This is a genomic window from Mycobacterium sp. MAC_080597_8934 (genome assembly GCF_000523975.1).
In the GTDB taxonomy this organism is placed as follows: domain Bacteria; phylum Actinomycetota; class Actinomycetes; order Mycobacteriales; family Mycobacteriaceae; genus Mycobacterium; species Mycobacterium avium.
In genome coordinates this window covers 57,394-115,064 of the sequence record NZ_JAOS01000023.1, presented here as the reverse complement: position 1 = coordinate 115,064, position 57,671 = coordinate 57,394, and the positions used below count along the sequence as shown (strand labels likewise).

The window sequence follows — 57,671 nt, the reverse complement described above, 5'->3', positions numbered from 1 at the left end:
AAGCCCGCCATCTAGAGCACCCCAGAACAGGAGCGAGACAATGACTTTCGACTTCGGAGCACTCCCCCCGGAGGTCAACTCCACCCGCATGTACACCGGGGCGGGCGCCGCGCCGATGATGGCCGCCGCGGCGGCGTTCAGCAACCTGGCCGACGAGTTGAGCACCACCGCCGCGGCCACCCAGTCGGCGATCGCGAACCTGACCGGCGAGGAGTGGATGGGCCCCTCGGCGGCCGCGATGGTCACCGCCGTCCAGCCGTATGTGCAGTGGATGCACACCACCGCCGGGCAGCTGCAGCAGGCGGCCGCCCAGGCCATGGCCTCGGCGGCCGCCTACGAGACCGCCTTCGCCATGACGGTGCCGCCGGCGCTGGTCGCGGCCAACCGCGCCCAGCTGGCGGCGTTGATCGCGAGCAACGTGCTGGGGCAGAACGCCGCGGCGATCGCGGCCACCGAGGCGCAATACGGGGAGATGTGGGCCCAGGACGCGGCCGCCATGTACGGCTACGCTGCCTCGTCGGCGACCGCGGGCAAGCTCAGCCCGCTGACCTCGCCGGCGCCCACCAACCAACCCGGCGGGCTGGGCGCCCAGGCCGCCGCCGTCTCCGGGGCGACCGCCACCAGCGCGCAGACCAGCGGGCTGCAGGGGACCGTCGCCAACGTGCCCAACGTGGTGCGCACGCTGGCGGCGCCGGCGGACCCGCCGGGGCTGAGCGCGCTGGACAACCTGCTGGGCAACCCGGTGGTGAACAACGTCGGCAACGCCGGCTTCAACGTGGTGTCCTGGAACGTGTTCAACACCATCGTGTCCAACATCCTCTACAACCACACCCTCGACACCGCCGCGGCGGCCGGGGTGGCCGGTGAGGTGGGCGGAGCGGTCGGCGGCGGCGCGCTGGTCGGTGCCGCGGCCCCCGCCACCGCGGGTGTGGGCGCCGCGCCGGTGCTGGCCAGCATGGGCTCGGCCGCCACGGTCGGCGAATTGTCAACGCCGGCAACGTGGTCCGCGCCCACACCGGAGCCCGCCGCGACGACCGTCGGCGCCACCGAGTGGGCCAGCCCCGCCGAGGAGCCGCACACCGCTTGGGCCACCGGCATGCCGGCGGTGGCCTCGGCCGGGCGCGGCGGCTACGGCATGGGGCCGCGGTACGGCGTCAAACCCAAGGTGATGCCCACCCGGTTGCCGGTCTGACCGGCGGCGCGGGGCATCGCGGCCAGGGTCCAGCCACTACCCTGGGAGCGTGCTGGACTTGACCGGGGACCCGGTTGCGCTGACCGCGGCGCTGGTGGACATCCCCAGCGAATCGCGCGACGAGGCGCGGCTGGCCGACGAGGTCGAGGCCGCGCTGCGGTCCCAGACGTCCGGTTTCGAGATCGTGCGCAACGGCAACGCCGTGCTGGCCCGCACCGACCGCGGGCGGCCGTCGCGGGTGCTGCTGGCCGGGCACCTGGACACCGTGCCGGTCGCCGGGAACCTGCCCAGTCGCCGCGAGGACGGCGACCTGTACGGCTGCGGCACGGCGGACATGAAATCCGGGGATGCCGTCTTCCTGCATCTGGCCGCCACCGTCGCCGACCCGGCGCACGATCTGACGCTGGTCATGTACGACTGCGAGGAAATCGACGCCGCCGCAAACGGATTGGGTCGCATCCAGCGCGAGCTGCCGGACTGGCTGTCCGCCGACGTCGCGATCCTGGGCGAGCCCACCGGCGGCTACATCGAGGCCGGCTGCCAGGGCACGCTGCGGGTGGTGGTCAGCGCCACCGGAACCCGCGCCCATTCGGCACGATCCTGGTTGGGCGACAACGCCATTCACAAACTGGGCGCCGTGCTGCAGCGGCTGGCCGGCTATCAGGCCCGCAGCGTCGAGATCGACGGCTGCACCTACCGTGAGGGCCTGTCGGCGGTGCGGATCGACGGCGGGGTGGCGGGCAACGTCATTCCGGACGCGGCGGCGGTGACGGTCAACTTCCGCTTCGCCCCCGACCGGTCGCCGGCCGAGGCGCTGCAGCATGTGCGCGACGTGCTCGACGGCCTCGACGTGCGCATCGAACAGACCGACGCCGCCGCGGGCGCGCTGCCCGGGCTGTCCCAGCCCGCCGCCAAGGCACTGGTCGAGGCGGCCGGCGGCCGGGTTAGGGCCAAATACGGCTGGACCGACGTGGCGCGCTTCGCCGCGCTGGGCATACCGGCGCTCAACTTCGGCCCCGGGGATCCCAACCTCGCGCACCGGCGCGACGAACGGGTGGCGGTCGCCGCCATCACCGCCGCGGCGGACCTGCTGCGCGGTTACCTGAGCGGCTGAGCCGCCGCGCCCCGGCGCGCCTGCGCGGCGGCGTCCGCGGCCGCGGCGCGCATCCCGATCGACGTCAGCTCCTCCGACACCGCCAGCAGCGCCGCTTCGTCGCCGGCCGCCAGCGCCCGCGCGTGGGCCAATGCGATTCTCGCTGCGGCGCAGTCGATCTCGTCGCACAACCGGGCCAACGGCTCGGCCGCTCGGGTGTCGCCGAGCCGCACCGCCTCATGCCAGACCCGCGCCGCCACCGCCCGCTGGCCGCCGCGCTCGGCCATCCGGGCGGCATCGCGCGCGGCGGCCACCGCGCCGTGGGCGTCACGCATCAGGGCCAGCCGATGCGCCCGCGCCACCCCGAGCTCGGGCGCGAACAGCGCCGACTTGGTGCCGTGCCGGGTTTCGGCCCGGCTCAACGCCTTCGCCGTGGCGGCGGTGTCGCCCAGCTGGGCCAGCGCGGTGGCCAGCAGGGTCAGCGACAACGGCCCCCACGAGTAACCGGTGCGCTCCAAGGTGGCCGCGGCTGGACCCAATAACGCTGCCGCAGAAGCGAATTCGCCCTCGGTGAGCAGCACGTGCGCCACCAGCACCTCGCCGATCGCGCGACCCGGCTGCTGCAGCTCGGCGAAATCGGTGAACTGCTGCGCGAGTTCGCGGGCCTGCTCGAGCCGGCCCGCCAGCAACAGCGTGGTGGTCTGCGCCAGCCCGATGGTGAAGCGCAGCAGCCCGGGATGTTCGGCGGCCAACGCGCGCCGCGCCAACGGCTCGACGTCGTCGAACCGCCCCTGCCGCGCCGCGCACAACGCGGCCGCGCTGCCCGCCCAGGCCACCGCCTGGTCGTCGGCGGCGGGCGAGCCGAGCACCTCGCCGGCGACCTTGACGGCGTGCCCGACGTTGCCCGTGTTCATCGCGAAGGTGGCGCTGAGCGCGTCCAGGGTGGTGCGCGGGCCGGGGTCCGCGACGCGGTTGCGGACCGTGCGCAGGAAGGCGGTGGCCCGCTCCGGCTCGCTGAGCATCCAGAACTGGTTCGCCGCCCGCAGCAGGGCCCAGTCCATCAGCGCCGCCTCGGTCAAGCCGGTGGAGTCGACCTCGGCCAGCAGCGCGTCGGCCTCCCGGCCGCGGCCCTGCCAGCCCAGCGCATGCGCCAGCGCCAGCCGCGCCGCCAGGCCGCCGGAGCGCCGCAGGGCGGCGCGGGCCAGCCGTTCACCCAGCGCCAGGTCGCCCAGCCGCAGCGCCTGCCGCGCGGCGTCGACGACGTCGGCGGCCCGCGGCGGCGCGTCGCTGTCCAGCGCCAGCGACACCAGCCGCAGCCGGTCGCTGAGCCGGTCGGACGGATGTCGCGCCAGCACGGTGACCAGCTCGGTGCGTCGTTGCCGGGCATCGTCGGGGTCCAGCGCGGCCCGCACCCGCTCGGCGAACAGCGGGTGCGCGGTGTACACCACCGGGTCGTCGGACGTCCCGCCGCGCATCCGGGTCTCCGCCGCGCCCCACCGTTGCGCCTCGGCCACCGCGCCGTCACCGGCGAGCGCGTTCAGGTCGGTGACCGACAGCGGCTCGGCGACGGCCAGGTATTCCAGCACCGCGCGCGCCGGCGGCGTCAGCTCGGCGAGGAAGGCGTCGATCTCGCCCGGCGAGGTCGGGGCATCGGGCGCCTCGACGTCGATCCGGGTGAGCAGGCCGTCGTCCCACAGCGCCGCGATGGCGTCCGGGGCGCCGTCGGCGCGGGCGGTGACGATCAGCCGCGCCGCGCCGGCGCGGGCCAGCTGGTACACCAGGGTGGCCGACAGCACGTCCAGCTGGTGGGCGTCGTCGACGACCAGCAGCAGGCCGGCGTCGCCGAGTGAGGCCCGGGCGGCCCGCAGCAGCGCGGCCGGCTTGCCGATCTCGGCGATCCGCACCAGGTGGCTGAACGCCCCGAACGGGACCGCGCGTTCGGTCGGCGTGCCGGTCACCCAGCGGACCCGGGTGCCGGGGTGCGCGGCGGCGAACCGCTCGGCGGCCACCCGCGCCAAGGTGGATTTGCCGATGCCGTCGGGGCCCAGGACCACCGCCCCGGCCGCGGCGGCGGTGTCGGCCAACGCCGCGTCCAGCCGCTCGGCGGCCGTCGCCTGTCGGGGGACGTTCCATCGAATCGGCACGGCCGGATTTTATGGCGCGCGGGCCCGCCGCCACGGCGAAAGCCCCAGATATGACGGGCCGCGCGGGGTTGGTCTACGTTTGTCGGATATGCCCGCAGAACGCGATTCGTCGGCCGCGTGGGCGGTGTGCGTGTACTGCGCGTCCGGCCCGCAGCATCCCGAATTGCTCGGTGTCGCTGCGGAACTCGGCGAGGCGATCGCCGAGCGGGGCTGGACGCTGGTGTGGGGCGGCGGCCGGGTGTCGGCGATGGGCGCGGTGGCCAGCGCGGCCCGGGCCCGCGGCGGGCGGACCGTCGGTGTGATCCCCACGGTGCTGATGCGCCGCGAGATCGCCGACGCCGACGCCGACGAGCTGATCGTCAGCGACACCCTGCACGAGCGCAAACAGATCATGGAGGACCGCGCCGACGCGTTCATCGCGTTGCCCGGCGGCATCGGCACCCTCGACGAGGTGTTGGACGCGTGGACGACGGGGTTTCTCGGGCTGCACGCCAAACCCATCGTGCTGCTGGACCCGATCGGCCACTACGAGGGGCTGTGGCTGTGGCTGTCCGGATTGCTGGACAGCGGCTACATCACCCAGGCGGCGATGGACCGGGTGGTCCTGGTCGACAAGGTGGGTGCCGCGTTGGAGGCGTGCGCGCCCGGCTGAGCCCGACGACCGCGCCGCCGCCCGGCTAGGCTGTCCGCCGAGCTTGCCTTCTTTTTCCTACAAGATCGAGTTCCTACAAGATCGAGTTCCTAAAAGATCGAGTTCCTACGAGATCGAGTTCCTACAGAATCGAGGGGATCAGGTGTCCGATCGTGACGGGGGAGCGCGCACGGCGGTCAAACTGACCGACATCGCAGCTCGGGTGCCGACCGTGCTGGCCGACCTGCCGGTGATCGCACGCGGCACGCTGACCGGGCTGCTGGCCCAGCCCGGCTCGCACAAGTCGATCGGCACCGTGTTCCAGGATCGGGCCGCCCGCTACGGCGACCGGGTCTTCCTGCGGTTCGGCGACCAGCAGCTGACCTACCGGGACGCCAACGCCGCCGCCAACCGGTACGCCGCGGTGCTGGCCGCCCGCGGCGTCGGCCACGGCGACGTCGTCGCCATCATGCTGCGCAACTCGCCCAACACGGTGCTGGCCATGCTGGCCGCGGTCAAGTGCGGCGCGGTCGCCGGCATGCTCAACTACCACCAGCGCGGCGAGGTGCTCGCGCACAGCCTGGGCCTGCTGGACGCCAAGGTGCTCATCGCCGAGACCGATCTGGTCAGCGCGGTGGCCGAGCGCGGCGGCTCGGGCAGCACCGAGACCCTGACCGTGGAGGACCTGGAGCGCTTCGCGGTCAGCGCGCCGGCCACCAACCCGGCGTCGGCGTCGGCGGTGCAGGCCCGCGACACCGCGTTCTACATCTTCACCTCGGGCACCACGGGATTCCCCAAGGCCAGCGTGATGACGCACCTGCGCTGGCTGAAGGCGCTGGCCGCGTTCGGCGGGATCGGGTTGCGGCTGAAGAGCTCCGACACCCTGTACTGCTGCCTGCCGCTGTACCACAACAATGCGCTGACGGTCGCGCTGTCGTCGGTGATCAACTCGGGGGCGACGCTGGCGCTGGGCAAGTCGTTCTCGGCGTCGAAGTTCTGGGACGAGGTGATCGCCAACGACGCCACGGCGTTCATCTACATCGGCGAGGTGTGCCGATACCTGCTCAACCAGCCGGCCAAGCCCACCGACCGGGCGCACCGGGTGCGGCTGATCGCCGGCAACGGCCTGCGCCCCGAGATCTGGGACGAGTTCACCCAGCGGTTCGGGATCGCCCGCGTCTGCGAGTTCTACGCCTCCAGTGAGGGCAACGCCGCGTTCATCAACGTGTTCAACGTGCCCCGGTCCACCGGGATCTTCCCGCTGCCCCTGGCCTACGTCGAGTACGACCCCGACACCGGCGCCCCGCTGCGCGGCGACGACGGCCGGGTGCGCCGGGTGCCGCCCGGACAGCCCGGGCTGTTGCTCAGCCCCGTCAACCGGCTGCAGCCCTTCGACGGCTACACCGACCCCGAATCGAGCGAAAAGAAGTTGGTGCGCAACGCTTTTCGCGACGGCGACTGCTGGTTCAACACCGGTGACGTGATGAGCCCGCAAGGGCTGGGGCATGCTGCGTTCGTCGACCGGCTCGGCGACACCTTCCGCTGGAAGGGGGAGAACGTGGCCACCACGCAGGTCGAGGCGGCGCTGGCCTCCGACGGGTCCGTCGAGGACTGCACGGTCTTCGGGGTCGAGGTGCCGCGCACCGGCGGCCGCGCCGGCATGGCCGCGATCAAACTGCGCGACGGCGCCGAGTTCGACGGGCGGTCGCTGGCCCGCACCGTCTACGAGCAGCTGCCCGTCTACGCGCTGCCGCTGTTCGTGCGGGTGGTGGACTCCATCGAGCAGACCACCACCTTCAAGAGCCGCAAGGTGGAGCTGCGCGAGCAAGGCTACGGCCCCGACGTCAAGGACCCGCTGTACGTGCTGGCCGGCCGCGACGAGGGCTACGTGCCGTTCTACGACGAATACCCCGACGAGGTCGCCGAGGGCAAGCGGCCCTAAGGCGGCGGTGCGACCTGGCCCTGCGCGCCCTCGGCCGACCAGGCACCATAGACCCGTGCAATCGACGTTCTGCGGGCGTCCGGTCGCCGGTGATCGCGCGCTGATCATGGCGATCATCAACCGCACCCCGGACTCGTTCTACGACCGGGGCGCCACCTTCAGCGACGACGCCGCCCGGGCGGCCGTGCACCGGGCGGTGGCCGAGGGCGCCGACGTCATCGACGTCGGCGGCGTCAAGGCCGGGCCCGGCCAGGACGTCGACGCCGACACCGAGATCGCCCGGCTGGTGCCGTTCATCGAATGGCTGCGCGACGCCTACCCGGACCAGCTGATCAGCGCCGACACCTGGCGTGCCGAGGTGGCCAAGGTGGCCTGCGCGGCCGGCGCGGACCTGATCAACGACACCTGGGGCGGCGTCGACCCGGCGCTGCCGGAGGTGGCCGCGGAGTTCGGGGCGGGCCTGGTGTGCTCGCACACCGGCAACGCGCTGCCGCGCACCCGCCCGTTCCGGGTGAGCTACGGAACCAGCACCCGCGGCGTGGTCGACGACGTGATCGCCCAGGTCACGGCGGCCGCCGAGCGGGCGGTCGGCTGCGGCGTGGCCCCCGACCGGGTGCTGATCGACCCCACCCACGACTTCGGCAAGAACACCTTCCACGGCCTGCTGTTGTTGCGGCACGTCGGCGATCTTGTTAACACCGGATGGCCCGTGCTGATGGCTTTGAGCAACAAGGACTTCGTCGGGGAGACTCTGGGTGTGGAATTGACCGAGCGGCTGGAGGGAACGTTGGCGGCCACCGCGCTGGCGGCGGCCGCCGGCGCCCGGATGTTTCGGGTGCACGAGGTCGCGCCCACCCGCCGGGTGCTGGAAATGGTGGCCTCGATCCAGGGCACCCGCCCGCCCACGCGCACGGTGAGGGGGCTCGCATGACGACGTCCGACCTGGTCGCCGGGGAGCTGGCGGGCGACGGGCTGCGCGACACCCGGCCCGGCGACACCTGGCTGGCCGACCGCAGCTGGAACCGCCCCGGCTGGACGGTCGCCGAGCTGGAGGCCGCCAAGGGCGGCCGGACCATCTCGGTGGTGCTGCCCGCCCTCGACGAGGAAGACACCATCGGGTCGGTGATCGACAGCATCTCGCCGCTGGTGGACGGCCTGGTCGACGAGCTGATCGTGCTGGATTCGGGCTCCACCGACGACACCGAGATCCGCGCCGTCGCCGCCGGCGCCCGTGTCGTCAGCCGCGAACAGGCGCTGCCCGAGGTGCCGATCCGGCCGGGCAAGGGCGAGGCGCTGTGGCGTTCGCTGGCCGCCAGCCGCGGCGACATCGTGGTGTTCGTCGACTCCGACCTGATCAACCCCCATCCGATGTTCGTGCCGTGGCTGGTCGGGCCGCTGCTCACCGGGGACGGCGTGCACCTGGTCAAGAGCTTCTACCGGCGGCCGCTGAACGTCGGCGACGCCGGCGGCGGCGCGGGCGCGACCGGGGGCGGGCGGGTCACCGAGCTGGTGGCCCGGCCGCTGCTCGCCGCGCTGCGCCCGGAGCTGGGCTGCATCCTGCAGCCGCTGGGCGGCGAATACGCGGCCACCCGGGAGCTGCTCACCTCGGTGCCGTTCGCCCCGGGCTACGGCGTGGAGATCGGGCTGCTGGTGGACACCTTCGACCGGCTGGGCCTGGACGCGATCGCCCAGGTCAACCTGGGGGTGCGGGAGCACCGCAACCGGCCGCTGGCCGAGCTGGGCGCGATGAGCCGCCAGGTCATCGCGACCCTGCTGTCGCGCTGCGGCATCCCCGACTCCGGGGTGGGGCTCACCCAGTTCGTGGCCGACGGGCCGGAGGGACAGAGCTACACCCAGCACACCTGGCCGGTGTCGCTGGCCGACCGGCCGCCCATGCAGGCGATCCGGCCCCGCTGACCGGCGACCGGGCCGGCGGCGCTGTCGGCCCGATAGGGCAGTATCGATCACGTGGCGTTGGTGTTGCTGTACCTGGTGGTCCTGGTGCTGGTGGCGATCGTCCTGTTCGGCGCGGCCAGCCTGCTGTTCGGTCGCGGTGAGCAGCTGCCGCCCCTGCCCCGGGGGACGACGGCGACGGTGCTGCCCGCCTACGGGGTGACCGGGTCGGACGTCGACGCCGTCAAGTTCACCCAGGTGCTGCGCGGATACAAGACCAGCGAGGTCGACTGGGTGCTGGACCGGCTCGCCCGCGAGCTCGAGGCGCTGCGCGGCCAGCTGGCGGCCGCCCACGCGGCGGCGGGCGAACAGCAGACCGGGGGCCAATCCGCGGAACCCGACGACGGCGCGGATCGTCAGGACTGAATGTGAGTGACGACGAGCCGATCCGCTGCGGCTGGGCCACCGCGCGGTCCGGGCCCGATTTCGAGCTGTACCGCGACTACCACGACCGGGAATGGGGCCAAACCGTGCGCGACGGGGTGGCCCTGTTCGAGCGGATGAGCCTGGAGGCCTTCCAGAGCGGGCTGTCGTGGCTGACCATCCTGCGCAAGCGGGAGAACTTCCGCCGCGCGTTCTCCGGTTTCGACATCGACGCCGTCGCCGGGTACACCGACGCCGACGTGCAACGGCTGATGGCCGATCCCGGAATCGTGCGCAACCGCGCCAAGATCGAGGCCACCATCGCCAACGCGCGCGCGGCCGCCGAGCTGGGTGGCGCCACGCAGCTGGCCGAGCTGCTGTGGTCGTTCGCGCCGGCGCCCCGGTCCCGGCCGGCCGACGCGTCCGAAATACCCTCGGCCACTGCCGAATCGACGGCCATGGCCGGTGAACTCAAGCGGCGCGGCTTCCGCTTCGTCGGGCCGACCACCGCCTATGCGCTGATGCAGGCGACCGGCATGGTCGACGACCATATTCGCGGTTGCTGGGTGCCCGCGGCGGTGCGCTGAGAACACAGATGTGGGTCTTTGCACAAGTGGTGACCTGGATAGGGAACAATAGAGGGGTGATTAGGCAGTTCGATGCCGGGCATGGCTGGAAGTTCGCTGGCGGGGCGTGCCCGGCGCCGACCAGGCTCGCAAGGGCGGGCCAGCTCGAACCTGGAGGGAGCACTCGATGGCGGCGATGAAGCCCCGGACCGGAGACGGTCCTCTCGAAGCGACAAAGGAGGGGCGCGGCATCGTGATGCGGGTACCACTTGAAGGAGGCGGTCGACTGGTCGTCGAGCTGACACCCGACGAAGCCGCCGCCCTCCGTGACGAACTCAAGGGCGTCACGAGCTCCAGCTAGAGCGTGCCGCCGGACCAATGTCGGCGGCGCTATGCACACACTTTCCGATAGATCTCCAGGGTCTGCTCGGCGACGTGGGCCCAGGAGAACTCCTCGACGCAGCGCTGGCGTCCTGCCCTGCCGTAGCGCTGCGCCTTTTCCCGGTCGGCGATGAGCTCGTTGACCGCGTCGGCCAATCCGGCCTGATAGCCCGCCGGGTCGCGCGGGTCGTAATGCACCAGCGAGCCGGTGACCCCGTCGGCGACCACCTCCGGGATGCCGCCGACGTCGGAGGCCACCACCGGCGCTGCGCAGGCCATCGCCTCCAGGTTCACGATGCCCAACGGCTCGTACACCGAAGGGCACACGAAAACCGATGCGGCCGACAGTATTTCGCGTAGTTCCCCGATGGGAAGCATTTCCCGGATCCAGAACACGCCGGTGCGGCCGCGGGCCAGGGCGGCCACCGCGTCGCGGATCTCGTCGGCGATCTCGGGGGTGTCCGGCGCGCCGGCGCACAGCAGCACCTGCGCCTCGGGGCTGAACCGGTGCGCGGCCGCCACCAGATGCGCGAGCCCCTTCTGCCGGGTGATCCGGCCCACGAACACCACCAGGGGCCGGGCCGGGTCGACGCCCAGTTCGGCCAGCATCGATCCGGTCTGCATCGGGCCGGCGGGATACCAGACGTCGGTGTCGACGCCGTTGCGGATGACGTGCACCGCACTGGGATCCAGTGCCGGGTAGACCCGCAGGATGTCCTCGCGCATCGCGGAGCTGACCGCGATCACGGCGTGGGCGGCCAGCACCGCGGTGTGCTCGACCCAGGTCGAGATCCGGTAGCCCCCGCCCAGCTGCTCGGCCTTCCACGGGCGCAGCGGCTCGAGCGAATGCGCGGTCAGCACGTGCGGGATGTCGTGCAGCAGCGCGGCCAGATGCCCGGCCATGCCGGTGTACCAGGTGTGTGAGTGCACGACGCTGGCCTGCGCGGCGGCGTTGGCCATCATCAGGTCGGCGGACAGGGTCGACAGCGCCGGGTTGGCGCCCTGCAGCCGCGGGTCGGGCTGGTGCACCTGCACCCCGGCGGCGCCCGGGCGTAGAGCGCCCATGCAGTGCACGTCCACCGCGCACAGCCGGCGCAGCTGGGTGACGAGTTCGGTGACGTGTACCCCCGCCCCTCCGTAGACCTCCGGTGGGTATTCCCGCGTCATCATCGCCACCCGCATACCCGCACCGTAGTTCGGATGCGGCGGGGCCCGCGAGTCGGGCCGGGGCCCACTTTCGCCAGTGATCCGTTTGCCGGCGCGGCCAATTACCTTGACGGACAGCCGCACAGAACATCGCCAATAGCCCGTTCCCCCTGGCAGCGCTTTGCCGCGGCCGATAGGTTTGAAGCCATGAGGGAAGCACCACACGTGCTGGGCATCGTCCTGGCCGGCGGTGAGGGCAAGCGGCTGTATCCGCTGACCGCGGATCGCGCCAAACCCGCGGTTCCCTTCGGGGGCGCCTATCGGCTGATCGACTTCGTGCTGTCCAACCTCGTCAACGCCCGCTATTTGCGGATCTGTGTTCTCACGCAGTACAAGTCGCATTCACTGGACCGTCACATCTCGCAGAACTGGCGGTTGAGCGGCCTGGCCGGCGAGTACATCACCCCGGTGCCGGCCCAGCAGCGGCTCGGCCCGCGCTGGTACACCGGCTCGGCCGACGCGATCTACCAGTCGCTGAATTTGATCTACGACGAAGACCCCGACTACATCGTGGTTTTCGGCGCCGACCACGTGTACCGGATGGACCCCGAGCAGATGGTTCGGTTCCACATCGACAGCGGGGCCGGCGCGACGGTGGCCGGCATCCGGGTGCCGCGCAGCGAGGCCACCGCCTTCGGCTGCATCGACTCCGACGAGTCGGGCCGCATCCGCAAGTTCGTGGAGAAGCCGCTGGATCCGCCGGGCACCCCGGACGATCCCGAGACGACGTTCGTGTCGATGGGCAACTACATTTTCACCACCAAGGTGCTGATCGACGCGATCCGCGCCGACGCCGACGATGACCATTCCGATCACGACATGGGCGGTGACATCATCCCGCGGCTGGTCGACGACGGGATGGCCGCGGTCTACGACATCAGCGACAACGAGGTGCCCGGCGCCACCGACCGGGACCGGGGCTACTGGCGCGACGTCGGGACGCTGGACGCGTTCTACGACGCGCACATGGACCTGGTGTCGGTGCATCCGGTGTTCAACCTGTACAACAAGCGCTGGCCGATTCGCGGCGAGTCGGAGAACCTGGCCCCGGCCAAGTTCGTCAACGGCGGCTCCGCGCAGGAGTCGGTGGTGGGTGCGGGCAGCATCATCTCGGCGGCCTCGGTGCGCAACTCGGTGCTGTCGTCCAACGTGGTGGTCGACGACGGGGCGATCGTGGAGGGCAGCGTGATCATGCCCGGTGCGCGGGTGGGGCGCGGCGCGGTGGTGCGCCACGCCATCCTGGACAAGAACGTGGTCGTCGGGCCCGGCGAGATGGTCGGGGTGGACCTGGAAAGAGACCGGGAGCGCTTCGCCATCAGCGCCGGCGGCGTGGTCGCGGTGGGCAAGGGCGTCTGGATCTAAGGTCGCCATCGCATCGCGAGCAGACGCAAAAGCCCCCAATTCTTCGGCGTGTCGGGTGGTTTTGCGTCTGCTCGGCGACTCAGGGGATCTCGGGGATCAGCAGATGCGCGTCGCGGCGCGGACCCCAGTGCAGGCTGACGCGACCGCGCGGCGAGTTCTGGTAGGCGGCCGGGATCTGGCCGGTGAGCGGATTGGTCGGGCACAGCCAGCGCCCGGCGACCACCAGCCGCAGGTGCTCGCCGGCGCGGAACAGCGTCGCCGACGGGCCCAGCGCGACGTCGACCGCGACGACCTCGCCCGCCGCGACGGGTTGCGGATCGGTGCAGGCCGCGACGGGCTGTCCCGGCCGCGACAGCCGGGAATCCAGGGCGCGCAGCGAAACTCGTTGCCAGCCGGTGCTGACCCGGTCGCGGCCGTAGCCGTAGGACCCTTCGAACGCGACGAAGCGGTCGCGGAACCGGCCGGGGCGCCACTTCTCCACGCCGACGAACAGGTTCGCGTCGTCGCAGCCGTGCAGTTCCACCCACAGCCGGGCGGCCATCGGCCCGGTCAGTTCCACGTCGTCGGGCACCGTCCAGGTGAAACATGCTGCGCGGGAACGTGTTCCGAATGCCACCCTGCCCGGCTGTGCGGCCGGGTCGGTTCTCAGCACCCCGGCGTCACCCAGATGCAGTGCGCGCCAGCGGGTCCGGGCCAGCGGCCATTCGGATTCCTCGCGCACCGCCGTGACGGTGTCGCGGTCCTCGCGTACCTCGAGGCGCACGCTGCGCGCGGCCGGTGCCCCGTCCAGTACACCGCGAAAGAAGCTCAGCTGTTCGGCCAGCGCCTCCTCGGCGTAAAAGGTCGCCCACTTGCCGCCGCGATGGGTGTAGAGCCGGGCATGCGTCGAGCTGCTGTGCGTGAAGGCGCGCAGCGAGCCGCGGCTGTGTAAGTTGTTGTCGGAGAAGCTGTCACAGACCAGCATGGGCACGGCGATCGCCGACAGGTCGGGCACCAGCGAGCGCCAGAACTCGTCGCGCAGCGGGTGGCGGTCCTGCATGTCCTGCAAGTCGTAGGCCTGGCGGGTATCACGTCGCACATTGCGTGACCACATTCGGATGAAGCCCAACTCGCGCACGCCGCCGGGAAACATCAGGTCCCGGTAGGCGTCGGTGAAGCCCTCCCACGGGCAGATCGCCCGCAGTGCCGGCGGCTGCAGGGCGGCGACCGCGTATTGGCTGATGGCCAGGTAGGACACCCCCAGCATGACGACGTTGCCGTCGCTCCACGGCTGCCCGGCGACCCACTGCACCAGGTCGTAGGTGTCCTCGGCCTCGCGGTGCGACAACAGGTTTCCGGTGCCCTCCGAACGGCCGCAGCCGCGCGAGTCGGCGTTCACCACGACGAAGCCCTGCGCCGTCCACCAGGCGGGATCGGGCGCTTCCCAACCGGTCAGCGCCGAGAAGGTCACCGGTCGCGGCTGGCGCAGTATCCGGTACTGCGCCGAAAAGGTCCACCGGTTGCCCCGCCGCTTGGGCAGGCTGTCCTTGCCGTACGGGTGGATGCTCAGGATGACCGGTCGCGGCTCCGCGTCTGCCTTGCGAAAGACGTTGATTCGCAACACCGTTGCGTCGCGGGTGGGGACGGCGACGTCCCGTTCGACGTGCAGGTCCGCGGGTGGGTCGGTGACGGTGACGGGCGGTTTGGCGACGCCGCGAATCCTGTTCAGCGCGTAGCGCAGTGCGCCGGGGCGCCGCCAGGGACGGTCCAGCGCGGTCATCCGAGTGGGCGGCACGCCAATACCCTAGGCGCTCGGCGGCGCGCCTACCAGAGGTGGGGGGCCAGCCGGTAGCGCACCTTCTGGGTGTAGTCGGGGTATCCGGGTAGTTCCTGCAGCAGCAGCTTTTCCTCGTCGAAGATGCGCAGCGCGAGCAGCGCGGTGCCCGGGACGACGAACAGCAGTCCCCAGTACGAGCCGAGCGCCAGCGGGATGCCGATCATCATGATCACGTTTCCGGTGTACATCGGGTGACGCACGAATCGATACAGCCCGCTGGAGACCACTGTCTGGCCGGCTTCCACCGTGACTGTCGCTGCGGCGTAACTGTTTTGAATGACCACCAGCATGGCGATCCCGAGGCCGGTCGCCACCAGCACGTCGCCGAGCAGCGACAGCCAGGCCGGCACCGACGACCAGCCGAACCGGTGGTCGAGCGCGCTGAACACCATCGCCGCGAACAGGCTCAGGAACGAGCCCGTGATGATGAACTTCTGCGCGGTCCGGGGTTCGGCCCGCGGGCCCGCGCGCATGCGGCGCTGCAGGGCCGCGGGGTTGGTGCGGGCCAGGTAGGCGGCGGGCACGATGGTCGCCACCGTGAACACCGCGATGAAAACCCAGGCCTGCCAGTAGTGCAGCGTGCCGGCCGGCAGCAACAGGATCAAGATCCAGGAGAGAATTCCCCAGACGGACGTCGCCGTCACCCGGAGTCCGGTTTTCATCACGCTCTCCTAGCAACGTAGGTCGCGGCGCCGAAAAGCCATGGCACCGAGAATGGTCAACCCTATGTCGATGGCCAGTAGCCATAACAGGGGTACGGCGGTGAAATCTGCGCCGACTCTGGGAATGTGGGCGAACGGTTCCAGGTCGAGCAGCCACTGGGAGAACCCGGCCAGCGACCCGATCAGATACAGGGCGACGAAGCCGATCAGCACGCCCCAGGCCACCGGGGCGAACCGCGGCGCGACGCCGAAGACGCAGACCGTCACCGCCGACAGCAGCCAGACCGCGGGCAGCTGGACGGCCGCGCTGGCCACCACCATGGCCAGCTTGCCGCCGACATCACCGGCCGCGATGCCGTAGACCAGGCCGGCGACTGTTCCGCTGGCCAGCATCGCCACCCCGGACCCGGCCAGCGCGATCACCAAATGACTTGCCAGCCAACGGGTTCGCGACACCGCACTGGCCAACACCGTTTCGGCGCGTTGGCTCGATTCCTCCTGGTGCAACCGCAGGGTGAGCGAGACGGCGAACGCGGCGGCGACCATGCCCATCATGGCGAACGCCACGGCGATGAACGCGTCCTCGAGGGCGCTGGTGCCGCCCATCCGCGCGACGATGTCGCGTGCCTGTCCGCTGTCGCCCAGCTCGTCGCCGATGCCGTGCACCACGCTGCCGATCAGCAGGCCGTACAGGGCCAGTCCCGCCGTCCACAACAGCAGCGCGGCGCGGTCCAGCCGCCACGCCAGCCCGAAGGCGTTGCCCAACCGCGGCGCGGCGGTGGCCGGGCCGGGGCGCTCGGCGATCAGCCCGGCGCCGACGTCGCGGCCGGCGAGCAGCCGGTAGGCCAGCACGGTTAGGCCGGCCGTGGTCACCAGGTGCAGCACCAGCACCCACCAGCGATCGCCCGCATACGGTTTCACCAGCAGCGACCAGCCCAGCGGGGACAGCCAGGACAGGCCGCCCGGGCCGGCGTCGCCGACGGCACGCACGGTGAAGGAGGTGCCCAGGACGGCGAACGCGGCGCCGCGCGCGAACCGGGCGCTGGGCGACAGCTGCGCGGTGACCGCGGCCACCGCGGTGAACACCAGGCCCGACCAGGCCAAGGCCGCGCCGAAGGCCAGCGACCCGCCGGCCGGGACGTCGGTGCCCAGCAGTCCCGCCGCGCCGATCGCGCCGGTGGCGATCGAGGCGGCGAACGACAGCGTCAGCGCCGCGGTCAGGCCGGCGTAGCGGCCGATCGCGGTGGAGTCCACCAGCTCGGTGCGCCCGTTTTCCTCGTCCGCGCGGGTGTGCCGGATCACCGTGAGGATCACCGCGATGGCGATCAGCACGTGAAACATTCCGGCTTTCCAAATCCCCACGGCCCCAAGGCTGTCGCTGTACACCTTGCCGTACAGGGCGCGCTGGGCCGGGCTGGCCATGATGGAGGCGGCGAAACCGGCCCGCGCGGCGGCGGTGGGGTAGACCTTCTCTATGCTGCCGACGTAGACCGTGGACAACGGCACCGACAGCAGTAACACCCACAGCGGCAACGAGATTCGGTCCCGGCGCAGGTAGAGCCGCAGCATCTGCAGCGTGCCGGAGAAATGCGCACCGCCTAGCGGCGCGGGCGAGGCCGATGCGGAGGGCCGGGTCAGGGTTGTCGCACTCATGACAGCGACACCTCGGCCTCGTGGGCTCCGCGCTCGCCGTCGGTCCCGGAGGTGTCGTAGTGGCGCAGGAAGAGCTCCTCGAGGGTCGGGGGCTGGCTGACCAGACTGCGCACCCCAGCATCCCCGAGCACCCGGATGAGCTCACCGAGGCTTTCGCTGTCGACCTGCGCGCGCAGCGTGTTGCCCTCGATGCTGATGTCCTCGACGCCCTTGATCCGCCTGAGATCACCGGGGTCACCGGTCATTTCGGCCTTGATCGAGGTGCGGCTCAGATGCCGCATCGAGCTCAGCGAACCGCTTTCGATGGTCTTGCCGGCCCGGATGATCGTCACCCTTTCGCACAACGCCTCCGTCTCGGCCAGGATGTGGCTGGACAGCAGCACCGTGGTGCCCCGGTCGCGGGCCTGCGCCACGCACTGTTGAAAAACGTTCTCCATCAACGGGTCCAGGCCGCTGCTGGGCTCGTCCAAGAGCAGCAGCCGGGCGCGCGACGAGAACGCCGAAATCAGCGAAACCTTCTGCCGGTTGCCCTTGGAGTAGGTGCGTGCCTTCTTGTGCGGGTCGAGGTCGAAGCGCTCGATCAGCTCGGCGCGGCGCCTCTTGTCGATGCCGCCGCGCATCCGGGCCAGCAGGTCGATGATCTCGCCGCCGGTCAGTGACGGCCACAGCGTGACATCGCCTGGAACATAAGCGATTTGGCGATGCAGTTCGACGGCCTGGGTCCACGGGTCGCCGCCCAGCAGCCGCACCGTGCCGCCGTCGGCTTTCACCAGTCCCAGCAGGATGCGGATCGTGGTCGACTTGCCGGCGCCGTTGGGCCCCAGGAAACCGTGGACTTCTCCCTCCCGCACGGTGAGGTCGAGACCGTCCAGTGCCCGCACCGCACCGAAGTTCTTGGTGAGCCCGCGGATCTCGATGGGCGCAAAACCGTCAGTTGCCATGGGAATCTCCTTGATCTTCGGCAGCCAGAAATGCGTCGTACATGGTGCGGTCCGCCATCAGGCCCTCGGTGTAGATCTCGAGGGCGGGCAGGATCATGTCGCGCGAATAGTCGCGCAACACCGCACGCAAATCGGTTGGGTTGTCATGCATTTGCAGATAGAGCAACAGTCCGCCGCCTCCGGTGATCCCGAGATATTTGGCCCTGGCCCGGGGATCGCGGCTGGGTTTGATCGTCCCGGCCCGCACGCCTTCTTCCAGGTATCCCTCGGCGTTCTCGATCATCTGGCGCCACAGCATCTTCGCCAGGTCGCCGCCGGTCTGCATGCTGCGCAGCACGTAGGCGATCAGCGGTGCGAATTCCTCGATTTCGGCCAATTGCCCGAACCAGACGGCCGGGTCGTTGGTCTGCAGCGCCTCGGTCTTGCTCTCGCGGATCTGCTCGGCGATGTGGTCGTCGCACGCCTTGCGCAGGCCCTCCTTGGAGCCGAAGTGGTGGATCACCAGCGCGGCGCTCACCCCGGCCGCCTCGGCGATCCGGCGCAGCCCGACGCCGAACCCGTGTTCGCCGAATTGCTCGATGGCCGCGTCCCGGATCCGGGCGGCGGCGGTGAGGTCGGCTGAACGCATGTTCAGCATGCTAAACGTATGTTCAGCCCGCGGTCAAGGAGGGCGCGCGTCAAGAATCGGTAAAAATGCGGCCGGCCCGGCAAGGCCCGGCAAAGGCCCCCCAAAGGCCCGGCAAAGGCCCCGCCGACGGCCCGGCAAGGGCGCGACGGGCCCGAGGTGCCCGTGTCAGTCGCGCACCGCGGCCAGGATGCCGTCGCCGAGCGGCACCAGCGCCGGCGTGAGCCGCTCGTCCTCGGCGATCAGCCGCGCCGCCTCGCGCACCGCCACCACCTCGGCGTCGCGGGCGGCCGGGTCGCCGGCGCGCCCGCCCAGCGCGGCCCGGTGCACCACGATCACGCCGCCGGGCCGCAGCAGCCGCACCCCCTCGACCACATAGTCCGGCTGGTCGATCGGGTCGGCGTCGATGAACACCAGGTCATAAGACTCGTCGGCGAGCCGGGTGAGCACCTCCTGGGCGCGGCCGCCGATCAGCCGGGTGCGCGACGGCCCGATGCCGGCCTCGGCGAACGCCTGCTTGGCCAGCCGCAGGTACTCCGGCTCGATGTCGATCGTGGTCAGGACGCCGTCGTCGCTCATGCCCGACAGCAACCACAGCCCGCTGACGCCCGCGCCGGTGCCCACCTCGGCGATCGCCTTGCCGCCGCTCAGCTTGGTCAGCAGGCTCAACAACGCGCCGACCGCCGGCGTCACCGCGCCCGCCCCGATGTCGACGGCCCGCTCGCGGGCGGCCGCCAACAGCGCGTCTTCGGAGATCGAGGCCTCGGCATGGGCGACCAGCGATTCGGCCCGACTGGGCGCTGTTTGGCCGGGGGCTTCTGCGTCGGTGCCGTCCATGCCCGCAGCGTATTCCAATTCACCGCGCAGTCCGACAGGCGCGCCTGAACCCGATCCCGCCGACACGCCCGACCGGCGCGCCGCGTTTAAGGTCACCGGGCGATGGATATCTGCTGGACAGCGCAGGTAACGAAAAGGTTTCTCAGGCTCAGCTCAGATTGTTCATATACCGCACATACGCCGATACGCGACGGTGTCCGTATGGATCGCGGAGCGCGGGAGACCGGGAATACCGAATGGCAGCTGCCTGTTGCCGCCAATGACGAAATGCCGCTGATCGGCATGCCGAATTCGGAGGAATTGATCATCACCACGCTTTTGAGCCCGTCCAGCATGTCGCACGCGCACGACCCTTCCGCCGACGGGTGGGCGGAGCCGTCCGACGGGCTGCAGGGCACCGCGGTCTTCGATGCGACCGGTGACAAGACGGCCATGCCGTCGTGGGACGAGCTGGTGCGCCAGCACGCCGACCGGGTGTACCGGCTGGCTTACCGGCTTTCCGGCAATCAGCACGACGCCGAGGACCTCACCCAGGAGACCTTCATCCGGGTGTTCCGGTCGGTGCAGAATTACCAGCCGGGAACCTTCGAGGGCTGGCTGCACCGCATCACCACGAACCTGTTCCTGGACATGGTCCGCCGGCGCTCGCGCATCCGGATGGAGGCGCTGCCCGAGGACTACGAGCGGGTGCCCGCCGACGAGCCCAATCCCGAAGAGATCTACCACGATTCGCGGCTCGGCCCCGATCTGCAGGCCGCGCTGGACTCGCTGCCGCCGGAGTTCCGCGCCGCGGTCGTGCTGTGCGACATCGAGGGCCTGTCGTATGAGGAGATCGGCGCGACGCTGGGGGTGAAGCTGGGCACCGTGCGCAGCCGCATCCACCGCGGCCGCCAGGCCCTGCGCGATTACCTGGCCGCGCACCCCGACCACGACGCGCTGCGCGCCTCCTCGGCGTAGTCAGCGCCCGCCCGGCTAACGTTCGGGCAGCTATTCAGCGGCTTTGCGGCCTTGGCCTCGGTATCGGGCGCCCTGTCGCGCTACATTCGAAGAAGGCGAATAAGGCGGCAATAAGAATGAATGGCAAGGAGCTGGCGATGCCCGATCGAGGACATGTGTTCCGCCGCGCGTTCTCCTGGCTGCCCGCACAGTTCGCCTCCCAGAGCGACGCGCCGGTGGGCGCGCCCCGCCAGTTCGGCTCCACCGAGCACCTGTCCGTCGAGGCCATCGCCGCGTTCGTCGACGGCGAGCTGCGGATGAACGCGCACCTGCGGGCCGCGCATCACCTCTCCCAGTGCGCACAGTGCGCCGCCGAGGTCGACGACCAGAGCCGGGCGCGCGCCGCGCTGCGCGACTCGCGCCCGATCCGGATCCCCGCCAACCTGCTCGGGATGCTGGCCGAGATCCCCTACGAGTCGCCCGACGCCCCCGACCGTTTGGCGGACCGCGACGCCCGCGACCGGCGCCGGCGTCCGTAGCGTCGTGCCGTCCCGCGCGTTCCCGGCGGCCACCGGTGCGCCGTGGATACTAGGGTGGACACGGACAACGCCGGTGCCGCGTAAATCGCCCGGTAAAGGCCTGTCTCGAGCGCTCAAATCGAGGATCCAAAAGGGATAACGTGACCTCCGACCCAGGCTACGACCAAGCAAAAGACAGCGCCAACCGGTTGGCGCCGCGCCCCATCTCGCGCCCGCCCGTCGACCCCGCATCGCGCCGGGAGTTCGGTCGGCCCGCCGGGCTGCGGGGATCGTTCGTGGCCGAACGCGTGCGTCCGAAGAAGTACCGGGAGCAGTCGGAGTTCCGGCCGAGCGAGCAGTCGGCCGACCCCGTGCTGCAGGAGGCGTTCAGCCGGCCCGACGGCAGCCCGGAGACGCTGCAGCGCCACCCCGTCGACAGCGGCGCGCTGGCGGCCGAGAAGGACGGGGTGGAGCCCGACCACGCCGACGACCCGTGGCGTGACCCGGGGGCCCCGGCCGCGTTGGGCACGCCGGCGGTGGCGCCGTCGCCGTCGCGGTCCGCGCTAGGCTACGGCGGCAAGCTGGGTGTGCGCGACGTGCTCTTCGGCGGCAAGGTGTCCTACCTGGCGTTGCTGGTTCTGCTGCTGATCGCGCTGGTCATCGGCCTGATCGGCGGTGTGGTCGGGCGCAAGACCGCCGAGGTCGCCGAGGCCTTCACCACGTCGAAGGTGACGCTGTCGACGAACGGCAACGGCGAAGCCCCGGCCGGGCGCTTCGCGAAGGTGGCGGCGGCCACCGCGGGCGCGGTGGTCACCATCGAGTCCAAGAGCGACCAGGAGGGCATGCAGGGCTCGGGCGTCGTCATCGACGGCCGCGGCTACATCGTCACCAACAACCACGTCATCTCCGAGGCGGCGAACAACCCCAGCCAGTTCAAGACCACCGTGGTGTTCAACGACGGCAAGGAGGTGCCCGCCAACCTGGTCGGCCGCGACCCCAAGACCGACCTGGCCGTGCTGAAGGTGGACAACGTCGACAATCTGTCGGTGGCCCGGCTCGGTGACTCCGACAAGGTGCGGGTCGGCGACGAGGTGCTGGCCGCGGGCGCGCCGCTGGGGCTGCGCAGCACCGTGACGCACGGCATCGTCAGCGCCCTGCACCGACCGGTCCCGCTGTCCGGGGAGGGCTCGGACACCGACACGGTGATCGACGCCGTGCAGACCGACGCGTCGATCAACCACGGCAACTCCGGCGGCCCGCTGATCGACATGGATTCCCAGGTGATCGGTATCGACACCGCGGGTAAGTCGTTGTCCGACAGCGCAAGTGGGCTGGGCTTCGCGATCCCCATCAACGAGGCCAAGGAGGTCGCCCAGACCTTGATCAGGGACGGCAAGATCGTGCACCCGACGCTGGGGGTCAGCACCCGCTCGGTGAGCAACGCGATCGCCTCCGGCGCGCAGGTGGCCAACGTGAAGGCGGGCAGCCCCGCGCAGAAGGGCGGCGTCCTGGAGAACGACGTCGTGGTCAAGGTGGGCAACCGCAAGGTCGCCGACGCCGACGAGTTCGTGGTCGCGGTGCGGCAGCTGACCATCGGCCAGGATTCCCCGATCGAGGTGGTGCGCGACGGCCGCCACGTCACCCTGACGGTGAAGCCGGACCCGGACGGCAGCTGATGCTCGGCAGTCTGAGCTGGGAGCACATGCTGGTCCTCGTCGTGGTGGGCCTGGTGGTGCTCGGGCCGGAGCGGCTGCCGGGCGCCATCCGGTGGACGTCGAACGCCCTGCGCCAGGCGCGGGACTACCTCAGCGGTGTGACCACCCAGTTGCGCGAGGACCTCGGGCCCGAGTTCGACGATCTGCGCGTCCCGCTCAGCGAGCTGCAGAAGCTGCGGGGGATGACGCCGCGGGCGGCGCTGACCAAGCACCTGTTGGACGGCGACGATTCGTTCTTGACCGGGGCCTTCGACCGGCCGGTCAACGGCGCCGCGGCCCAGCCGCCGCCCGCCCCGGCGCCGCCGCCCGAGCCGCACCGCCCCGGCCAGACGCCGTTCGACGCCGACGCCACCTGAACCGTCAGCGCCGGGTGGGGTCGAGCCCCAGCGACACGCCGGCCAGTCCGCGCCGGCGCGACGACAGGCTGTCGGCCACCGCGCGCAGCGCCTTGCCCACCGGCGAATCCGGCGCGCTGAGCACCAGCGGGGTACCGGAATCGCCCGCCTCCACCAGCGCGGGGTCCAGCGGGATCTGACCCAGCAGCGGCACCTCGGCGCCGACCGCCCGGGACAGCCGCTCGGCCACCTGCTTGCCGCCGCCCTCGCCGAACACCTGCAGCGTGGAGCCGTCCGGCAGGGTGAGCCCCGACATGTTCTCCACCACACCGACCACCCGCTGGCGGGTCTGCAGCGCGATGCTGCCGGCCCGCTCGGCGACCTCGGCGGCGGCCAGCTGCGGCGTCGTCACCACCAGGATCTCGGCGTTGGGAATCAGCTGGGCGACCGAAATGGCGATGTCACCGGTGCCCGGCGGCAGGTCGAGCAGCAGCACGTCCAGGTCGCCCCAGTAGACGTCGGCCAGGAACTGCTGCAGCGCCCGGTGCAGCATCGGGCCGCGCCACACGACCGGGGTGTTTCCCTGGGTGAACTGGGCGATCGAGATGACCCGCACGTCGTGGGCGATGGGCGGCAGGATCATCGACTCGACCTGGGTGGGCCGGTCGGTGGTGCCCATCATCCGCGGGATGGAATGGCCGTGGATGTCGGCGTCCAGCACGCCGACCGACAGGCCGCGGGCGGCCATCGCCGCGGCCAGGTTGACGGTGACGGTGGACTTTCCCACCCCGCCCTTGCCGGACGCGACGGCGTAGACCCGGGTCAGCGAATTCGGTTGCGCGAACGGGATAACCGGCTCGCGGGCATCGCCGCGCAGCTGCTTGCGCAGCTCGGTGCGCTGCTCGTCGCTCATCACGTCCAGGGTGACCTTGACCGCGCCGGTGCCCGGGACGTCGGCGACCGCCCGGGTCACCCGGTCGCTGATCTCGGTCTTCTTCGGGCACGCGGCGGTGGTCAGGTAGATCGCGACATGCACCGCGCCGTCGGGCTCGGTGTCGATGCTCTTGACCATCCCGAGTTCGGTGATCGGACGCCGCAGTTCGGGGTCGATCACCTTGCCCAGGGCGGCGCGGACGGCGGCGCTCAGGTCGGCTGCTGAGTCGGAGGAGTCATGGCGGGACATCACCGCCGAGTGTAGGCGGGTGGCCGGGTGCTGTCGGGAGGCGACCCTGCGGCCGGCTAGGCCGGGCCGGCTTCTTCGGCGCGTTCGGCGCGGGCCGGCCGACTTGGGCGACGGCGCTTGCGGTGCGGCTCCGGCCGGGGCGCCGCCGCGGCTTGCGGTGCCGCTCCGGCCGGGGGCGCCGGGACGGGTCCGGCATCCGGGGGCGGCGGCCCGAACGGGGGCGGGCCGGCCGGCGGGGGGCCCTGCGAGCTGATGCAGATCACCGTGCACCCGGGAACCTGGGTCGGCGCCTGCTGCGGGGTGGGCGTCATCCACGGGAACATCGGCTGCGGGCTGCCGAGCGCGGGGCTGCTCAGGTCGATCAGCGGCACTCGGGCCAGCGGGTCGTCCAGCGGCAGGCCGTTGATGTTCATCGGCAGGTTGGGCCCGAGCCCTTCGGGGTGCTCGAGGTGCGCATCGCCCAGCGGCGGCGGCGGCCCGGTCATCGGCGGCAGGTCGACCGGGACGACGCCGGTCGCATAGGCCGCCGCCCAGCCCAGCACGTTCTGCGCGTAGGGCATCGAGTTGTTGTAGCGCAGGATCGCGGTCAGCACCTGCGACTGGTCACGCAGGTTGAGCCCGCCGCTGCACAGGTAGCGCGCGGCCGCCAGGGTGGAGTCGAACAGGTTCTGCGGGTCGGCCACGCCGTCGCCCTTGCCGTCGGAGGCGTAGCGCGCCCAGGTGCCCGGCAGGAACTGCATCGGCCCCATGGCGCGCGCGTAGGTGACCCGGTTGCCGGCGGCGCTTTGGATGATGACCTCGTTGCCGGGCAGGGTGCCGTCCAGCGACGGGCCGTAGATCGGGGTGATCGCGGTGCCGCGCGCGTCGACCGCGCCGCCGCCCGCGTGGCCCGATTCGATGCGCCCGATCCCGGCCAGCAGGTTCCAGCTCACGCCGCAGCCCGGGGCGGCGACGGCCATCTTCTGCTCCGCATTGCGGTAGGCGGCCAGCGCGATGCTCGGAATGCCAAGCGCCCCAGGCGCGTTGACGATCGCGGCCGGCGGCGGGGCGGACAGTGCCGGCTCGGCGACGTGAAAGGCGGTGGGGCCGCGGTCGATCGCGACGACGGCGGGACCGGTGAGGTCGGGGAAGGTCGGCGAGACGGCGGCCACCGGGGTGACGGCGGCGTGGACCGGGGGCGTTCGCACCGGCAGCGATGGGCCCGTCGCGCTGACCGCACCCGCGAAGACCAAGGGAGTGATCATGGCGATGCCGAATATCGGCTTGCGCGTGTTCCGAAGTGCTCGCTGCCGCACAGTCGCGGCGGCCGGGTCTGCACCCCGGCTTCCCCCTATGCGCACTCGACCGTCCTAGGTGTGAGCTGGGCGTTACTTTCTGTTAGCTCGGTGAACCAGATCACCATACATAACTCTTGTGACGCGAGTGGCGCAATGGTTTGACCGGTTCTCACCTGGATTTCTTAGCCGTCTGCTCCCGGTTGTCGGCGCCGGAAACCGGCTCGCCGTCGGCGCTTTGGGGCCGCAGCTCGGCGAGCAGTTCACGCAGGTCGTCGAGCTCGTGGCGCAGGTACTCCCGCGTCACCACCTCGCCGACGGCCAGCCGCACCGCGGCCAGCTCGCGGGCCAGGTACTCGGTGTCGGCCTTGGTCTGGGCAGCGCGACGGCGGTCCTCTTCGAGCGCCACCCGGTCGCGGTTCTCCTGCCGGTTCTGCGCCAACAGGATCAGCGGCGCCGCGTAGGCGGCCTGGGTGGAGAACGCCAGGTTCAGCAGGATGAACGGATAGGGATCCCAGCGCAGTCGCACCGCGAACACGTTCACCACGATCCACACCGCCACCACGATGGTCTGCAGCAACAGGTACCGGCCGGTGCCGAAGAAGCGCGCGATCGACTCGGTGATCTGCCCGACGGTCTCGGGATCCAGCCGCGGCGAGTACCGGCGCGATGTCCGCGGCGTGTACAGCCGGCGCACAGCCGTGGATTTGCTCACCCGGATCCTCCCAGTCCCTCGAGCCGGCCGGCGGTGTCGAGTTCCTGCATGTCCACCCGCCAGTCCGGCGGCAGCAGGTGATCGAGCAGGTCGTCCACGGTCACCGCGCCCAGCAGGTGGTTCTCGTCGTCGACCACGGGGCCGCACACCAGGTTGTATGCGGCCAGGTAGCGGGTCACCGCGACCAGCGGCGTCTCCGGCCGCAGCGTCAGCAGGTCGCTGTCGACGATCCCGCCGACCAGCTCCGCCGGCGCCTCGCGCAGCAGCCGCTGCAACGGCACACAGCCCAGATAGCGGCCGGTGGGCGTGGCCGTGGGCGGGCGCACCACGAACACCATGGACGACAGCGCGGCGGTCAGATCGGGATCGCGGGCCCGGGCCAGCGCCTCGGCGACCGCGGTGTCCGGGGTGAGCACCACCGGGTTGGAGGTCATCAGGCCGCCCGCGGTGTCGGGGGAGTGGGTGAGTAGGCGGCGCACCGAGGCCGAATCGCCGGGGTCCATCCGTTTCAGCAGCATCTCGGCGTCGGTCGGATTGAGCACCCCGAGCAGGTCGGCGGCGTCGTCGGGATCCATCTCCTCGAGCACGTCGGCCGACCGTTCGGTCCCCAGCTGCGAGAGCACCTCGGCCTGGTCGAGTTCGGGCAGCTCCTGCAGGATGTCGGCCAGCCGGTCGTCGTTGAGCGCCTTGAGCACCTCGTAGCGGCGCTTGGGCGGGAGTCCGCGGATGGCGTCGGCGACGTCGACCGGCTTGCGGCCCTCGAACTGTTCGAGCAGCTGCGCGACGGCCTGGCCGGGCAGCGCCAGCGCCGACGGGGTCAGGCCCTGCACGTTGCGCCAGTCCACCACGTGCACCGGGCCGCGCCGGCGCAGCCGTCGCTGCGGGCGCACCGCGACCCGGGTGACCATCCAGTCCCGCGTCCGGGTCTGCTCGATGCCCAGGTCGGTCACGACCACGTCGACACCGGCCAGCTCCGGCAGTTCGGGGTCGTTGACCTTGACCACGGTGTCGAGCACCTGACCTATGGCCAGCACCTCGCCGGGCCGCTGCTCGAAATGGCGCAGCGACACGCTGCCGGTGCTCAGCGTGACGGCGTTGGGGTCGATGGCGGCCACCCGCAGGATCGGGATGAAGATGCTGCGCCGCGTCGCCAGGTCGACGACCAGCCCCAGCACCCGCGGTTGCTGGCGGACGATGCTGATGCTGATCACCACGTCGCGGACCCGGCCGACGGATTCGCCGAGCGGGCCCAGCACCAGCATCCGCGCCAGCCGCGCGATGTACACCCTGTTGACCGATCCCATGGCAGTAGAGCCTAGGCAGCCGCCGGTTCGATGGCCGAGCGCACCTAGTGGGTGTGCAAGGCGAACAGCACGACCACCAAAGTCACCACCAGGGTGGCGATTCCGATGACGATGCCGGCGACGGCCAGGCCGAAGCCGTCCTGCCGGGTCCGCTTGATCTGGTCCAGGGCGATCGCGCCCAGCACGATGGCCACGACCGAGCCGATCCCGCACAGCAGGCCGGTGAACGACGCGATCAGCGAGGCGATCGCCAAACCGTTGGTCCCGGGCTGCCCGCCGAGCAGCGGCGGGTAGCCACCGTAATCCGGACCGGGGTAGTAGCCACCCGGGTATCCGGGCGGTCCGTAGCCCGGCGGGGGCGGCGGCCCGTACCCGGGCGGGGGCGGCGGAACGGGGGAGGCCACCGGCGGCGGGTACGGGGGCGGATAGCCGGGTGGGTAGTCGGCCGGATAGCCCGGCGGTGGGTAGGGCGGGGGTGCGGAGCCGGCGGGCGGTTCCCACGGGGCCGGCTGGGCGTGCGGCGCCGAGGTTGCGTCGTCGTTGGGCTTGTCGCCGTGGGCCTTGTTGCCGTGGTGGTCGCCGTGGTGGTCGTGTTGGGCGCTCTCGCCGAAGCCGCCGCCGGGAGCCGTCATGGTGTTCAACCTAACCCATCCGCGACCGGCGGTTGCGGCGCCGAAGCCCGGCGCGCGGCGCGCGGTGTTTCCGCAGGTGGCATCCGTTGGCCGGCTGGACCGGCTGGATAGGCTGGGGAGGACCTGAGATGAAACGACGGTCGAGGCGGAGGAGAATGAGCGGCGATGACTAGTCCTTTCCAGCCCGGGCAGGTTCCCGGCGCGCCACCCCCCGGCGCGGGCGGTCGCCGCGGCGTGCCCGGTCTGCCGACACCGCCCCGGGGCTGGCCCGTCGGCTCCTATCCCACCTACGCCGAGGCGCAGCGTGCCGTCGACTACCTGTCCGACCAGCAGTTCCCGGTCCAGCAGGTCACCATCGTCGGGGTCGACCTGATGCAGGTGGAACGGGTGACCGGCCGGCTGACCTGGCCCAAGGTGCTCGGCGGTGGCGTGCTGAGCGGGGCATGGCTGGGTTTGTTCATCGGGCTGGTGCTCGGATTCTTCAGCCCCAACCCGTGGGGGGCGCTGGCCACCGGTCTGGTCGCCGGTGTGTTCTTCGGGTTGATCACCTCCGCCGTTCCTTACTCGATGGCCCGTGGCACAAGGGATTTCAGCTCGACCATGCAGCTGGTGGCGGGCCGCTACGACGTGCTCTGCGATCCGCAGAATGCGGAGAAGGCGCGGGACCTATTGGCGCGCTTGGCGATTTGAGGCGCGCACGAGAGGTGTGAACAAGTGGTGATCGGTCGTGGGCGCGTACGCCGGGCAGGCGCGGTCGCGCTGGCGACACTCACCATCGCCGCGGCGTCGTCGGCGTGCGCCGCCGGGCCGCGCGGGCTGGTGATCAGCTTCTACACCACGGCCACCGACGGCGCCACGTTCGCCGCGATCGCCCAGGATTGCACCAGGCAGTTCGGCGGCCGCTTCGCCATTCAACAGATCAGCCTGCCCCGGGCCCCGGGCGAGCAGCGGTTGCAGCTGGCCCGTCGGCTGACCGGTCGCGACCGCACGCTGGACATCATGTCGCTGGACGTGGTGTGGACCGCGGAGTTCGCCGAGGCGGGCTGGGCGCTGCCGTTGTCCGACGACCCCGCGGGCCGCGCCGAAGCCGACGCGACCGTGGACACCCTGCCCGGCCCGCTGTCCACCGCGCGCTGGCACGACAGGCTGTTCGCCGCGCCCGTCACGACGAACACCCAATTGCTGTGGTACCGGCCGGATTTGGTGCCTCAGCCACCGCGGACCTGGGACGCCGTGGTGACCGAGGCGGCCCGGCTGCACGCCGCGGGCCAGCCCAGCTGGATCGCGGTGCAGGCCAACGAGGGCGAAGGCCTGGTGGTCTGGTTCAACACGTTGCTGGCCAGCGGCGGCGGGCGGGTGCTCTCCGAGGACGGCCGCCGCGTCACGCTGACCGACACCCCGGCGCACCGGGCGGCCACCGTCAACGCGCTGCGCATCCTCAAGTCGGTGGCGACCGCCCCCGGCGCCGATCCCTCGATCACCCGCACCGACGAGGGCACCGCGCGGCTGGCCGTCGAACAGGGCCGCGCCGCCCTGGCCGTCAACTGGCCCTACGCGCTGGCCTCGATGCTGGACAACGCGGTGAAGGGCGGCGTGCCCTTCCTGCCGCTGAACCGGGACCCGAGGTTGGCCGGCAGCATCAACGACGTCGGCATCTTCGTGCCCACCGACGAGCAATACCGCATCGCCTACCAGGCCAGCCAGAAGGTCTTCGGCTTCGCGCCGTATCCCGGTGCGGCGCCGGGCCTTCCGGCCAAGGTGACCATCGGCGGGGCCAACCTGGCGGTGGCCAGCACCACCCGCCACCGGGCCGAGGCGTTCGAAGCCATCCGCTGCGTGCGCAGCCTGCAGCATCAGAAGTATGTGGCGATCCAGGGCGGCCTGCCGCCGGTGCGCACCTCGCTGTACTCCGACCCGCAGTTCCAGACCAAGTACCCGATGTACACCATCATCCGCCGCCAGCTCACCGACGCCGCGGTGCGACCGGCCACGCCCGTCTATCAGACGGTGTCCATCCGGCTCGCCGCGACGCTGAGCCCGATCACCGGGATCGACCCGGAGCGCACCGCCGACCAGCTCAGCGTCGAGGTGCAAAAGGCCGTCGACGGGAAGGGGCTGCTGCCGTGACGGCCACCCTCGGCGAAACACGCCCTACCCCAACGTCTTCCGTCGCGCCGAGCGTGCTGGGCCGGACATCCGAACAGCGGCTGGCGCTTGTGCTGGTTGCGCCGGCGGCGATTCTGATGCTGGCGGTGACGGCCTACCCGATCGGCTATGCGGTGTGGTTGAGCTTGCAGCGCAACAACCTTGCGGCTCCGCACGACACCGCGTTCGTCGGCCTGAGCAATTACGCGACCATCCTCAGCGACCGGTATTGGTGGACCGCGCTGGCGGTGACGCTGGGCATCACCGTGGTCTCGGTGTCCGCCGAATTCGTGCTGGGCCTGGCGCTGGCGCTGGTGATGCACCGCACCCTGGTCGGCAAGGGCCTGGTGCGCACCGCGGTGCTGATCCCGTACGGCATCGTCACCGCGGTCGCGTCCTACAGCTGGTACTACGCCTGGACGCCCGGGACCGGCTATCTGGCCAACCTGCTGCCGCACGGCAGCGCCCCGCTGACCGCCCAGATCCCGTCGCTGGCAATCGTCGTGCTCGCCGAGGTCTGGAAGACGACGCCGTTCATGTCGCTGCTGCTGCTGGCCGGTCTGGCGCTGGTGCCTGAGGACCTGCTCAAGGCGGCCCAGGTGGACGGCGCCGGCGCCTGGCGGCGGTTGACCCGCGTCACCCTGCCGATCATCAAGCCGGCGGTGGTGGTCGCGCTGTTGTTCCGAACCCTGGACGCCTTCCGGATTTTCGACAACATCTACGTTTTGACCAACGGCGCCAACAACACCGGTTCGGTGTCGATGCTGGGCTACGACAACCTGTTCAAGGGTTTCAACGTGGGGCTGGGCTCGGCGATCAGCGTGCTGATCTTCGGATGCGTGGGCCTGATCGCGCTGGTTTTCGTCAAGGTCTTCGGTGCGGCAGCCCCCGGTGGTGACGTCCATGGCCGTTAACCGAACCGCCGCGCGTCGCACAGTGCTCTGGGCCGTGATCGACACGCTGGTGGTGGTGTATGCGCTGCTTCCGGTGTTGTGGATCTTCAGCCTGTCGCTGAAGCCGACGTCAACGGTCAAGGACGGCAAGCTGATTCCGTCGGCGATATCGCTGGAAAACTATCGCGGCATCTTCCGCGGCGACTTCTTCAGCTCGGCGCTGATCAACTCCGTCGGGATCGGGCTGATCACCACCGCGGTCGCGGTGCTGCTCGGCGCCATGGCCGCCTACGCCGTGGCCCGGCTGGACTTTCCCGGCAAGCGGCTGCTGATCGGGGCCACCCTGCTGATCACCATGTTCCCGGCGATCTCGCTGGTCACGCCGCTGTTCAACATCGAACGCTTCCTCGGCCTGTTCGACACCTGGCCGGGGTTGATCCTGCCGTACATCACCTTTGCGCTGCCGCTGGCGATCTACACGTTGTCGGCGTTCTTCCGGGAGATCCCATGGGATTTGGAGAAGGCGGCGAAAATCGACGGCGCCACGCCGGCGCAGGCGTTCCGGAAGGTGATCGTGCCGCTGGCGGCGCCGGGCGTGGTGACCGCGGCGATCCTGGTGTTCATCTTCGCCTGGAACGATCTGCTGCTGGCGCTGACAATGACCGCCACCAAGGCGGCCATCACCGCGCCGGTGGCGATCGTGAGCTTCAGCGGCAGTTCACAGTTCGAGGAGCCGACCGGATCGATCGCGGCCGGGGCCGTGGTGATCACCGTCCCCGTCATCTTGTTTGTTCTAATCTTCCAACGACGGATCGTCGCCGGGCTGACCTCTGGCGCTGTGAAGGGATGACTCGATGGCCGAGATTGTGCTGGACCATGTCAGCAAGAGCTACCCGGACGGCGCGACGGCGGTGCGCGACCTCAACCTCACCATCGCCGACGGCGAATTCCTGATCCTGGTCGGCCCGTCCGGCTGCGGCAAGACCACGACCTTGAATATGATTGCCGGGCTTGAAGATATCTCATCCGGCGAGCTGCGCATCGGCGGCGAACGGGTGAACGAGAAGGCGCCCAAGGACCGCGATATCGCCATGGTGTTCCAGTCCTATGCGCTGTACCCGCACATGACGGTGCGCCAAAACATCGCGTTTCCGTTGACACTGGCCAAGATGAAGAAGCCCGAGATCGCCCAGAAGGTCGCCGAGACGGCCAAAATCCTTGACCTGACCGACTTTCTGGACCGCAAGCCGTCGCAGCTGTCCGGCGGGCAGCGGCAGCGGGTGGCGATGGGCCGGGCCATCGTGCGGCACCCGAAGGCGTTCCTGATGGACGAGCCGCTGTCCAACCTGGACGCCAAACTGCGGGTGCAGATGCGCGGCGAGATCGCCCGGCTGCAGAAGCGGCTGGGCACCACCACGGTCTACGTCACCCACGACCAGACCGAGGCTATGACCCTGGGTGACCGCGTGGTGGTGATGCATTCCGGTGTGGCACAACAGATCGGCACCCCCGACGAGCTGTACGAGAACCCGGCCAACCTGTTCGTCGCCGGCTTCATCGGCTCGCCGGCGATGAATTTCTTCCCCGCCACGCTGACGCCGATCGGGCTGAAGCTGCCCTTCGGCGAGGTGATGCTGACACCGGAAATTCAACAGGTGATCGCCGAGCATCCCGAGCCGGACAACATCATCGTCGGCGCGCGACCCGAACACCTGTCCGACGCCGCGCTGATCGACGGCTACCAGCGGATCAGGGCGCTGACCTTCGAGGTAAAGGTCGACATGGTCGAGTCGCTGGGCGCCGACAAGTACGTGTACTTCTCGACCGCGGCGTGGGCCGCGCACTCGACCCAGTTGGACGAACTGGCCGCCGAGGCGGATGCGCACGAAAACCAGTTCGTGGCAAGGGTTCCCGCCGAATCCAAAGCGGCCATCGGCCAGACGGTCGAGTTGGCGCTGGACACGACGAAGCTGATGGTCTTCGACGCCGACTCCGGGGTGAACCTGACCGTCGCGCCGTCCGGCTCGCCGTGAGCCAGGCCCTGGAGCCGGTGCGCGCGCACGTGCGGGCGCACTTCGGCGGCGACGAGCCAGATTCGGCCAGCGTGACATTCCTGGGTACCGAAACCATCGAGGTGCTGCGGTTCCGCACGGCCGACGGGCTGGTGCACTACGTCTCGCTGGGCTGCTCGCGTCATCCGATGACCGAACCGACGGCCGAGATCGCCGACCCGGTGCGCGGACCGCGCGCCGAGATCGTGCTGCGGCTACGCGATCCCGGCCCCGTCACCGGCATCGCAAAGAGCCTGGCGATCCTGGCGGCATCCCCGGCCGTCGAGGGCGCGGTGCTGGTCGCCGGCGCGCTGATCGACCTGGGCTCGCCGCTGTGGGCGTCGCCGTCGGCCCGGGTGCCGTTCACGGCAGTGCTGTTGGGCCGCAGCGATATTCCCGATCTGCCGCTGCCGCCGCCGCGCGACCCGGTGCAATTCCTGTCGGCGACCCCCATCACCGCCACGGAAGCGGCGTGGGTGCGGCTGAAGGGCGCGGAGGCGATGCGGCAGGCGTGGGACAACGACGGCGTCGACGTGCTGGACCCGAATCGCCCTGCCGCCCAGCCGGATTGACGTCTGCTCGCGGGGGAACTCGCGGGAAAAAGCGAGCGCTAGAGCCAGTTGCGGTTGCGGAACTGGAAGTACAGCACCAGGCAGACGACGGCCATGCCCGCCATCACCGCCGGGTATCCCCAGGTCCAGTTGAGCTCGGGCATGAAATGGAAGTTCATCCCGTAAATGGCGGCGATCATGGTCGGCACCGCCAGGATGCCGGCCCAGGCCGCCATCTTGCGCATGTCGTTGTTCTGCTGCATCCCCACCCGGGCCAGGGCCGCCTGGATCAGCGAGTTGAGCATGTCGTCGTAGCTGGCGATCTGGTCGGCGGCCTCGGAGTGGTGATCGGCGACGTCGCGCAGATAGCGGCGCACCTCCTTGGAGATCACGTCCTTGTTCTCGGTCTGGATCCGGTGAAACGCCGACGACAGCGGGTTGACGCAGCGGCGCAGTTCGACGACCTCGCGCTTGAGCAGATAGATCGGTTCGACGTCGATCTTGCTGCCCGGGGCGAACGCCAACCCCTCGATGCTGTCGATGTCGGCGAGCATCAAGCTGCTCACCTCGAGATAGTGGTCCACCACGTGGTCGGCGATCGCGTGCATCACAGCGAACGGGCCCAGCCGCATCTGCTCGGGGTCGCCGTCCATCCGCTTGCGCACCTCGGACAGCCCGCCGTGTTCGCCGTGCCGGACGGTCACCACGAAATCGCGGCCGACGAACACCATGATCTCGCCGGTCTCGACGATCTCGCGGGCCAGCACCACCGATTCGTGCGGCACGTAGTTGACGGTCTTGAGCACCAGAAACAGTGTGTCGTCGTAGCGCTCCACCTTGGGCCGCTGATGGGCGCACACGGCGTCCTCGACGGCCAGCGCGTGCAGCCCGAAAACGTCTGCCACTTCCTGCATTTCGGCCTGGTTCGGTTCGCGCAGGCCCACCCAGACGAATCCCTCGCGCCCCTGGGATTCGATCTCGCGGACCTTGTCCAGGGCGTCGGCGTAACCGAACACACCGGGCAGCCGGTTCCCGTCGTCGTACACCGCGCAGTCGACCAGCGTCGCGCGGGCCGGCGGGGCCTCGGGCGCCGGCTGCGGGTGCGGTTGGTGGGCGATGGGCCGAAGCACTTCTGGCAATGCGTCGAATCCCTGGAACACATCCACCTCCCACGCAGCGCAGGTCAGACCAGGCGGTGCTCATGCTACGCGTCCCGGCGCCGGCCGGCGTGACGATCGCGCGGCGGAAAGCCCTGGTAGCGGACCGGAGATCGGCGGCAAAGAAGGGTGCGCTAGTTTCGAGCGGAACCCGAATCTGCACGAACTTCTCCACACAAGGGGTACATCGACGTGAGCGCAAGTCCTCTCAAGGTTGCCGTCACCGGCGCCGCCGGCCAGATCGGCTACAGCCTGTTGTTCCGCCTTGCCAGCGGCTCGTTGCTGGGCCCCGACCGCCCGATCGAACTGCGTCTGCTCGAGATCGAGCCCGCGCTCAAGGCGCTCGAGGGCGTCGTGATGGAACTCGACGACTGCGCCTTCCCGCTGCTGTCCGGCGTCGAGATCGGCGCCGACCCGAACAAGATCTTCGACGGCGCCAACCTCGCGCTGCTGGTCGGCGCGCGGCCGCGCGGCCCGGGCATGGAGCGCAGCGACCTGCTGGAGGCCAACGGCGCGATCTTCACCGCGCAGGGCAAGGCGCTCAACGAGGTGGCCGCCGACGACATCCGCGTCGGCGTGACCGGCAACCCGGCCAACACCAACGCGTTGATCGCGATGAGCAACGCCCCGGACATCCCGCGCGAGCGGTTCTCGGCGCTGACCCGCCTGGACCACAACCGGGCCATCTCGCAGCTGGCCAAAAAGACCGGCGCCAAGGTCACCGACATCACAAAGATGACGATCTGGGGCAACCACTCCGCCACCCAGTACCCCGACATCTTCCACGCCGAGGTCAAGGGTAAGAACGCGGCCGAGGTGGTGGGCGACCAGAACTGGATCGAGAACGACTTCATCCCGACCGTGGCCAAGCGCGGCGCGGCCATCATCGACGCGCGGGGCGCCTCCTCGGCCGCGTCGGCCGCCTCGGCGACCACCGACGCCGCCCGCGACTGGCTGCTGGGCACCCCGGCGGGCGACTGGGTCTCCATGGCCGTCATCTCCGACGGCTCCTACGGCGTGCCGGAGGGGCTGATCTCGTCGTTCCCGGTGACCACCAAGGACGGCGACTGGACCATCGTGCAGGGCCTGGAGATCGACGAGTTCTCCCGCAGCCGGATCGACAAGACCACCGCCGAGCTCGCCGACGAGCGCAACGCGGTGACCCAGCTCGGCCTGATCTAAGACCGACGTGGGCAATTAGGACTACTTATGGGTAGCCCTTACCCTGAAGCGCGTGTCCGAATTGCTTGAATCGATACAGAGTCGCGCCGAGCAGGGCGCGATCACGGACGCCGAGATCTTCGCGGCACACGTCGGCGGCAAGCTGTCGGTCAGCCTGACCTCCCCGCTGGACACCCAGCGCGCGCTGTCGATCGCCTACACCCCGGGCGTGGCGCAGGTCAGCCGGGCGATCGCCGCCGACCACCGTCAAGCGGCGCACTACACCTGGGCCAACCGGCTGGTGGCCGTGGTCAGCGACGGCAGCGCGGTGCTCGGCCTGGGCGACATCGGGCCCGCGGCGTCGCTGCCGGTGATGGAGGGCAAGTGCGCCCTGTTCCAGGCGTACGGCGGGCTGAACGCCATCCCGATCGTGCTGGACACCAAGGATCCCGACGAGATCGTGGAGACCCTGGTGCGGCTGCGCCCCACCTTCGGCGCCGTCAACCTCGAGGACATCTCCGCGCCGCGCTGCTTCGAGATCGAACGCCGACTCATCGAGGCGCTGGACTGCCCGGTGATGCACGACGACCAGCACGGCACCGCGATCGTCGTGCTGGCCGCCCTGATGGGGGCCGGCAAGCTGCTGGGCCGGGACATGAGCTCGCTGAAGGTGGTGGTGTCCGGAGCCGGGGCGGCCGGCGTCGCGTGCACCAATCTCCTTATGGCGATGGGTGTTTCGGACATCACCGTGCTCGACTCGCGGGGAATCCTGCACGCCGGCCGCGACGACATGAACGACGTCAAGGCGGCGTTGGCGCGGCGCACCAACCCGGCCGGCCTGACCGGCAGCCTGGCCGAGGCGATCCGCGGCGCCGACGTGTTCCTGGGGCTGTCGGGGGGTGTGGTGCCCGAGGAGATGATCGCGGCTATGGCGCCCAACGGGATCGTGTTCGCGCTGTCCAACCCCGACCCGGAGATCCATCCGCAGATCGCGGCGAAGTACGCCACCGTGGTGGCCACCGGGCGCAGCGATTTCCCCAACCAGATCAACAACGTGCTGGCGTTCCCCGGGGTGTTCCGCGGCGCGCTGGAGGCCGGTGCCCGCCGGATCACCGAGAAGATGATGGTCGCCGCGGCCGAGGCGATCTTCTCCGTCGTCAGCGACGACCTCGCGCCCGATCGGATCGTGCCCAGCCCGCTGGACACCCGGGTCGGGGACGCGGTCGCCACCGCGGTGGCGCTGGCCACAGAAGTTTCCGACGCTCCCGCCGGGTGAGAATCGGCAGGCTGGTCGCGCCGCTGCTGACCGCCCTACTCGCCGTCACCGGCTGCACGACCGACACCGGCGACCGTCGCGCCCACGCCGAGGTGGTGGTGGGCTCGCGGCCCGACGCCTCCTCGACGCTGCTGGCCGGCATCTACGTCGCCGCGCTGCGGTCCTACGGTTTCGCCGCGCGGCCCGCGACGGCCGGTGACCCGACAGCCCAACTGGATTCGGGCGCGTTCACCGTCGTCCCCGCCTTCACCGGACGGGTGTTGCAGGCGTTGCAGCCCGGCGCGACGGCCATGTCGGACAAGGACGTGTACCGCGCGATGATCGCCGCCCTGCCCGAGGGCATCGTGGCCGGCGACTACACGACGGCCGCCGAGGACAAGCCCGTGTTGCTGGTGAGCCGCTCCACCGCCCAGGCGTGGGGCGGCAGCGACGTCAGCGCGGACCTGAGCACGTTGCCGCGGCACTGCGACAGCCTGGTCGTCGGGGCCGTGGCCGGGCGCCCCGCGCCGCCGGCGGTCGGCAGCTGCCGGTTGGCCGCCCCCCACGAATTCCCGGACGCCGCAACGATGTTCGCCGCCGTGCGGGCGGGGCAGCTGACCGCGGGGTGGACGACGACGGCCGATCCCGGGACGCCCGCCGACCTGGTCGCGCTGGCCGACGGCAAGCCCGCGCTGATCCGGGCCGAGAACGTGGTGCCGCTGTATCGGCGCAACGCGCTCAGCGAGCGGCAGTTGCTGGCGATCAACGAAGTGGCCGGCGTGCTGGACACCGCGGCGCTGGTCGACATGCGCCGGCAGGTGGACACCGGCGCCGATCCGCAGGCGGTGGCCGGCGGCTGGCTGGCCGAACACCCGCTCGGGCGTTAACGCTTGGGCAGCAACCGGGTCACGAACTCCTTGACCCGGCCCATCACCGGACCGGCCAGCAGCCGCTCGTAGTTGGGGCCGGCCGCCCGCACCAGCAGGTCCATGGCCTTGACGTCGGGGCCGACCAGCACCCGGGCCTTGTTGCGGCGCACCCCGTCCAGGATGAGCTGGGCGGCGCGCTGCGGCGTCGTCTTGGCCTGCTGTTCCTCGAACAGGCTGGCCAGCTCGGCGTGGTCGAGGCCCTCGACACCGGTGGCGTTGCGGGCGAACGCGGTTTTGATGCCGCCGGGGTGCACCGTGGTGACCCGGACCGGGTGACCGGCGCGCAGCATCTCTTGATGCAGCGCCTCGGTGAAGCCGCGGACGGCGAACTTGGCCGACACGTAGGCCGCCTGCCCGGGCGCCGAGAACAGGCCGAGCGCGCTGGAGATGTTGATCACGTGTCCGTCGCCGGAGGCGATCAGGTGGGGCAGGAACGCCTTGGTGCCGTTGACCACGCCCCAGAAGTCGACGTCGACCACCCGCTCGATGTCCTTGAACCGGCTGTCCTCGATGGAGCCGATGAACGTGATGCCGGCGTTGTTGTAGATCTGGTTGACCCGGCCGTAATGCTCGTTGACCGCGTCGGCGTAGGCCAGGAACGCCTCGCGCTCGGTCACGTCGAGCCGATCCGCCTTGACCGGCGCGCCGATCGCGGTCAGCTGCTCCGCCGTCTGCGCCAGCCCCGCGGTGTCCACGTCGCTGATCGCCAGCTTGGCCCCGGCCCGGCCCAGCTCCACCGCCAGCGCCTGCCCGATGCCCGATCCGGCGCCGGTGACCACGGCGACCTTGCCGGCGAACCCTTGCATGCCACACTCCCTCGAGCAGGTTTGACCGCTTGACGGTAATCGCTGCCAGCGATGCTGGCTATAGGGGGTCTCGTGATCAGTTGGGCAGCAGCCGGCTCATGACCGGCCCGAACAGCCGCTGGTAGCCCGAACCGGTCAGCCGCACCAGGATGTCGAGCGCCTTGGCGTCCGAGCCGACCAGCACTCGCGCCTTCTTCTTGCGCACCGCGTCCAGGATGATCTGGGCGGCGCGCTGCGGTGTGGTCTTGGCCAGCCGCTTGTCGAACAGCTTGGCCAGCTCGGCCTGGTCCAGGCCCTCGGCCGCGGTGGCGTTGCGGGCGATCGCGGTCTTGATGCCGCCGGGGTGCACGGTCGTCACCGCCACCGGGTGACCGGCCGCGGCCATCTCCTGGCGCAGCGCCTCGGTGAAGCCGCGCACGGCGAACTTGGCCGAGTTGTAGGCCGCCTGGCCCGGCACCGAGAACAGGCCGAACACGCTGGAGACGTTGACGACGTGTCCGTCGCCGGAGGCGATCAGGTGCGGCAGGAACGCCTTGGTGCCGTTGACCACGCCCCAGAAGTCGACGTCCATCACCCGTTCGATGTCCTTGAACTGGCTGACCTCGACGTCGCCGGTGAAGGCGATGCCGGCGTTGTTGTAGATCTGGTTGACCTTGCCGAAGTGCTCCTTGACCGCGTCGGCGTAGGCCAGGAACGCCTCGCGCTCGGTCACGTCGAGCCGATCGGCCTTGTACTGCGCGCCGATCGCCTTCAGCTGTTCCTCGGTGTGGGCCAGGCCTTCGAGGTCGACGTCGCTGATCGCCACCTTGGCGCCCGAGCGGGCCAGCTCGACGGCCAGCGCCTGCCCGATTCCCGATCCCGCGCCGGTGACCACGGCGACCTTGCCGGCGAACCCCTGCATGAGCGGCCTCCCTCGTGTTGGTTCACGTCGAGGCTAGCCGGTACCCGGGGTACCGCTGTCCTCGGGTGCGAACGTCGCCTCCGCCCGCCTCGCCGAGCGTCACGCCAGCGTGGCGCCGGGCCCCGAGCGCCACGCTGGCGTGACACTGAGGACCCGTCGACGCCTCAGGCGAAGGCGGTGTCGATGATCTCCTGCTGCTCGACGGCGTGCACCTTCGACGAGCCCGACGACGGCGCCGACATCGCCCGGCGGGAAATCCGCTTGAGCCCGGTCAGCTTGTCGGGCAGCAGCTCGGGCAGCTCCAGGCCGAATCGCGGCCAGGCCCCCTGGTTGGCCGGCTCCTCCTGCACCCAGAAGTACTCGCGCACGTTCGGGTAGCGGTCCAGCGTCTCGCCCAGCCGGCGCTTGGGCAGCGGGGCCAGCTGTTCGATCCGCACGATCGCCACGTCGTCGCGGTTGTCCTTGTTCTTGCGCGCGACCAGCTCGTAATAGAGCTTGCCGCTGGTCAACAGCACCCGGCTGACCTTGCCGCGATCGCCGATGCCGTCCTCGTAGGTCGGCTCCTCGAGCACCGAGCGGAACTTGATCTCGGTGAAGTCCTTGATGTCGCTGACCGCGGCCTTGTTGCGCAGCATCGACTTCGGGGTGAACACGATCAGCGGCCGCTTGATCCCGTCCAGGGCGTGCCGGCGCAACAGGTGGAAGTAGTTGGACGGGGTGGACGGCATCGCGATCGTCATCGACCCCTCCGCCCACAGCTGCAGGAAGCGCTCGATGCGCGCCGAGGTGTGGTCGGGGCCCTGGCCCTCGTGCCCGTGCGGCAGCAACAGCACGACGTTGGACAGCTGACCCCACTTGGCCTCACCCGAGCTGATGAACTCGTCGATGATCGACTGCGCGCCGTTGACGAAGTCGCCGAACTGCGCCTCCCACAACACCAGGGCATCCGGGTTGCCCACGGTGTAGCCGTACTCGAAGCCGACGGCCGCGTACTCAGACAGCGGGGAGTCATACACCAGGAATTTGCCGCCGGTCGGGGTGCCGTCGGGGTTGGTCGCCAGCAACTGCAGCGGGGTGAACTCCTCGCCGGTGTTGCGGTCGATGATCACCGAGTGCCGTTGCGAGAAGGTGCCGCGCCGGGTGTCCTGCCCGGACAGCCGCACCAGCTTGCCCTCGGCCACCAGCGAGCCCAGCGCCAGCAGTTCGGCGAAGGCCCAGTCGATCTTGCCTTCGTAGGCCATCTCCCGGCGCTTCTCCAGTACCGGCTGCACCCGCGGGTGGGCGGTGAAACCCTCCGGCAGCGCCAGGAACGCGTCGCCGATGCGGGCCAGCAGCGCCTTGTCCACCGCGGTGGCCAGGCCCGCGGGCAGCATCTGGTCGGCTTCCACCGACTCGCTGGGCCCCACGCCGTGCTTCTCCAGCTCGCGGACCTCGTTGAACACCCGCTCCAGCTGGCCCTGGTAGTCGCGCAGCGCGTCCTCGGCCTCTTTCATCGAGATGTCGCCGCGGCCGATCAGCGCCTCGGTGTAGCTCTTGCGCACCCCGCGCTTGATGTCGACGACGTCGTACATGGCCGGGTTGGTCATCGACGGGTCGTCGCCCTCGTTGTGCCCGCGCTTGCGGTAGCACAGCATGTCGATGACGACGTCCTTCTTGAATTTCTGCCGGAAGTCGACGGCCAGCTTGGCCACCCACGCGCAGGCCTCCGGGTCGTCGCCGTTGACGTGGAAGATGGGGGCCCCGATCATCTTGGCGACGTCGGTGCAGTACTCGCTGGAGCGCGAGTGCTCCGGCGCTGTGGTGAAGCCGATCTGGTTGTTGACGATGATGTGGATGGTGCCGCCGACCCGGTAGCCGGGCAGGTGGGTCAGGTTCAGTGTCTCGGCCACCACGCCCTGGCCGGCGAACGCGGCATCGCCGTGCAGCATCATCGGCACCACCGAGAAGGCCTTCTCGTCTCCCTGGTCGTCGGCGCCGTGATCCAGCAGGTCCTGCTTGGCCCGGACCAGACCCTCCAGCACCGGGTCGACGGCCTCCAGGTGCGACGGGTTGGCGGTCAACGACACCTGAATGTCGTTGTCGCCGAACATCTGTAGGTACACGCCGGTGGCGCCCAGGTGGTACTTGACGTCGCCGGAGCCGTGCGCCTGCGCCGGGTTGAGGTTGCCCTCGAACTCGGAGAAGATCTGCGAGTACGGCTTTCCGACGATGTTGGCCAGCACGTTGAGCCGGCCGCGGTGCGGCATGCCGATCACCACTTCGTCGAGCCCGTGCTCGGCGCACTGATCGATCGCCGCGTCCATCATCGGGATCACACTTTCCGCGCCTTCCAGCGAAAAGCGTTTCTGCCCAACGTATTTGGTCTGCAAGAAGGTCTCGAAGGCCTCGGCCGCGTTCAGCTTGCTCAGGATGAACTTCTGCTCGGCCACCGTCGGTTTGACGTGTTTGGTCTCGACCCGCTGCTGCAGCCATTCCTGCTGCTCGGGGTCGAGGATGTGGGTGTACTCCACGCCGATGTGGCGGCAGTACGCATCCCGCAGCAGGCCCAGGATGTCGCGCAGCTTCTTGTACTCCGCCCCGGCGAAGCCGTTGACCTTGAACACCCGGTCCAGGTCCCACAGCGTCAGGCCGTGGTTGAGGATCTCCAGATCGGGGTGGCTGCGGAACCGGCTGCCGTCCAACCGCAGCGGGTCGATGTCGGCCATCAGGTGCCCGCGGTTGCGGTAGGCCGCGATCAACTCCATCACCCGGGCGTTCTTGTCGACGATCGAGTCCGGGTTGTCGGTGCTCCACCGGATCGGCAGGTACGGGATGCTCAGCTCGCGGAAGATGTCGTCCCAGAACGCGTCCGACAGCAGCATCTCGTGGATGGTGCGCAGGAAGTCACCGGATTCCGCGCCCTGGATGATGCGGTGGTCGTAGGTCGAGGTCAGTGTGATCAGCTTGCCGATGCCCAGTTCGGCGATGCGTTCCTCGCTGGCCCCCTGGAATTCGGCGGGGTACTCCATCGCGCCCACGCCGATGATGGCGCCCTGGCCGTTCATCAGCCGCGGCACCGAGTGCACGGTGCCGATGGTGCCGGGGTTGGTGAGCGAAATCGTCACGCCGGCAAAGTCTTCGGCGGTCAGCTTGCCGTCGCGGGCCCGCCGCACGATGTCCTCGTAGGCGGTGACGAACTGGGCGAACCGCATGGTCTCGCAGTTCTTGATGCCGGCCACCACCAACGACCGCTTGCCGTCCTTGCCCTGCAGATCGATGGCCAGGCCCAGGTTGGTGTGCGCCGGGGTGATCGCGGTGGGTTTGCCGTCGATCTCGGCGTAGTGCCGATTCATGTTCGGGAACTTCTTGATCGCCTGCACCAGCGCGTAGCCCAACAGGTGAGTGAACGAGATCTTGCCGCCGCGGGTGCGCTTGAGCTGGTTGTTGATGACGATCCGGTTGTCGATCAGCAGTTTGGCCGGGATGGCGCGCACGCTGGTGGCCGTCGGCACCTCCAGCGACGCGGACATGTTCTTGACGACGGCCGCGGCGGCGCCGCGCAACGTCTGCAGCTCGTCACCCTCGGCCGGCGGGGGAGTGGCGGGCTTGGCCGGGCGGGTGCTCGCCCCGTTGCCCGGGGCCGCGGCGGGCTGGGGCGCGGGCCGGGCGGGCTGGGCGGTCTGAGCCGGCTGGCCGTTTGGGCGGGCGGGCGGGCTGGGCGGTTTGCGGTGCAGCCTGCGCCGGGGCGGACGGGCCGTCGTTGCTGGCCGCCCCGGCCAGCACCGAGTCGCCGGTGGGCTCGGGGTTGTAGTCGACGAGGAATTCGTGCCAGCTCGGATCGACCGACGAGGGGTCGTCGCGGAACTTGCGGTACATCTCCTCGACCAGCCATTCGTTCTGCCCGAATGGTGAACTTATGTTGCTCACGACCGCAGTTCGCCTCAATCCCGTTGTCCCGCAGGGTCACCGCAGCGCTGTTCCGCGGCGCCTGCCCTCTTGTCGGTCCCGGGTGCCCGAGCACCCCACACTGGTGGCGGTCCTCATTGATTCCGCCCTATAAAGGCTAACCTTTTGCCGCCGATCCGCCCACGGAGCCGGGGTTCAGCCGGCTTCGTGGATGGGCGGCACCAGATGCAGCGCCCGCGGCCAGCGCGCGGGCGGCGCGCCGAAGGCCCGGTTGGCGTTGCGGATGATCTTCTTGCCGGCCAGATAGTTGCCGACGGCGCCGACGACGACGCCGATCCCGACGGGCAGCAGTTTGCCGAACAGCAGCGCGCCCCGGCGCAGCGTGTACCTGCGCACCCACGACTTGAGCAGCCGGGAGTTCAGTCGCGACATCGACGACAGCGGCAGCGCGGCCAGGCTCTCGGAGACCCAGCCGCCCTGGGTCCGCCCGGGGCCGATCAGCTGGGCGACGGCCCGCTCGCTGTTGTCGCCGACGAGCACGGCCAGCACCAGCGCGCGGCGGCGTTCCCGGTGATCGGCCGGGATGTCGTAGACCACCGCCGCCGCCAGCACGAAGAAGGCGGTGGCCTCCAGGAAGGTCACCGTCTCGGCGGCCGCCGCGGACAGCGCGCTCAGGGTGCCGATCCCGGGGATGGTGGCCGCGGCGCCCACCGCGACGCCGCCGGCGGTCACGATGGCCAGATAGCGTTTCTGCAGCTTGGCCAGGATCTCGGCGGGGCCGGCGTCGGGGTGCGCGTTGCGCAGCCGGGTCACGTACGCCTCGGCTGCCGGGCCCTGGATCCGCGAACTGCGCTCGATCACCTGCGCCAACGCCCGCGCGGACACCTTGGGCCGACCGCTGTCGGTCCGCGCCGCCGCGCTGGACGTGCTGAAAAACCGGTTCGGAAACCTGTTCCGTCGGGCCCGCATATTTTCTCTCCTGCAAATGGCGTTCCTTCAGGCTAACGTGCCGGCGCCGCCTCCCGGCGCGTTATCCGTCCCCGGCGGATCCTTGCCTGCCGGCCCATTGCCGCGCCGGGGATAATGCAGGCTGGATGTCTGCGGCGGCCGGGCCGCCGGGTGCCCTGGTTGCGGCCGGTCGGCCAGCGCGGGCCGATCCGGCGGAAACGGCGCCGGACAGGTTCGTCGGGAGCGAAACGAGGTGGGGTGGATGACCACGGCTACGCCCCGCACGCCGGGGGGTGGGCGGCGCGCGCCGTCGGGGCCCGCTCCGGGCGCCCACCGCTGGGACCTCATCACCCGAAGCTCGGCGCACTCGCAGAACCCGTGGAACCCGCTGTGGGCGATGATGATCGGCTTCTTCATGATCATGGTCGACTCGACCATCGTCGCCATCGCCAACCCGACCATCATGGCCGACCTGCACATCGGCTACGACACCGTGGTCTGGGTGACCAGCGCCTATCTGCTGGGGTACGCGGTCGTGCTGTTGGTGGCCGGGCGTCTCGGCGACCGGTTCGGCACCAAGAACCTGTACCTGATCGGCCTGGCGGTGTTCACCGTCGCGTCGGTGTGGTGCGGGCTGGCCGGCAGCGCCGCCATGCTGATCGCGGCCCGCGTCGTCCAGGGTGTCGGAGCCGGCGTGCTGACTCCGCAGACGTTGTCGACGATCACCCGGATCTTCCCGCCGGAGCGGCGCGGCGTGGCGGTCAGCGTGTGGAGCGCCACCGCCGGGGCGGCCAGCCTGGTGGGGCCGCTGGCCGGTGGGGTGCTGGTCGACGGGCTCGGATGGCAGTGGATCTTCTTCGTCAACGTCCCGATCGGGGTGCTCGGGCTGGCCCTGGCGTACTGGCTGGTTCCGGTGCTGCCCACCCAGTCGCACCGCTTCGACCTGGTCGGGGTCGGGTTGTCCGGGGTGGGCATGTTCCTGATCGTGTTCGGGCTGCAGCAGGGCCAGGCCGCGCACTGGCAACCCTGGATCTGGGCGCTGATCGTCGCGGGTGTCGGGTTCGTGACGGTGTTCGTGTTCTGGCAGTCGGTCAATGTCCGGGAGCCGCTGATCCCGCTGGTGATCTTCGCCGACCGCGACTTCAGCCTGTGCAACATCGGCGTGGCGATCATCTCGTTCGCCGCGACGGCCATGATGCTGCCGCTGACGTTTTACGCCCAGGCGGTGTGCGGCCTGTCGCCGACCCGCTCGGCCCTGCTGATCGCGCCGATGGCGATCGCCAACGGGGTGTTCGCGCCGTTCGTCGGCAAGATCGTCGACCGCTACCACCCGCGCCCGGTGCTCGGTTTCGGGTTTTCGCTGCTGGCGATCGCGCTGACCTGGCTCACCTTCGAGATGTCGCCGGCGACGCCGATCTGGCGGCTGGTGCTGCCGTTCTTCGCGATGGGTGTGGGGATGGCCTTCGTGTGGTCGCCGCTGACGGCGACCGCGACGCGCAACCTGTCGGCGCAGCTGGCCGGCGCCGGGTCCGCGGTGTACAACTCGGTGCGTCAGCTGGGCGCCGTGCTGGGCAGCGCCGGCATGGCCGCGTTCATGACGTGGCGGATCGGCGCCGAGATGCCGGGACAGCCCGCCGGCGGGGGTGAGGACTCGGCCGGGCCGGTGCTGCCCGAGTTCCTGCGCGGGCCGTTCGCGGCGGCCATGTCGCAGTCGGTGCTGTTGCCGGCGTTCATCGCCTTGTTCGGGATCGTCGCCGCGCTGTTCCTGGTGGGTTTTCGCCCGTGGGCGCACCGCGACGGCGGGACCGACGCGTTCGGGCCGGACGACTACGGCGGCGACTATCACGACGACTACGACGACGATGACGCGTACGTCGAACTCATCCTGGTGCGTGAACCCGAACCCGAGGCGCAGCAACGCGCCGGGCAGCCGCGACGGCCGCAGCCCGCCCCGGCACCGCCCGCCGACGTGCGCCGCCGTGACCCCGTCGAGTCCCGGCGCAGCGTGCTCGACGAACGGCCCGCTCAGGCTCAGCCGATCGGCTTCGCGCACAACGGGTCTCACGTGGACGGCGGCAAGCGGCTGCGCCAGGTGGCGGTGCGGCGCGCGCCCAAACCCGGCCCGCCCGCCGACCGGTTCACCCGGCCGCCGCGCCGCCATCACCCCGGCCCGGCGGGTCACCACTTGGGCGAAGGCGAGTCGCTGCGCGGCCAGCACCACCGTCCCGACCCGGACGACGACCCCACCGGTTACGGCCGGCACTCGTCGGGCAACTAGCCGGTCAGCGCAGATCGGGCTGGGTGAGCGCCAGGAACGCGCCCAGCTCGATCAGCCCCGCCGGCGTACCGGGCAGGTACTCCGTCAGCGTCGGCGACCGCACGATCACCGCCGCGTACTGGGCCCGGCTCACCGCCACGTTGAGCCGATTCCTGTTGAGCAGGAAGGAGATTCCGCGCGGCACCACGTCCACCGACGAGGCCGTCATCGAGATGAAGACCACCGGCGCCTGCCCGCCCTGGAACTTGTCGACGGTGCCCACCCGCACCCCGTCCAGCCCGGCCGAGCCCAACCGGCGGCGCAGCAGCGCCACCTGGGCGTTGTAGGGCGCCAGCACCAGCACGTCGGAGGCGGTCAACGCGCGGGTGCCGTGCTCGTCGGTCCACGACGCCCCGAGCAGTCCCGTGACGGCGGCCGCGATCGCGTCGGCCTCCTCGGGGCTCTCGGTCGAATTGCCTTGGTGGTCAACCGAAAGCAGCCGCACGCCGGGCGGGCACCCGTCGAGGCGTCGGGCGGCCGTGCAGGCGTCGGAATGCAGCCTGCCCTCGTAGGACAACGCGGATACCGCGGCGCAGACGGCCGGGTGCATGCGGTAGGAGCGGTCCAGGAAGTAGCCGCGTTCGTCGGGCAGCGTGCGCTGCCCGTCGACCAGCCAGTCCAGCGCCGACGTGTCGACCGGCTCCGGGTGGGTGCCCTGGCTGACTTGCGGCAGCTGCTGCGGGTCCCCGAGCAGCAGCAGGTTCGCGGCGGCCGGGGCCACCGCGATGGTGTTGGCCAAACAGAATTGGCCGGCCTCGTCGATCACCAGCAGGTCCAGGCTGCCGGGTGGGATCCGGTTGGCGTTGGCGAAATCCCATGCGGTGCCGCCGATCACGCAGCCCGGCGTGTCGGCCAGGAAGGCAGCGTAGGCGTTGCCGTCGATCTCCTGCCAGCGCGGGGCCTGGCGGTCGTAGCGCTTCTTGGCGATCCGCCGCGGATCCAGTCCGGCATCGATCACGCAGTCCAGCAGGTTTTCCACCGTGGCGTGTGATTGCGCGACCACACCGACGCGCCAGCGGTGCTCGGCGACCAGGCGCACGATCACCCGGGCCGCAGTGTGCGTCTTGCCGGTGCCGGGCGGCCCGTGCACCGCCAGGTACGACGAGTCCAAATCCGTTAGCGCGGAGGCGATGTCGGCGACGGTGTCGGCGCTGCGGGGCAGCGCGGCGCCGCTGCGGGTGCGGGGCGCGCGACGCAGCAGCACGTCGACGACGGCGCTGTCGGGCAGCCGCGGCAGGCCGGCGGCCACCGCCGCGACGGTCGCCTCGATCGAGTCCCGCAGCGCGGTGGTGGGGATGGGCGGGCCCGGGGTCAGCGCGAAGGGCAACTGGTGAAAGGGCTTGCCGTCGCTGGTGACTCGTTCGAGGACCACCACCTCGGTGGGCAGTGCCGGGTCGTCGGCCTCGACCACCGTGGCCCGCCCGGCCCCCCGCCGGTCCGGGTTGTCGGTCATGCCGGGCGGCGCCGGCGGGTCGTACAGTGCGAAGACCTCGGTGCGCAGCTCGCCGCGGGCCAGCTCGCCGCGCAGCCGCACCCGGCGCTGCGGCTTGCGCGCGCGGGCGGGGGTCTGCCAGTCGACACACACCGACGCCTGTTCGGCGACGAAAACGTCGGTGTTGTCCGCCCATTCGTCGATGGGGAAGTTCAGCCGGTCGAAATGCGCCCACCAGAAGGGTTTGTCCTCGCGCCGGTGGTAGCCGCGGGCCGCCGCCAGCAGCGCCACCGCGGTCTGCTGCGGGGTGCGCTCGTCGATGCCGGCGGCCCCGGTGAACGCCCACAACGTCGCCGCCAACTCGTCGCGGTCGTCGACGGTGTTGCCGTCGCCCACCGGTTGCGCACCGACGGGCAGCACGCCGGATTCATAGGCGCGCAGCATCAGCCAGTTACGCAGCTCCTGCGTGGACCGGCAGTCGTAGTGGTTGTAGTCCTCGATCTCCTTGAGCACCGCGACCGCCTCGTCGGCGCGGCCGTCGGCCTGCAGTTCGCAGTAGCGCGCGTAGGAGGTGATCGACCCGGCGGCCGTGGTCACCTCCCCGGCGCGCAGCCGGCCGCCCATGTACAGCGGCTCGAGCGCCTTGAGGCTGAACGAGTCCGCGCCCACCCGAATGCTCCTGCGCACCAAGGGATACAGGTCGACCAGTGTCCCGCTGCGCAGCAGTTCGTCGACCTGGTCCTCGCCCACCCCGTAGCGGCCGGCCAGCCGCAGCAACGCGGTCTTCTCGTACGGCGCGTAATGGTAGATGTGCATGTTGGGGCGGCGTCTGCGCCGGTTGGCCACCAGCGCCAGAAAGTCGGTGAGCGCCTTGCGTTCCTCCGAACGGTTGTGCGCCCACAGCGGCCGGAACCTGCCCGACGGCCCGGCTTCCAGGACCCCGAACAGGTATTCCAGACCCCATTCGCGGCCGTCGGCGGTCCACAGCGGGTCGCCTTCGAAGTCGAAGAACAGATCACCTGGGTCGGGCTCGGGCAGCAGCGCCAACGGCTGCGGATCGACGATCTCGACCTGCGGCACCCCGGTTTCACGTTCGCGGACTTGCAGTTTGGCCTGGGCAGACAGTTTCGCGACCACCCCGGCGGCCAGCTCCGGCACCGGCCCGCGGTGCGCGGCCAGTTCAGCAACGGTGCTGATGCCGGCGTTAAAAAGCTTGTCCCGCTGGCTGACTCGCATGCCGGCGACCAGCAGCACATCGTCGGTGGCGCGCAGCTGCTCGACGCACACCGCGCAGCGGAAGCATGCGGTCACGTTCTCGTCGTCCCAGCGCACCGCGGCGCCGCCGGCGCGGTGTTCGTCGAGCAGCCGCTGCAGCCGGGCCCGGGCTGAGCGGTACACCGGGACCAGGTCGCACACCCGGTGCCGCACCGCGGTTCCGTCACCCAGCCGCAGCTCGGCCTCCGGCGCGACGGGGACACCGCCGGCGGCCAGCGCGTCGGCGTAGGCGGCCAGCTGCAGCAGCGCGGTCACCTTCTCCGAGCGGGCCAGCTTGGTGTCCACCACCTGGTAGCGCTCGCCGTCGCGCACCAGGAAGTCGGCGAACCCCAGGAAGCGGCCGTCGAACATGGCGGCCTGGTAGATGACGGGAGCCCGGTCGGCGACCGCGCGGCGGGTGGCCTCGCTGGCCGCCGTCAGCGCGGCCGGCGTGTAGGCCGGGCGGCCGATGACCGCGACGGCATCGCCGAACTGCTCGCGCAGCCGCGCCAGTTCGCGCCGCTCGTGCTCGGCGCCCAGGGTGGCCGTCCGGATCAGCAGGTCGTCCTCGATGGTGACGGCCGGCCCGCGGCCGAGTTTGGCGTCGAAATCGCGCAGCAGCGCGAACTCGCAGCGTGCGGCGGCGGCGAGATCCGACGCGCTGTAAACGATGCTGTCGCCGGTGACGAACACTTCAGCCACTGTAGGTCAGGGGAGGGCAGGTACGTCATTGAATACCTGATGTCAGGTCACGATCGCCGGCATCGAATCCCATCCCCGCACCGTCGAGGTACGCGATCGTCGAGCGTTGTCCATGTCAATCTCCCACTCGGGCCACCGGTTCAACACCTCTTCCAGCCCGATGCGTCCTTCGAGCCGCGCGAGAGGGGCGCCCAGACAGAAGTGGACACCACGCCCGAACGTCAAGTGGCCGCCGGGCTTTCGGTGGATGTCGAAACGATCCGGGTGATCGAATCGCCGTTCGTCGCGGTTGGCCGAGGACAGCATCAAGAGCATCGCGCTTCCCGAGGGCACCGTTTGGCCGTGGAACTCGACATCTTCGGTGACGTAGCGGGCCACGCTGGGGCCGGGTGGCTCGTAGCGCAACAGCTCTTCGACCGCCGCGGGGATCAGTGACCGGTCCTCAGCGAGTTCCTTGCGTTGGTCGGGATGGTCGGCCAAGACCTTGCCCATCCAACCGAATAGCCTTCCCGTTGTCTCCACGCCTGCACCCGCGATGACGGCCAGAAAGATGAGCAGCTCGGGGGTTGTGAGCCTGCGTACGGTTCCGGATTGGTCTTCGAAGTCGACGCTGAGCAGTTCGGTGATCAGGTCGTCGGACGGGTTCTGTTTGCGCCACTCGACGTAATCGCTGAACATGTCGCCGTCGAAGTAGTGGTCCTTCCTGATCTGCATCGGCCCACCGGTGTCGTTCTGCAGCGTGGCCCGGGCGTGCTCGCGAACCGACGGCTGGTCGGCGTCGGGAATACCGAGCAGCATGCCGATGGTGCGCATCGGCAGCTCGGCGCCGAGGTCTTCGACGAAGTCGAACCGGTCACTGTCGGCGACCATGTCCAGGCTGGCCACACAGAACGCCCGGATCTTGTCCTCGAGGGTGCGCATCTTCTTGGGCGCGAAGGCCCTTGCGACGAGAGCCCGGTGGATGGTGTGCAGGGGAGGATCCTCGTTGATGAAAACCCCCGGCGGCATAACCGGATCGGCCTTGACCACATCGAGGATGTCGCCTTTGGCTGAACTGAGCCGCAGCGGGTCTCGCAGGGCGGCGTCGACGTCATCGTATCTACTGAGACCCCAAAAGTCGTGGCGTTCGTTGTAGTACAACGGCGCCTCGTTCCGAAGCCTCTTGTAAATCGGGTACGGATCAGCGTCGATCTCGCGGTTCCACGGGTCGTAATACAAACCGGTCATCGGGAAGCCCGTTCTCAGAAACGTGGAAATCGTTACCAGCGTTCAATGTTGGTGTCGTCCTGTGTGAGGGGTCGCGCATAGGAGACGTCGTTGGTGTCCCAGCTGCCCTTGATGAAGCCGGTGAAGTTACCCGACTTCAGTGCCGACCCGTCGCCCTGCAGGGTCCATTCCACGGTGCACCTGCGCAGCGCGATCTTCCACGTGCCGTCGCGGCGTTCGAGGCGGTCGATGTATCGGCCGCCCATCATGATGAGCGCGTTGCCCCTGCGCGCCTGCACGATGACGTAGCTTTCGCTGTGCGCGACGTCGCCGTCGATCTCGCAGCTGTGTGTCGTGATGTTGTGCGAGTGCTGGTCGAAGGCAGCGGAGTGCGCCGCGTTGGCCCAATCACCGTAGTCTGCAGCCGCTTTCACCGTAGGTCCGTGTTCGTCAACGCCGTCGTCGGTGTAGACACTGGTCATCAGTGAGACATCGTGGCGGTCGTGTCCACGGGCCTGGGTATGGATGAGGTCGCGGATCTCGATCTTGTCCTTGACGTACTGCAGGTCGCGGCGCAGTGCTTCGAGGTCGATGTCGGTGGTTGTCATTGAGATGCTCCTTGGTTTGGGGTGTCAGGATTGATTCAGATGCCGGCGGGACCGGGGCCGCCGTGGATGTACAGGGTTTGGCCCGAGCAGTAGCTGCTTGCGTCGGAGGCGAAGAAGAGGACGCCGTAGCCGATTTCATCGGGTTCGGCTATTCGCCCCATGGCGTTCATGGCGCCCAGTTGGTCGACGTCGAATCCGCCTTTCGCTGCGTCTGCCAGCAGTCCGTCTGTTCGGATGGCTCCGCAGGCAATGCAATTGACCCGGATGCCCTTTCGTCCCCAGGCCGCGGCCATTGACCCGGTGAGGTTGTTCACGCCGGCCTTGGCGGCGGCATAGATGGCGGCCTGCGGCATGGCGATCAGGCTCGCGCCGGAGGAGATGTTGACGATCGCACCGCTGCCTTGTGTCAGCATCGGTTTCACTGCGCACCTCGACAGGAACCACACACTGCCGAGGTTGAGGTCCACGACGTCGTGCCACTCGTCTTCGGTCCATTTGGTGATGCCTTTGGTTTCACCCCCGCCCGCGTTGTTGACCAGGATGTCGAGTCTCCCGAAGTCGGCCAGGGTGGCATCGACGAGGTGTTGGCACTGCTGGGTTTCGGTGACGTCGGTCGGCACGATCATCGCCCGGCGTCCGAGCGCCTCGACCTCCTTGGCCGTCGCCTGCAAGGGATCGGGCCGCCGTCCGGCCAGCACGATGTCCGCGCCGTGCTCGGCCAGCACCAAGGCGCTGGCCCGGCCGATGCCCGTGCCGGCGCCGGTGATGACGGCAACTCTGTCGGTCAGCGCGAACCGGTCACTCATCGATCAACTCCTCTTGTCTGCCGCGGCAACGCCGCACCGGACGCACGATCATGCGCCGTCGCCGTCGACGGAAAGTCCTGCCTGGGCGCGAAGTTCTCGGACGTCGTCCTCCAAGTGGACCTGGCAGGTTTTCAGCATGCGCATCAGGGCGTCGTAGCTAGTGACCGTGAACATCGTGTCCAGAAGTTGCTGGGTGCCGAATTCGCTCGACAGGGTGGCCCATGTGGCATCGCTCATTTGGCTGTCGTGGATGAGTTCGTCAACGGAGCGTAGAAGCGCGGCTTCGAATTCGCTCCAATAGGGGGCGGTCGGACCGAAGGCGATACGCGCGATGTCTTCGGCGCCGATGCCGCCGTCGGGCGCGATGAAGTTGTGGTGAGTCCATTCGTAGGCGGATCCACGCACGGCGGCGGTGCGCAGGATGAGCATTTCGCGGTGCCGCATGCTCAGCGTGGTTCCCATCAGCAGGTGTCCCTGCAGCGTGCAAAATGCCCGCGCCAGGGATGGGTGGTGCGCCAACGTCCCCAGTGCGTTCTCCGCTTTGGGGCGGTCCTTGGTGACCGGTGCGGGATGGCGCGGATTGGGTGGCATGAGGGCGGCCATCGCGTCGCGCATCTCCGGCGGCCAGTCCCGGAAACGAAGTGGTGTCACGCGTGACATGGAAGTTAGATCCTTTCGAGTTGTGTTGTACGACTACTTATTTGAGGAGGGCGCCACCGTCGACCGGTAGTGAGACCCCGGTGATGTAGCGCGCGTCGTCGAGACCAGAAAGAGGATGGCGTTGCTGATGTCGGCAGGTTCGACGTACGGAATCGGAAGCACGTGCATCTGCCGGGACGCGACCTTGAAGTCCTCCACGGTGGGGTTTTCCAAGTCGGGCCGAAACATCCGGTAGGTCGGCTCGTTGAGCAGCATGGGTGTGGCGACGCTGCTGGGGCAGACGGTGTTGACGCGGATGTTTCTCGGACCGAGTTCCAGGGCCATGGTGCGCATCAGCCCGTGCAGGCCGTGTTTGGACGCGATGTAGTTGCCGATGTTCTCGGCGCCGCGGAGGCCGCCGATGGAGCTGGTGAACACGATCGAGCCGCCGCGCTTGCCGGCCATGATGTGGGGTACCGCGACCCGCGCGGTGATCCACGCGCCGTTGAGGTTGACGTCGATCATGTCGCGCCACGTCTTCGGGTCCATCCGGTTCAGGCGGGTGCCCTCACTGGCCAGGGCGGCATTGGCGAGCACGATATCGAGGCGCCCCAGCTGTGTGACACCGCCGTCGACCGCGGCCTGCATGGCGTCGAAGTCTCGAACATCGACCTGCGACGCGATGATTCGCCGTCCGAGCGCCTCGACCTGGCGCACGGTCTCCGCCAAGTCGTCGGGCGTGGACATCGGGAGTTTGACTCCGTCGAGCTGCTTGCACACATCGATGGCGATGATGTCGGCGCCCTCACGCGCGAGCGTTATGGCGTGGCTGCGCCCCTGCCCGCGCGCCGCACCGGTGATGAAGGCCACCTTGCCCTCGACCTTTCCTGCCATTGGGACGTCCATTCCCTTCGTGATTACATCCGCTGTACGAACGTACAGATTACTAGAACGGTACAATACACCCGTACAGCGGTCGTCGGCATGTGAAAATGCTTAAACCATCAGGGAGGTGGACATGGCAGCATCGCCCCGCCGCGTAGGAGCAGAGACTTCACAGACGCGCGACGCCTTGCTCGAGGCCGTTGCGCAGATGATGCTGGAGGAGGGATATGCGAGCGTCACGTATCGAGCATTGGCCGCGAAGGCCGGCGTGACGCCAAGCCTCGTCCAGTACTACTTCCCCTCGCTGGATGACATCTTCGTCGCCGCCATTCGTCGCTACTCCGAGCGCAACCTGCAATGGTTGACCGAGGAACTTCAGCGGCGAGCCGACGACCCACTTCATGCGCTGTGGGAGAGCAGCTGGCACGAGTCGACGAGTGCGCTGATGACGGAGTTCATGGCACTTGGCAACCACCGCAAATCGATTCGTTCCGAGATCGCCGCCGTGACGGATAGCATGCGCAGAGTCCAGGTCGAGGCGCTGGTGGGGAAATTCGGGAACGACGCCCGGCTCCTCGCTGATCTTTCGTTCGATGCCGTGGTGCTGTTGATCAACGGCGTTCCGAAGCTCCTTGGGTTGGAGGAAAGCGTGGGCGTCGATACCGCCCACGCGGAGTTGATCGCCGCGTGCGAGCGCTTTCTGGACGCCGTCGAACCTCGAGCCAAGCCTCGCCGTCGTAGTAAGAAGGCCACGACTCGCCGACGCTGACTCGTCGCGGCGGGCGCTTCACGGGAGGCCTTGTGACCGCGCTGTACGTCCGTATAGACTGGACGATTGTATAGCAGGTGCACGGCGGGTGGAAGGCGAGCATTGTGAGTCGCGTGGCGGTAGTAACCGGCGGTGGGTCGGGAATCGGGCGGGCCATCGTCGAACGCCTGGCGCACGACCGCCATCGCGTCGCTGTGTTGGACGCAAACGAAGAAGCCGCCGAGAAAGTGGCGGCCCGGGTGGCGGCCGACGGCGCCCACGCCATCGCGGTACCGACCGACGTCGCCGAAAGCGCCAGTGTCGCAGCGGCGTTCGAGTCGGTGCGGCGCGCGCTCGGTTCCGTCCAGGTCTTGGTTACCAGCGCGGCGATCACTGGTTTCAAGCCGTTCGCCGAGATCACGATCGAGGACTGGAACCGTCATCTCGCGGTGAACCTCACCGGCACGTTTCTGTGCCTGCAGGCTGCCCTGCCGGACATGGTCGAGGCCGGTTGGGGACGTGTGGTCACGATTTCCTCGACGGCGGCGCAGACGGGATCGCCCCGACAAGGCCACTACTCCGCGTCCAAGGGCGGTGTGATCGCGCTGACGAGAACGATCGCGCTCGAATACGCGGCCCACGGGATAACCGCCAACACGGTGCCGCCGTTTTCCGTTGACACCCCGATGCTTCGCGCCGCGCAGGAGGCGGGAAATCTTCCCCCCGTCAAGTACCTTGCCAAGGCATCCCCGGTCGGCAGGCTCGGCACCGGCGAGGACATCGCCGCTGCGTGCGCTTTCCTGTGCTCGGAGGAGGCGGGCTACATCACGGGTCAGATCATCGGCGTCAACGGCGGCGCAGTGATCTGAACCAGCGGCACATGCGGATTGAAGCAAGCAACGATCACGGAGGTGTTCAGTGAAGGCACGCGTTGACGCTGCCCGATGCCAGGGGCACACCCTGTGCGCGATGATCGCACCGAAAGCCTTCGAACTCGACGATGTCGATGGCCACGCCTCCGTCGTCATGGGTGAGGTAGCCGCAGAGGACGAAGCGCAACTGCTCGAGGCAGCGCGCTCGTGCCCCGAGCAAGCCATCGTGCTAATGAACGGCACCGTCGGTCAAGGGGCCGGCGAATGAGCGTCGAGGTCGCTGGTTCTGGCTCCCGGAAGGCTCCGCAGTTCCACTTCGATCGCCACGCGCCGGAATATCGCGAGCGTTTCCTCGACGTCACCCAGGAAATGCACCAGCGGTGCCCGATCGCCTGGACCGACACCTACGGCGGGCACTGGGTGGCCGCCGGCGGCGACGCCGTCTTCGAACTCGCCCGGTGTCCGCACGTGTCGAACGACCACGACGTCAACAACGAACGACGTGGCTACAGGGGTGTCACCATTCCACTCACGACGGAGTCGGACCAGATCCGCGGCGGAATGCTCGAGATGGACGACCCGGAGCACCGAATCTACCGCTCGTTGCTGAACCCCTACCTTTCGCCGGCTGCGGTGAGTCGGTGGCAGCCGTTCATCGACGACGTCGTGCGGGCCTGCCTCGACGAACGCATCGAGAGCGGTCGCATCGACTTCGTCGACGATCTAGCGAACGTGGTGCCCGCGGTGCTCACCCTGGCGATGCTCGGTGTGCCGCTGAGGAAATGGACCATGTACAACGAGCCGGTGCACGCGATGGTGTACACGCCGCCGGATTCGCCCGAGGCTGCCAAGGTGCACGACATGTGGGTCTCAGTGGTGGTCGACTTGTTCGCCAACCTCACCGAGATCCGCGAGCACCCGCGACCCGGCATCATCAACGCGCTGGCACAGCTGCGCATCGACGGTGAGCCGGCGCCGGACATGGAGATCATCGGCATGCTCACGCTACTGATCGGTGGGGGTTTTGACACCACCACGGCGCTGACGGCACACGCTCTCGAGTGGCTGTCCGAGCATCCCGATCAGCGCGCACGCCTGCACCGCGAACGCGATGTCTTGCTGAACCCGGCCACCGAAGAATTCCTGCGGTATTTCACCCCAGCGCCCGGTGATGCGCGCACCATCTCCGCCGATATGGAACTGGACGGCATCCGCTTCGCCGAGGGCGAGCGGCTGTGGCTCTCGTGGGCGATGGCCAACCGCGATCCCAACTTGTTCGACAATCCCAATGAACTGATGCTTGCTCGGAAAGCTAACCGCCACTTCAGCTTTGGCATCGGAGTGCACCGCTGTATCGGCTCGAATGTAGCGCGCACCGTGTTCAAGTCGATGCTCACTGCAGTGCTCGAACGGATGCCCGACTATCGGTGCGATCGGGTGAATACCGTGCACTACGACACCATCGGGATCATTCAGGGCATGCGCAACCTTCCCGCTGACTTCACTCCCGGCAAGCGGCTAGGGCCGGGCTTGGATGAGAC

At 69.6% G+C, this 57,671-nt stretch carries 51 protein-coding genes and 2 pseudogenes (2 of these 53 only partly in view); 29 read left to right on the top strand and 24 right to left on the bottom strand.

Going from position 1 to position 57,671, the window contains the following annotated elements:
• The 3 genes in view from NF20_RS13195 to dapE are tightly spaced (at most 49 nt apart) and all read left to right on the top strand, a layout consistent with a single transcriptional unit that may run on beyond the window.
• On the top strand, positions 1-15 hold the end of the coding sequence (locus NF20_RS13195; protein WP_010949655.1) for a PPE family protein, SVP subgroup. The gene continues 822 nt to the left of window position 1, outside the view; the window shows 15 of its 837 coding nt (coding positions 823-837); its start codon lies beyond the left edge, outside the window; it ends in the stop codon at positions 13-15.
• A gap of 25 nt (positions 16-40) precedes the next feature.
• On the top strand, positions 41-1,192 hold the full coding sequence (locus NF20_RS13190) for a PPE family protein (RefSeq protein WP_011724080.1): 1,152 nt from the start codon (positions 41-43) through the stop codon (positions 1,190-1,192).
• A 49-nt stretch (positions 1,193-1,241) separates the two neighbouring features.
• Entirely contained in the window at positions 1,242-2,306 is a 1,065-nt protein-coding gene (gene dapE, locus NF20_RS13185) for a succinyl-diaminopimelate desuccinylase (RefSeq protein ID WP_009975554.1), read from the top strand.
• Here dapE and NF20_RS13180 read toward each other — a convergent pair.
• A complete protein-coding gene (locus NF20_RS13180) occupies positions 2,291-4,429 on the bottom strand; it encodes a hypothetical protein (protein ID WP_011724081.1) in 2,139 nt (712 codons plus the stop codon). The genes dapE and NF20_RS13180 overlap by 16 nt on opposite strands.
• 88 nt (positions 4,430-4,517) lie before the next feature.
• On the opposite strand from NF20_RS13180, the gene NF20_RS13175 reads away from it, so the two are divergent.
• From NF20_RS13175 to NF20_RS26320, 7 genes are all read left to right on the top strand, one after another.
• On the top strand, positions 4,518-5,081 hold the full coding sequence (locus NF20_RS13175; protein WP_003875507.1) for a TIGR00730 family Rossman fold protein: 564 nt from the start codon (positions 4,518-4,520) through the stop codon (positions 5,079-5,081).
• Between the two features lie 142 nt (positions 5,082-5,223).
• Positions 5,224-7,002 carry a long-chain-acyl-CoA synthetase FadD6 gene (gene fadD6, locus NF20_RS13170; RefSeq protein ID WP_009975559.1) on the top strand — a complete coding sequence of 593 codons (1,779 nt, stop codon included), beginning with the start codon at positions 5,224-5,226 and terminating at the stop codon, positions 7,000-7,002.
• Between the two features lie 55 nt (positions 7,003-7,057).
• Positions 7,058-7,933 carry a dihydropteroate synthase gene (folP, locus tag NF20_RS13165; RefSeq protein ID WP_003875509.1) on the top strand — a complete coding sequence of 292 codons (876 nt, stop codon included), beginning with the start codon at positions 7,058-7,060 and terminating at the stop codon, positions 7,931-7,933.
• Complete coding sequence (locus NF20_RS13160) at positions 7,930-8,919, top strand: glucosyl-3-phosphoglycerate synthase (RefSeq protein ID WP_011724082.1); 990 nt, start codon at positions 7,930-7,932, stop codon at positions 8,917-8,919. The genes folP and NF20_RS13160 overlap by 4 nt, the downstream gene beginning before the upstream one ends.
• A 51-nt stretch (positions 8,920-8,970) precedes the next feature.
• Positions 8,971-9,321 carry a DivIVA domain-containing protein gene (locus NF20_RS13155; protein WP_009975561.1) on the top strand — a complete coding sequence of 117 codons (351 nt, stop codon included), beginning with the start codon at positions 8,971-8,973 and terminating at the stop codon, positions 9,319-9,321.
• 2 nt (positions 9,322-9,323) lie between these two features.
• A complete protein-coding gene (locus NF20_RS13150) occupies positions 9,324-9,905 on the top strand; it encodes a DNA-3-methyladenine glycosylase I (protein ID WP_009975562.1) in 582 nt (193 codons plus the stop codon).
• A gap of 166 nt (positions 9,906-10,071) precedes the next feature.
• A complete protein-coding gene (locus NF20_RS26320) occupies positions 10,072-10,245 on the top strand; it encodes a DUF3117 domain-containing protein (RefSeq protein ID WP_011724083.1) in 174 nt (57 codons plus the stop codon).
• Between the two features lie 29 nt (positions 10,246-10,274).
• Here the strand turns inward: NF20_RS26320 and glgA are convergent, their stop codons facing one another.
• The gene (gene glgA / locus NF20_RS13145; RefSeq protein WP_031347743.1) at positions 10,275-11,447 is read right to left on the bottom strand and encodes a glycogen synthase; all 1,173 of its coding nucleotides are present in this window, start codon (positions 11,445-11,447) and stop codon (positions 10,275-10,277) included.
• A gap of 171 nt (positions 11,448-11,618) precedes the next feature.
• Between glgA and glgC the strand changes: the two genes are divergently transcribed.
• Positions 11,619-12,833, top strand: a complete 1,215-nt coding sequence (gene glgC, locus NF20_RS13140; RefSeq protein WP_033711606.1) for a glucose-1-phosphate adenylyltransferase — start codon at positions 11,619-11,621, stop codon at positions 12,831-12,833.
• A 79-nt stretch (positions 12,834-12,912) separates the two neighbouring features.
• Here the strand turns inward: glgC and NF20_RS13135 are convergent, their stop codons facing one another.
• The 6 genes from NF20_RS13135 to NF20_RS13110 form a co-directional block, all read right to left on the bottom strand.
• Positions 12,913-14,592 carry a CocE/NonD family hydrolase gene (locus NF20_RS13135; RefSeq protein WP_088295488.1) on the bottom strand — a complete coding sequence of 560 codons (1,680 nt, stop codon included), beginning with the start codon at positions 14,590-14,592 and terminating at the stop codon, positions 12,913-12,915.
• Between the two features lie 44 nt (positions 14,593-14,636).
• Positions 14,637-15,311, bottom strand: coding sequence for a methyltransferase family protein (locus tag NF20_RS13130; RefSeq protein WP_009975566.1), 675 nt, complete (start codon positions 15,309-15,311; stop codon positions 14,637-14,639).
• A 9-nt stretch (positions 15,312-15,320) separates the two neighbouring features.
• Positions 15,321-16,964 carry an ABC transporter permease gene (locus tag NF20_RS13125; protein ID WP_011724087.1) on the bottom strand — a complete coding sequence of 548 codons (1,644 nt, stop codon included), beginning with the start codon at positions 16,962-16,964 and terminating at the stop codon, positions 15,321-15,323.
• A complete protein-coding gene (locus tag NF20_RS13120; RefSeq protein ID WP_011724088.1) occupies positions 16,961-17,905 on the bottom strand; it encodes an ABC transporter ATP-binding protein in 945 nt (314 codons plus the stop codon). Before NF20_RS13120 ends, NF20_RS13125 begins: the two co-directional genes overlap by 4 nt.
• Positions 17,895-18,533 carry a TetR/AcrR family transcriptional regulator gene (locus NF20_RS13115; protein ID WP_009975569.1) on the bottom strand — a complete coding sequence of 213 codons (639 nt, stop codon included), beginning with the start codon at positions 18,531-18,533 and terminating at the stop codon, positions 17,895-17,897. The genes NF20_RS13120 and NF20_RS13115 overlap by 11 nt, the downstream gene beginning before the upstream one ends.
• A 165-nt stretch (positions 18,534-18,698) precedes the next feature.
• Entirely contained in the window at positions 18,699-19,367 is a 669-nt protein-coding gene (locus NF20_RS13110) for an O-methyltransferase (RefSeq protein WP_003875521.1), read from the bottom strand.
• A gap of 201 nt (positions 19,368-19,568) precedes the next feature.
• Here NF20_RS13110 and sigE point away from each other — a divergent pair, with 201 nt between their 5' ends.
• From sigE to tatB, 4 genes are all read left to right on the top strand, one after another.
• Positions 19,569-20,324: an RNA polymerase sigma factor SigE gene (gene sigE, locus NF20_RS13105; RefSeq protein ID WP_003875522.1), complete on the top strand. Its 756-nt coding sequence runs from the start codon at positions 19,569-19,571 to the stop codon at positions 20,322-20,324.
• Positions 20,325-20,461: 137 nt separating this feature from the next.
• Entirely contained in the window at positions 20,462-20,842 is a 381-nt protein-coding gene (gene rseA / locus NF20_RS13100) for an anti-sigma E factor RseA (protein ID WP_033711632.1), read from the top strand.
• Between the two features lie 140 nt (positions 20,843-20,982).
• Entirely contained in the window at positions 20,983-22,497 is a 1,515-nt protein-coding gene (locus NF20_RS13095) for a S1C family serine protease (protein ID WP_011724091.1), read from the top strand.
• On the top strand, positions 22,497-22,892 hold the full coding sequence (tatB, locus tag NF20_RS13090; RefSeq protein ID WP_011724092.1) for a Sec-independent protein translocase protein TatB: 396 nt from the start codon (positions 22,497-22,499) through the stop codon (positions 22,890-22,892). Before NF20_RS13095 ends, tatB begins: the two co-directional genes overlap by 1 nt.
• Before the next feature lie 4 nt (positions 22,893-22,896).
• Here the strand turns inward: tatB and NF20_RS13085 are convergent, their stop codons facing one another.
• From NF20_RS13085 to NF20_RS13065, 5 genes are all read right to left on the bottom strand, one after another.
• Entirely contained in the window at positions 22,897-24,054 is a 1,158-nt protein-coding gene (locus tag NF20_RS13085; protein ID WP_155947441.1) for an Mrp/NBP35 family ATP-binding protein, read from the bottom strand.
• Between the two features lie 56 nt (positions 24,055-24,110).
• The gene (locus NF20_RS13080) at positions 24,111-25,394 is read right to left on the bottom strand and encodes a lytic transglycosylase domain-containing protein (protein WP_255343460.1); all 1,284 of its coding nucleotides are present in this window, start codon (positions 25,392-25,394) and stop codon (positions 24,111-24,113) included.
• Between the two features lie 106 nt (positions 25,395-25,500).
• Positions 25,501-26,043, bottom strand: coding sequence for a DUF1003 domain-containing protein (locus NF20_RS13075; protein ID WP_011724094.1), 543 nt, complete (start codon positions 26,041-26,043; stop codon positions 25,501-25,503).
• Complete coding sequence (locus NF20_RS13070) at positions 26,040-27,347, bottom strand: magnesium transporter MgtE N-terminal domain-containing protein (protein ID WP_009975580.1); 1,308 nt, start codon at positions 27,345-27,347, stop codon at positions 26,040-26,042. The genes NF20_RS13075 and NF20_RS13070 overlap by 4 nt, the downstream gene beginning before the upstream one ends.
• A gap of 44 nt (positions 27,348-27,391) precedes the next feature.
• Entirely contained in the window at positions 27,392-27,979 is a 588-nt protein-coding gene (locus tag NF20_RS13065; protein WP_033711633.1) for a DUF4190 domain-containing protein, read from the bottom strand.
• 165 nt (positions 27,980-28,144) lie between these two features.
• On the opposite strand from NF20_RS13065, the gene NF20_RS13060 reads away from it, so the two are divergent.
• From NF20_RS13060 to NF20_RS13035, 6 genes are read left to right on the top strand one after another with little or no spacing between them, the layout of a single operon-like run.
• Positions 28,145-28,669: a general stress protein gene (locus tag NF20_RS13060; protein WP_003875531.1), complete on the top strand. Its 525-nt coding sequence runs from the start codon at positions 28,145-28,147 to the stop codon at positions 28,667-28,669.
• 24 nt (positions 28,670-28,693) lie between these two features.
• The gene (locus NF20_RS13055) at positions 28,694-30,106 is read left to right on the top strand and encodes an extracellular solute-binding protein (RefSeq protein WP_023865428.1); all 1,413 of its coding nucleotides are present in this window, start codon (positions 28,694-28,696) and stop codon (positions 30,104-30,106) included.
• A 53-nt stretch (positions 30,107-30,159) separates the two neighbouring features.
• Positions 30,160-31,038 carry a carbohydrate ABC transporter permease gene (locus tag NF20_RS13050; protein ID WP_033711616.1) on the top strand — a complete coding sequence of 293 codons (879 nt, stop codon included), beginning with the start codon at positions 30,160-30,162 and terminating at the stop codon, positions 31,036-31,038.
• Positions 31,028-31,867, top strand: coding sequence for a carbohydrate ABC transporter permease (locus tag NF20_RS13045; RefSeq protein WP_033711634.1), 840 nt, complete (start codon positions 31,028-31,030; stop codon positions 31,865-31,867). The genes NF20_RS13050 and NF20_RS13045 overlap by 11 nt, the downstream gene beginning before the upstream one ends.
• Before the next feature lie 4 nt (positions 31,868-31,871).
• The gene (locus NF20_RS13040; RefSeq protein ID WP_009975588.1) at positions 31,872-33,050 is read left to right on the top strand and encodes an ABC transporter ATP-binding protein; all 1,179 of its coding nucleotides are present in this window, start codon (positions 31,872-31,874) and stop codon (positions 33,048-33,050) included.
• A complete protein-coding gene (locus tag NF20_RS13035) occupies positions 33,047-33,640 on the top strand; it encodes a suppressor of fused domain protein (RefSeq protein ID WP_033711617.1) in 594 nt (197 codons plus the stop codon). Before NF20_RS13040 ends, NF20_RS13035 begins: the two co-directional genes overlap by 4 nt.
• Before the next feature lie 38 nt (positions 33,641-33,678).
• Here NF20_RS13035 and corA read toward each other — a convergent pair whose 3' ends face one another.
• On the bottom strand, positions 33,679-34,779 hold the full coding sequence (corA, locus tag NF20_RS13030; protein ID WP_024636856.1) for a magnesium/cobalt transporter CorA: 1,101 nt from the start codon (positions 34,777-34,779) through the stop codon (positions 33,679-33,681).
• Between the two features lie 189 nt (positions 34,780-34,968).
• On the opposite strand from corA, the gene NF20_RS13025 reads away from it, so the two are divergent.
• Genes NF20_RS13025 through NF20_RS13015 form a run of 3 tightly spaced genes read left to right on the top strand, consistent with a single transcriptional unit; the run spans position 34,969 to position 38,079 of the window.
• Positions 34,969-35,958, top strand: coding sequence for a malate dehydrogenase (locus NF20_RS13025; protein WP_009975594.1), 990 nt, complete (start codon positions 34,969-34,971; stop codon positions 35,956-35,958).
• Positions 35,959-36,010: 52 nt separating this feature from the next.
• Positions 36,011-37,213 carry an NAD(P)-dependent malic enzyme gene (locus NF20_RS13020; protein ID WP_033711618.1) on the top strand — a complete coding sequence of 401 codons (1,203 nt, stop codon included), beginning with the start codon at positions 36,011-36,013 and terminating at the stop codon, positions 37,211-37,213.
• Complete coding sequence (locus tag NF20_RS13015) at positions 37,210-38,079, top strand: glycine betaine ABC transporter substrate-binding protein (protein ID WP_033711619.1); 870 nt, start codon at positions 37,210-37,212, stop codon at positions 38,077-38,079. The genes NF20_RS13020 and NF20_RS13015 overlap by 4 nt, the downstream gene beginning before the upstream one ends.
• Here NF20_RS13015 and NF20_RS13010 read toward each other — a convergent pair.
• The 4 genes and pseudogenes from NF20_RS13010 to NF20_RS12990 form a co-directional block, all read right to left on the bottom strand.
• A complete protein-coding gene (locus NF20_RS13010) occupies positions 38,076-38,927 on the bottom strand; it encodes an SDR family NAD(P)-dependent oxidoreductase (RefSeq protein ID WP_019733826.1) in 852 nt (283 codons plus the stop codon). The two genes, NF20_RS13015 and NF20_RS13010, sit on opposite strands and share 4 nt — an antisense overlap.
• A gap of 76 nt (positions 38,928-39,003) precedes the next feature.
• Positions 39,004-39,828 carry an SDR family NAD(P)-dependent oxidoreductase gene (locus tag NF20_RS13005; RefSeq protein WP_003875543.1) on the bottom strand — a complete coding sequence of 275 codons (825 nt, stop codon included), beginning with the start codon at positions 39,826-39,828 and terminating at the stop codon, positions 39,004-39,006.
• A gap of 164 nt (positions 39,829-39,992) precedes the next feature.
• Positions 39,993-43,734, bottom strand: a pseudogene (locus NF20_RS13000) (multifunctional oxoglutarate decarboxylase/oxoglutarate dehydrogenase thiamine pyrophosphate-binding subunit/dihydrolipoyllysine-residue succinyltransferase subunit).
• Positions 43,735-43,908: 174 nt separating this feature from the next.
• Positions 43,909-44,682, bottom strand: coding sequence for a hypothetical protein (locus NF20_RS12990; RefSeq protein ID WP_023897551.1), 774 nt, complete (start codon positions 44,680-44,682; stop codon positions 43,909-43,911).
• A 241-nt stretch (positions 44,683-44,923) separates the two neighbouring features.
• On the opposite strand from NF20_RS12990, the gene NF20_RS12985 reads away from it, so the two are divergent.
• Positions 44,924-46,939: an MFS transporter gene (locus NF20_RS12985; protein WP_033711622.1), complete on the top strand. Its 2,016-nt coding sequence runs from the start codon at positions 44,924-44,926 to the stop codon at positions 46,937-46,939.
• A 4-nt stretch (positions 46,940-46,943) separates the two neighbouring features.
• On the opposite strand, the gene NF20_RS12980 is transcribed toward NF20_RS12985, so the two are convergent.
• From NF20_RS12980 to NF20_RS12955, 6 genes and pseudogenes are all read right to left on the bottom strand, one after another.
• On the bottom strand, positions 46,944-50,357 hold the full coding sequence (locus NF20_RS12980) for a TM0106 family RecB-like putative nuclease (RefSeq protein ID WP_033711635.1): 3,414 nt from the start codon (positions 50,355-50,357) through the stop codon (positions 46,944-46,946).
• A gap of 51 nt (positions 50,358-50,408) precedes the next feature.
• On the bottom strand, positions 50,409-51,593 hold the full coding sequence (locus NF20_RS12975) for a cytochrome P450 (protein ID WP_023897553.1): 1,185 nt from the start codon (positions 51,591-51,593) through the stop codon (positions 50,409-50,411).
• Between the two features lie 32 nt (positions 51,594-51,625).
• The gene (locus NF20_RS12970) at positions 51,626-52,180 is read right to left on the bottom strand and encodes a nuclear transport factor 2 family protein (protein WP_003875549.1); all 555 of its coding nucleotides are present in this window, start codon (positions 52,178-52,180) and stop codon (positions 51,626-51,628) included.
• 35 nt (positions 52,181-52,215) lie between these two features.
• Positions 52,216-52,986: an SDR family NAD(P)-dependent oxidoreductase gene (locus NF20_RS12965; protein ID WP_023897555.1), complete on the bottom strand. Its 771-nt coding sequence runs from the start codon at positions 52,984-52,986 to the stop codon at positions 52,216-52,218.
• Positions 52,987-53,034: 48 nt separating this feature from the next.
• Positions 53,035-53,646, bottom strand: a complete 612-nt coding sequence (locus tag NF20_RS12960; protein ID WP_023897556.1) for a carboxymuconolactone decarboxylase family protein — start codon at positions 53,644-53,646, stop codon at positions 53,035-53,037.
• A gap of 37 nt (positions 53,647-53,683) precedes the next feature.
• Positions 53,684-54,519 (bottom strand): annotated as a pseudogene (locus NF20_RS12955) (mycofactocin-coupled SDR family oxidoreductase).
• Positions 54,520-54,637: 118 nt separating this feature from the next.
• Here NF20_RS12955 and NF20_RS12950 point away from each other — a divergent pair.
• The 4 genes from NF20_RS12950 to NF20_RS12935 all read left to right on the top strand — a co-directional run.
• The gene (locus tag NF20_RS12950; protein WP_023897557.1) at positions 54,638-55,279 is read left to right on the top strand and encodes a TetR/AcrR family transcriptional regulator; all 642 of its coding nucleotides are present in this window, start codon (positions 54,638-54,640) and stop codon (positions 55,277-55,279) included.
• Positions 55,280-55,383: 104 nt separating this feature from the next.
• On the top strand, positions 55,384-56,127 hold the full coding sequence (locus tag NF20_RS12945) for an SDR family NAD(P)-dependent oxidoreductase (protein WP_023897558.1): 744 nt from the start codon (positions 55,384-55,386) through the stop codon (positions 56,125-56,127).
• Between the two features lie 49 nt (positions 56,128-56,176).
• On the top strand, positions 56,177-56,398 hold the full coding sequence (locus tag NF20_RS12940; protein ID WP_023897559.1) for a ferredoxin: 222 nt from the start codon (positions 56,177-56,179) through the stop codon (positions 56,396-56,398).
• Positions 56,395-57,671, top strand: the 5' portion of a protein-coding gene (locus NF20_RS12935; protein ID WP_023897560.1) for a cytochrome P450. The gene runs 88 nt beyond the window's last position; 1,277 of the gene's 1,365 nt are visible here — the first part of the coding sequence; it begins with the start codon at positions 56,395-56,397; the stop codon falls past the right edge of the window. The genes NF20_RS12940 and NF20_RS12935 overlap by 4 nt, the downstream gene beginning before the upstream one ends.

What these genes read in the sequence shown, in the direction of transcription:
- NF20_RS12970 (WP_003875549.1), bottom strand. Translation starts at nt 52,180, where the DNA reads ATGACAACCACCGACATCGACCTCGAAGCACTGCGCCGCGACCTGCAG.
- tatB (WP_011724092.1), top strand. Translation starts at nt 22,497, where the DNA reads ATGCTCGGCAGTCTGAGCTGGGAGCACATGCTGGTCCTCGTCGTGGTG.
- NF20_RS13190 (WP_011724080.1), top strand. Translation starts at nt 41, where the DNA reads ATGACTTTCGACTTCGGAGCACTCCCCCCGGAGGTCAACTCCACCCGC.
- NF20_RS13070 (WP_009975580.1), bottom strand. Translation starts at nt 27,347, where the DNA reads ATGGGATCGGTCAACAGGGTGTACATCGCGCGGCTGGCGCGGATGCTG.
- NF20_RS13045 (WP_033711634.1), top strand. Translation starts at nt 31,028, where the DNA reads ATGGCCGTTAACCGAACCGCCGCGCGTCGCACAGTGCTCTGGGCCGTG.
- NF20_RS13125 (WP_011724087.1), bottom strand. Translation starts at nt 16,964, where the DNA reads ATGAGTGCGACAACCCTGACCCGGCCCTCCGCATCGGCCTCGCCCGCG.
- NF20_RS13085 (WP_155947441.1), bottom strand. Translation starts at nt 24,054, where the DNA reads ATGTCCCGCCATGACTCCTCCGACTCAGCAGCCGACCTGAGCGCCGCC.
- NF20_RS13065 (WP_033711633.1), bottom strand. Translation starts at nt 27,979, where the DNA reads ATGACGGCTCCCGGCGGCGGCTTCGGCGAGAGCGCCCAACACGACCAC.
- NF20_RS13010 (WP_019733826.1), bottom strand. Translation starts at nt 38,927, where the DNA reads ATGCAAGGGTTCGCCGGCAAGGTCGCCGTGGTCACCGGCGCCGGATCG.
- NF20_RS13175 (WP_003875507.1), top strand. Translation starts at nt 4,518, where the DNA reads ATGCCCGCAGAACGCGATTCGTCGGCCGCGTGGGCGGTGTGCGTGTAC.
- NF20_RS12975 (WP_023897553.1), bottom strand. Translation starts at nt 51,593, where the DNA reads ATGACCGGTTTGTATTACGACCCGTGGAACCGCGAGATCGACGCTGAT.
- NF20_RS13120 (WP_011724088.1), bottom strand. Translation starts at nt 17,905, where the DNA reads ATGGCAACTGACGGTTTTGCGCCCATCGAGATCCGCGGGCTCACCAAG.
- NF20_RS13135 (WP_088295488.1), bottom strand. Translation starts at nt 14,592, where the DNA reads ATGACCGCGCTGGACCGTCCCTGGCGGCGCCCCGGCGCACTGCGCTAC.
- NF20_RS12985 (WP_033711622.1), top strand. Translation starts at nt 44,924, where the DNA reads ATGACCACGGCTACGCCCCGCACGCCGGGGGGTGGGCGGCGCGCGCCG.
- NF20_RS12965 (WP_023897555.1), bottom strand. Translation starts at nt 52,986, where the DNA reads ATGAGTGACCGGTTCGCGCTGACCGACAGAGTTGCCGTCATCACCGGC.
- NF20_RS13005 (WP_003875543.1), bottom strand. Translation starts at nt 39,828, where the DNA reads ATGCAGGGGTTCGCCGGCAAGGTCGCCGTGGTCACCGGCGCGGGATCG.
- NF20_RS12990 (WP_023897551.1), bottom strand. Translation starts at nt 44,682, where the DNA reads ATGCGGGCCCGACGGAACAGGTTTCCGAACCGGTTTTTCAGCACGTCC.
- sigE (WP_003875522.1), top strand. Translation starts at nt 19,569, where the DNA reads ATGGATCGCGGAGCGCGGGAGACCGGGAATACCGAATGGCAGCTGCCT.
- glgA (WP_031347743.1), bottom strand. Translation starts at nt 11,447, where the DNA reads ATGCGGGTGGCGATGATGACGCGGGAATACCCACCGGAGGTCTACGGA.
- NF20_RS13060 (WP_003875531.1), top strand. Translation starts at nt 28,145, where the DNA reads ATGACTAGTCCTTTCCAGCCCGGGCAGGTTCCCGGCGCGCCACCCCCC.
- NF20_RS13130 (WP_009975566.1), bottom strand. Translation starts at nt 15,311, where the DNA reads ATGAAAACCGGACTCCGGGTGACGGCGACGTCCGTCTGGGGAATTCTC.
- glgC (WP_033711606.1), top strand. Translation starts at nt 11,619, where the DNA reads ATGAGGGAAGCACCACACGTGCTGGGCATCGTCCTGGCCGGCGGTGAG.
- NF20_RS13110 (WP_003875521.1), bottom strand. Translation starts at nt 19,367, where the DNA reads ATGGACGGCACCGACGCAGAAGCCCCCGGCCAAACAGCGCCCAGTCGG.
- NF20_RS26320 (WP_011724083.1), top strand. Translation starts at nt 10,072, where the DNA reads ATGGCGGCGATGAAGCCCCGGACCGGAGACGGTCCTCTCGAAGCGACA.
- NF20_RS13160 (WP_011724082.1), top strand. Translation starts at nt 7,930, where the DNA reads ATGACGACGTCCGACCTGGTCGCCGGGGAGCTGGCGGGCGACGGGCTG.
- NF20_RS12960 (WP_023897556.1), bottom strand. Translation starts at nt 53,646, where the DNA reads ATGTCACGCGTGACACCACTTCGTTTCCGGGACTGGCCGCCGGAGATG.
- rseA (WP_033711632.1), top strand. Translation starts at nt 20,462, where the DNA reads ATGCCCGATCGAGGACATGTGTTCCGCCGCGCGTTCTCCTGGCTGCCC.
- NF20_RS13040 (WP_009975588.1), top strand. Translation starts at nt 31,872, where the DNA reads ATGGCCGAGATTGTGCTGGACCATGTCAGCAAGAGCTACCCGGACGGC.
- NF20_RS13115 (WP_009975569.1), bottom strand. Translation starts at nt 18,533, where the DNA reads ATGCGTTCAGCCGACCTCACCGCCGCCGCCCGGATCCGGGACGCGGCC.